This is a genomic window from Staphylococcus auricularis (assembly GCF_051172115.1).
GTDB classification, from domain to species: domain Bacteria; phylum Bacillota; class Bacilli; order Staphylococcales; family Staphylococcaceae; genus Staphylococcus; species Staphylococcus auricularis_A.
Window position 1 is genome coordinate 115,343 of sequence record NZ_JBPIZN010000004.1, and the last position, 57,671, is coordinate 173,013.

General features: G+C 38.5%; 45 protein-coding genes, 2 pseudogenes and 2 riboswitches (2 of these 49 running past the window's edge). Of the genes and pseudogenes, 30 read left to right on the plus strand and 17 right to left on the minus strand.

The features are described 5' to 3' along the window. Positions 1-6,999, plus strand: partial view of a YSIRK-type signal peptide-containing protein gene (locus ACSBRB_RS08415; RefSeq protein WP_435032398.1) — the 3' portion only. The gene continues 2,862 nt to the left of window position 1, outside the view; the window shows 6,999 of its 9,861 coding nt (coding positions 2,863-9,861); the start codon falls outside the window, past its left edge; it ends in the stop codon at positions 6,997-6,999. 131 nt (positions 7,000-7,130) lie between these two features. On the opposite strand, the gene ACSBRB_RS08420 is transcribed toward ACSBRB_RS08415, so the two are convergent. Further along, positions 7,131-8,735 (minus strand): xylulokinase, encoded by a 1,605-nt coding sequence (locus ACSBRB_RS08420; RefSeq protein WP_435032399.1) that lies wholly within the window; start codon positions 8,733-8,735, stop codon positions 7,131-7,133. A gap of 206 nt (positions 8,736-8,941) precedes the next feature. Between ACSBRB_RS08420 and ACSBRB_RS08425 the strand changes: the two genes are divergently transcribed. The 4 genes from ACSBRB_RS08425 to ACSBRB_RS08440 all read left to right on the plus strand — a co-directional run bounded on the left by ACSBRB_RS08425 (position 8,942) and on the right by ACSBRB_RS08440 (position 14,125). After that, positions 8,942-10,051, plus strand: coding sequence for an NAD(P)/FAD-dependent oxidoreductase (locus ACSBRB_RS08425; RefSeq protein WP_150888398.1), 1,110 nt, complete (start codon positions 8,942-8,944; stop codon positions 10,049-10,051). Next, positions 10,045-11,385: a nucleoside recognition domain-containing protein gene (locus tag ACSBRB_RS08430; protein WP_059107827.1), complete on the plus strand. Its 1,341-nt coding sequence runs from the start codon at positions 10,045-10,047 to the stop codon at positions 11,383-11,385. Before ACSBRB_RS08425 ends, ACSBRB_RS08430 begins: the two co-directional genes overlap by 7 nt. Positions 11,386-11,402: 17 nt before the next feature. Beyond that, positions 11,403-12,281 (plus strand): CobW family GTP-binding protein, encoded by an 879-nt coding sequence (locus tag ACSBRB_RS08435; protein WP_435032400.1) that lies wholly within the window; start codon positions 11,403-11,405, stop codon positions 12,279-12,281. 137 nt (positions 12,282-12,418) lie between these two features. Beyond that, the gene (locus ACSBRB_RS08440; protein WP_435032401.1) at positions 12,419-14,125 is read left to right on the plus strand and encodes an ABC-ATPase domain-containing protein; all 1,707 of its coding nucleotides are present in this window, start codon (positions 12,419-12,421) and stop codon (positions 14,123-14,125) included. A 51-nt stretch (positions 14,126-14,176) separates the two neighbouring features. Here the strand turns inward: ACSBRB_RS08440 and ACSBRB_RS08445 are convergent, their stop codons facing one another. After that, positions 14,177-15,250: a YkvI family membrane protein gene (locus ACSBRB_RS08445; RefSeq protein ID WP_435032402.1), complete on the minus strand. Its 1,074-nt coding sequence runs from the start codon at positions 15,248-15,250 to the stop codon at positions 14,177-14,179. A gap of 405 nt (positions 15,251-15,655) precedes the next feature. On the opposite strand from ACSBRB_RS08445, the gene ACSBRB_RS08450 reads away from it, so the two are divergent. The 4 genes from ACSBRB_RS08450 (at position 15,656) to ACSBRB_RS08465 (ending at position 20,561) form a co-directional block, all read left to right on the plus strand. Continuing rightward, a complete protein-coding gene (locus ACSBRB_RS08450) occupies positions 15,656-18,223 on the plus strand; it encodes an MMPL family transporter (protein ID WP_435032403.1) in 2,568 nt (855 codons plus the stop codon). 17 nt (positions 18,224-18,240) lie between these two features. Continuing rightward, positions 18,241-19,176: a glycine betaine ABC transporter substrate-binding protein gene (locus ACSBRB_RS08455; protein ID WP_435032404.1), complete on the plus strand. Its 936-nt coding sequence runs from the start codon at positions 18,241-18,243 to the stop codon at positions 19,174-19,176. 355 nt (positions 19,177-19,531) lie between these two features. Further along, on the plus strand, positions 19,532-20,071 hold the full coding sequence (locus ACSBRB_RS08460; protein ID WP_059107833.1) for a TetR/AcrR family transcriptional regulator: 540 nt from the start codon (positions 19,532-19,534) through the stop codon (positions 20,069-20,071). Between the two features lie 169 nt (positions 20,072-20,240). Further along, positions 20,241-20,561, plus strand: a complete 321-nt coding sequence (locus ACSBRB_RS08465; RefSeq protein WP_059107834.1) for a nuclease A inhibitor family protein — start codon at positions 20,241-20,243, stop codon at positions 20,559-20,561. A gap of 102 nt (positions 20,562-20,663) precedes the next feature. Here the strand turns inward: ACSBRB_RS08465 and ACSBRB_RS08470 are convergent, their stop codons facing one another. Beyond that, positions 20,664-21,854 carry an NADH-dependent flavin oxidoreductase gene (locus tag ACSBRB_RS08470; RefSeq protein WP_435032405.1) on the minus strand — a complete coding sequence of 397 codons (1,191 nt, stop codon included), beginning with the start codon at positions 21,852-21,854 and terminating at the stop codon, positions 20,664-20,666. A gap of 247 nt (positions 21,855-22,101) precedes the next feature. On the opposite strand from ACSBRB_RS08470, the gene ACSBRB_RS08475 reads away from it, so the two are divergent. The 5 genes from ACSBRB_RS08475 to lplA are packed head-to-tail and all read left to right on the plus strand — an operon-like array spanning position 22,102 to position 26,149. Beyond that, the gene (locus tag ACSBRB_RS08475) at positions 22,102-23,094 is read left to right on the plus strand and encodes an LLM class flavin-dependent oxidoreductase (protein WP_435032406.1); all 993 of its coding nucleotides are present in this window, start codon (positions 22,102-22,104) and stop codon (positions 23,092-23,094) included. A gap of 17 nt (positions 23,095-23,111) precedes the next feature. Next, positions 23,112-23,450 (plus strand): glycine cleavage system H family protein, encoded by a 339-nt coding sequence (locus ACSBRB_RS08480; RefSeq protein ID WP_435032407.1) that lies wholly within the window; start codon positions 23,112-23,114, stop codon positions 23,448-23,450. Positions 23,451-23,453: 3 nt separating this feature from the next. After that, on the plus strand, positions 23,454-24,239 hold the full coding sequence (locus ACSBRB_RS08485; protein WP_435032408.1) for a protein-ADP-ribose hydrolase: 786 nt from the start codon (positions 23,454-23,456) through the stop codon (positions 24,237-24,239). Continuing rightward, a complete protein-coding gene (locus ACSBRB_RS08490) occupies positions 24,232-25,116 on the plus strand; it encodes an SIR2 family NAD-dependent protein deacylase (RefSeq protein ID WP_435032409.1) in 885 nt (294 codons plus the stop codon). Before ACSBRB_RS08485 ends, ACSBRB_RS08490 begins: the two co-directional genes overlap by 8 nt. A gap of 10 nt (positions 25,117-25,126) precedes the next feature. Beyond that, the gene (gene lplA / locus ACSBRB_RS08495) at positions 25,127-26,149 is read left to right on the plus strand and encodes a lipoate--protein ligase (RefSeq protein WP_435032410.1); all 1,023 of its coding nucleotides are present in this window, start codon (positions 25,127-25,129) and stop codon (positions 26,147-26,149) included. A gap of 58 nt (positions 26,150-26,207) precedes the next feature. On the opposite strand, the gene ACSBRB_RS08500 is transcribed toward lplA, so the two are convergent. Then, positions 26,208-26,747: an isochorismatase family protein gene (locus ACSBRB_RS08500; RefSeq protein ID WP_435032411.1), complete on the minus strand. Its 540-nt coding sequence runs from the start codon at positions 26,745-26,747 to the stop codon at positions 26,208-26,210. A 112-nt stretch (positions 26,748-26,859) separates the two neighbouring features. Here ACSBRB_RS08500 and ACSBRB_RS08505 point away from each other — a divergent pair, with 112 nt between their 5' ends. The 4 genes from ACSBRB_RS08505 to ACSBRB_RS08520 all read left to right on the plus strand — a co-directional run bounded on the left by ACSBRB_RS08505 (position 26,860) and on the right by ACSBRB_RS08520 (position 30,356). Continuing rightward, a complete protein-coding gene (locus ACSBRB_RS08505) occupies positions 26,860-27,270 on the plus strand; it encodes an Lrp/AsnC family transcriptional regulator (RefSeq protein WP_435032412.1) in 411 nt (136 codons plus the stop codon). Between the two features lie 148 nt (positions 27,271-27,418). Further along, positions 27,419-29,221, plus strand: a complete 1,803-nt coding sequence (locus tag ACSBRB_RS08510) for a purple acid phosphatase family protein (protein WP_435032413.1) — start codon at positions 27,419-27,421, stop codon at positions 29,219-29,221. 49 nt (positions 29,222-29,270) lie between these two features. Then, positions 29,271-29,945, plus strand: a complete 675-nt coding sequence (locus ACSBRB_RS08515) for a hypothetical protein (protein WP_435032414.1) — start codon at positions 29,271-29,273, stop codon at positions 29,943-29,945. Between the two features lie 225 nt (positions 29,946-30,170). Further along, the gene (locus ACSBRB_RS08520) at positions 30,171-30,356 is read left to right on the plus strand and encodes a hypothetical protein (protein WP_435032415.1); all 186 of its coding nucleotides are present in this window, start codon (positions 30,171-30,173) and stop codon (positions 30,354-30,356) included. A gap of 89 nt (positions 30,357-30,445) precedes the next feature. On the opposite strand, the gene trhO is transcribed toward ACSBRB_RS08520, so the two are convergent. After that, on the minus strand, positions 30,446-31,405 hold the full coding sequence (gene trhO, locus ACSBRB_RS08525) for an oxygen-dependent tRNA uridine(34) hydroxylase TrhO (protein WP_435032416.1): 960 nt from the start codon (positions 31,403-31,405) through the stop codon (positions 30,446-30,448). Between the two features lie 312 nt (positions 31,406-31,717). Between trhO and ACSBRB_RS08530 the strand changes: the two genes are divergently transcribed. Genes ACSBRB_RS08530 through ACSBRB_RS08545 form a run of 4 tightly spaced genes read left to right on the plus strand, consistent with a single transcriptional unit; the run spans position 31,718 to position 34,341 of the window. Next, positions 31,718-32,167 (plus strand): DM13 domain-containing protein, encoded by a 450-nt coding sequence (locus ACSBRB_RS08530; protein WP_435032417.1) that lies wholly within the window; start codon positions 31,718-31,720, stop codon positions 32,165-32,167. Positions 32,168-32,189: 22 nt separating this feature from the next. Next, on the plus strand, positions 32,190-32,642 hold the full coding sequence (locus ACSBRB_RS08535) for a DoxX family protein (RefSeq protein WP_435032459.1): 453 nt from the start codon (positions 32,190-32,192) through the stop codon (positions 32,640-32,642). Continuing rightward, positions 32,617-33,300, plus strand: a complete 684-nt coding sequence (locus tag ACSBRB_RS08540; RefSeq protein WP_435032418.1) for a response regulator transcription factor — start codon at positions 32,617-32,619, stop codon at positions 33,298-33,300. The genes ACSBRB_RS08535 and ACSBRB_RS08540 overlap by 26 nt, the downstream gene beginning before the upstream one ends. After that, positions 33,301-34,341, plus strand: coding sequence for a sensor histidine kinase (locus ACSBRB_RS08545; RefSeq protein WP_435032419.1), 1,041 nt, complete (start codon positions 33,301-33,303; stop codon positions 34,339-34,341). A 102-nt stretch (positions 34,342-34,443) separates the two neighbouring features. On the opposite strand, the gene ACSBRB_RS08550 is transcribed toward ACSBRB_RS08545, so the two are convergent. The 8 genes from ACSBRB_RS08550 to ACSBRB_RS08585 form a co-directional block, all read right to left on the minus strand. Next, on the minus strand, positions 34,444-35,757 hold the full coding sequence (locus ACSBRB_RS08550) for an LLM class flavin-dependent oxidoreductase (protein ID WP_435032420.1): 1,314 nt from the start codon (positions 35,755-35,757) through the stop codon (positions 34,444-34,446). Between the two features lie 64 nt (positions 35,758-35,821). Next, positions 35,822-36,574 carry a 3-oxoacyl-ACP reductase gene (locus ACSBRB_RS08555; RefSeq protein WP_435032421.1) on the minus strand — a complete coding sequence of 251 codons (753 nt, stop codon included), beginning with the start codon at positions 36,572-36,574 and terminating at the stop codon, positions 35,822-35,824. A 113-nt stretch (positions 36,575-36,687) separates the two neighbouring features. Then, positions 36,688-36,786, minus strand: a riboswitch (TPP riboswitch). A 299-nt stretch (positions 36,787-37,085) separates the two neighbouring features. Beyond that, a complete protein-coding gene (locus ACSBRB_RS08560; protein WP_435032422.1) occupies positions 37,086-37,301 on the minus strand; it encodes a hypothetical protein in 216 nt (71 codons plus the stop codon). Positions 37,302-37,515: 214 nt separating this feature from the next. Further along, the gene (locus tag ACSBRB_RS08565) at positions 37,516-38,142 is read right to left on the minus strand and encodes an NDxxF motif lipoprotein (RefSeq protein WP_435032423.1); all 627 of its coding nucleotides are present in this window, start codon (positions 38,140-38,142) and stop codon (positions 37,516-37,518) included. Between the two features lie 489 nt (positions 38,143-38,631). Further along, positions 38,632-40,155 (minus strand): alkyl hydroperoxide reductase subunit F, encoded by a 1,524-nt coding sequence (gene ahpF / locus ACSBRB_RS08570; protein ID WP_435032424.1) that lies wholly within the window; start codon positions 40,153-40,155, stop codon positions 38,632-38,634. A gap of 14 nt (positions 40,156-40,169) precedes the next feature. Next, positions 40,170-40,739: an alkyl hydroperoxide reductase subunit C gene (ahpC, locus tag ACSBRB_RS08575; RefSeq protein WP_435032425.1), complete on the minus strand. Its 570-nt coding sequence runs from the start codon at positions 40,737-40,739 to the stop codon at positions 40,170-40,172. A 739-nt stretch (positions 40,740-41,478) separates the two neighbouring features. Beyond that, positions 41,479-43,473: a catalase gene (locus ACSBRB_RS08580; protein ID WP_435032427.1), complete on the minus strand. Its 1,995-nt coding sequence runs from the start codon at positions 43,471-43,473 to the stop codon at positions 41,479-41,481. 119 nt (positions 43,474-43,592) lie between these two features. After that, positions 43,593-44,369 carry a 2-keto-4-pentenoate hydratase gene (locus ACSBRB_RS08585; protein WP_435032428.1) on the minus strand — a complete coding sequence of 259 codons (777 nt, stop codon included), beginning with the start codon at positions 44,367-44,369 and terminating at the stop codon, positions 43,593-43,595. Between the two features lie 154 nt (positions 44,370-44,523). On the opposite strand from ACSBRB_RS08585, the gene ACSBRB_RS08590 reads away from it, so the two are divergent. Both ACSBRB_RS08590 and ACSBRB_RS08595 read left to right on the plus strand, forming a co-directional pair. After that, positions 44,524-45,285: an NADPH-dependent oxidoreductase gene (locus ACSBRB_RS08590; protein ID WP_435032429.1), complete on the plus strand. Its 762-nt coding sequence runs from the start codon at positions 44,524-44,526 to the stop codon at positions 45,283-45,285. Positions 45,286-45,365: 80 nt separating this feature from the next. Then, positions 45,366-45,938, plus strand: coding sequence for a hypothetical protein (locus ACSBRB_RS08595; RefSeq protein WP_435032430.1), 573 nt, complete (start codon positions 45,366-45,368; stop codon positions 45,936-45,938). Between the two features lie 128 nt (positions 45,939-46,066). Here ACSBRB_RS08595 and ACSBRB_RS08600 read toward each other — a convergent pair whose 3' ends face one another. From ACSBRB_RS08600 to ACSBRB_RS08615, 4 genes are all read right to left on the minus strand, one after another. Beyond that, a complete protein-coding gene (locus tag ACSBRB_RS08600) occupies positions 46,067-47,461 on the minus strand; it encodes an L-cystine transporter (protein ID WP_435032431.1) in 1,395 nt (464 codons plus the stop codon). Positions 47,462-47,755: 294 nt separating this feature from the next. Beyond that, the gene (locus tag ACSBRB_RS08605; protein WP_435032432.1) at positions 47,756-48,709 is read right to left on the minus strand and encodes a hypothetical protein; all 954 of its coding nucleotides are present in this window, start codon (positions 48,707-48,709) and stop codon (positions 47,756-47,758) included. A 109-nt stretch (positions 48,710-48,818) separates the two neighbouring features. Then, entirely contained in the window at positions 48,819-49,490 is a 672-nt protein-coding gene (locus ACSBRB_RS08610) for a hypothetical protein (RefSeq protein WP_435032433.1), read from the minus strand. Positions 49,491-49,787: 297 nt separating this feature from the next. Continuing rightward, positions 49,788-50,213, minus strand: a complete 426-nt coding sequence (locus tag ACSBRB_RS08615) for a general stress protein (protein WP_435032434.1) — start codon at positions 50,211-50,213, stop codon at positions 49,788-49,790. A gap of 237 nt (positions 50,214-50,450) precedes the next feature. Next, positions 50,451-50,553: riboswitch (purine riboswitch) on the plus strand. A 197-nt stretch (positions 50,554-50,750) separates the two neighbouring features. Between ACSBRB_RS08615 and xpt the strand changes: the two genes are divergently transcribed. The 6 genes and pseudogenes from xpt to ACSBRB_RS08645 all read left to right on the plus strand — a co-directional run. Beyond that, the gene (gene xpt, locus ACSBRB_RS08620; RefSeq protein WP_435032435.1) at positions 50,751-51,332 is read left to right on the plus strand and encodes a xanthine phosphoribosyltransferase; all 582 of its coding nucleotides are present in this window, start codon (positions 50,751-50,753) and stop codon (positions 51,330-51,332) included. Further along, positions 51,329-52,614 (plus strand): annotated as a pseudogene (gene pbuX, locus ACSBRB_RS08625) (xanthine permease PbuX). Before xpt ends, pbuX begins: the two are co-directional and overlap by 4 nt. A gap of 14 nt (positions 52,615-52,628) precedes the next feature. Beyond that, a complete protein-coding gene (guaB, locus tag ACSBRB_RS08630; protein WP_435032436.1) occupies positions 52,629-54,095 on the plus strand; it encodes an IMP dehydrogenase in 1,467 nt (488 codons plus the stop codon). Between the two features lie 22 nt (positions 54,096-54,117). Then, complete coding sequence (gene guaA / locus ACSBRB_RS08635; protein WP_107392274.1) at positions 54,118-55,659, plus strand: glutamine-hydrolyzing GMP synthase; 1,542 nt, start codon at positions 54,118-54,120, stop codon at positions 55,657-55,659. A gap of 613 nt (positions 55,660-56,272) precedes the next feature. Then, a pseudogene (locus tag ACSBRB_RS08640) lies at positions 56,273-57,406 on the plus strand (GTP-binding protein); the annotation flags it as partial. Between the two features lie 213 nt (positions 57,407-57,619). Then, positions 57,620-57,671, plus strand: the 5' end (the start) of a protein-coding gene (locus ACSBRB_RS08645) for an alpha/beta hydrolase (RefSeq protein WP_435032437.1). It continues 689 nt past the right edge of the window; 52 of the gene's 741 nt are visible here — the first part of the coding sequence; the start codon lies at positions 57,620-57,622; the stop codon falls past the right edge of the window.

Here is a 57,671-nt window from a genome sequence, read left to right on the forward strand (position 1 = left end):
CAAAACGCTAAAACACCTGAAGCTGTAACTGATATTCTAAAAAATGCGCAACAACAAGATGCGGATAACCAATTAGATGAACAAAAACAACAAGGTACAGCTGAATTAAACAAAATCAATAATCTGACAGAGGAAGAAAAAGCCAGATTTAGAGATTTAATCAGTAAAGCAACGACAAAAGATGCGATTGATCAAGCGATTACAGATGCGCAAACCCAAAGCAGTAACAATGTGTTAAATAATCAAAAATCAGAAGCCCAAACGACATTAACTGGTTTAGAAAACCTAACAGATAAAGAACGTGAAGACTTTAAACAACAATTAAACGAAGCTCAAACAAAAGCAAGTATTGATGAAATCATTAACAATGCTAAACAACAAGATGGTTCAAACTTACTTAAACAACAACAAACAGAAGGTAAAACAAATCTAGCTCAACTTCACAACTTAACAGATGAAGAAATGGCAGACTTTACACAACAACTTGATGAAGCAACATCTAAATCTGTAATCGATGACGTCATTAATCGAGCACAAGGCCAAGATGCCTCTAACTTATTAAGCAAACAACGCAATCAAGGTAACCAACAAATTGATGCATTCACACATCTTTCAGATGATGAAAAATCAAATTACACACAACAAATTAATGACGCGAAAAACCAAAAAGCCATTCAAGACGTCGTTAATAAAGCACAACAACAAGATGCGTCAAACCTATTAAATAATCAAAAAACAGATGGTTCTAAAGAAATTAACGGCTTAGCTGACTTAACAGATGACGAAAAAGCACAGTATAACCAACAAGTTACAGATGCCGAAACACAAGAAGATATAGAAGCAGCGATTAATCAAGCGAAAGCACAAAACGTTAAAAATAAAGCAGATAAAGACCTATCTCAAGCCAAAACAGCGGCTCAAAGTGAAATTGAACGTCTGACACATCTAACTGATGACAATCAAACTTCAATCCAACAACAATTAAATGATGCGAAGACACCTGACGCAGTCGCAAAAGTTGTAGAACAAGCACAACAACAAGATGCTGACAACTTATTGCATAGTCAAAAAGACGAAGGTTCTGACGCTATTTCAGCATTGGAACACTTAACAGATGACGAAAAAGCACAATATAAACAACAAGTGACAGATGCTGATGCTGAAGCCGCAATTAACCAAATCGTAGCGGATGCCAAAGCGAAAGACGCCGATAACTTGTTAAATACGCAAAAATCAACAGGTAATGGTAATGTCAATGCATTAGAACATCTATCTGATGACGAAAAAGCACAATTCAACGATCAAATTAAAAAAGCAACAACGGCTGAAGCAATCAATCATGTCGTGAATGATGCGAAAGCGCAAGATCTGAAAAATAAAGCCGCAAAAGATTTATCTGATGCGAAAAGTGATGCACAAACAACGATTGAGCAGTTGAGCCATTTAACTGAAGACAACCAAGATGCTATTGCACAACAACTTGCAGACGCTAAAACGCCTGAAGATGTGGCAAACATCGTTAGTCAAGCGCAACAACAAGATGCATCAAACTTATTAGACAGTCAAAGACAACAAGGTACAACAACCGTTTCAGGATTAAGTCATTTATCTGAAGAAGAACAAGGTAATTACACTAATCAACTGAATGATGCAGCAACGAAAGCAGATATCGATCGCATAGTCGAAGATGCGAAAGCACAAGACGCGACGAACTTACTCAACAATCAACGTCAACAAGGCGCGCATCAAATCTCAGGCTTAGCTAACTTATCTAGCGATGAAAAAGATAGCTATCAACAACAAATCAACAAAGCTAAATCTAAAGCAGACATTGATCAAATATATGAAGCGGCCGAACAACAAGATGCAGCGAACTTACTCAATACTCAAAAACAACAAGGTCATACAAACATTAACCAATTAGCTGACTTGTCCGATGACGAAAAAGATCAATTCAATCAACAAGTCAATGATGCAACTACGAAAGAAGCGATTGATCAAGCTATCAATAAAGCGAAAGCACAAAACATCGCAAACAAAGATCTTTCTCAAGCCAAAGATAATGCCAAAACAGCACTTGGTCAGTTAACACATTTAACTGAAGACAATACAACTTCATTTAATAAACAACTGGCAGAAGCAAAAACGCCAGATGCTGTTTCAGATATCATTCGTAAAGCACAACAACAAGACGCTTCTAACTTATTGAATACACAAAAACAACAAGGCGTTTCAGAAATCGATCGTTTAGCAGACTTAACAGATGATGAAAAAGATCAATTCAAACAACAAGTGAATGATGCGACATCTCAAGCTGCAATTGAAAAAATCGTTTCTGACGCAACAGATCAAGGTGCATCAAACTTACTCAACAAACAAAAACAACAAGGTACAACAAGTGTGAATGGATTAACGAACCTTTCTGATGATGAAAAATCTGATTTTGCTAAACGTGTCAACGATGCGACAAGCAAAGAAGCGATTGATGAAGCGGTCAATGAAGCAACTGCAAAAGACTTACAAAACAAAGCAGCGAAAGATCTTTCAGATGCCAAACGCGATGCTCAAGTTGAAATTGAACGTTTAACACACTTAACTGAAGATAACCGCACAAACATTAATCAACAACTTGACAGTGCAGGCACACCATCTGATGTTGCCAATATTATCAGAGATGCACAACAACAAGATGCTGATAACTTACTCAGTGCTCAACGTGGTGAAGGCCAAGGTAGCATCGATCAACTCAATCATTTATCAAATGAAGCAAAATCAGCATTCAAAGAACAAATCGGTAAAGCTGCGACGAAAGCAAACATCGATGAAATCTTAGCGAATGCACAACAGCAAGATGCGACAAACTTACTCAACAATCAAAAAGATGCAGGTACAAATGAAGTGAACGGTCTGAAAGATTTATCTGACGCAGAACAAGCAGAGTTCAATCAACGCATTAAAGATGCTGTAACGAAAGAAGATATCGATCGTGCAGTGGCAGATGCGAAAGCGAAAGACGTTGAAAATAAAGACTTAAGCGATGCTAAACAACAAGGACAAGCAGCTATCGATCAATTGTCTAACTTAACAGACTCAGAACAACAAACATTGAAACAACAATTAAATGATGCTAAATCTCCAGCTGCTGTCGCTGAAATTGTTCAACAAGCTCAAGGACAAGATGCAACCAACCTCTTGAACAGTCAAAAAGCAAATGGAACAACGGATGTAGGTCAGTTATCACACTTGACTGACAAACAGCTTGCTGACTATCAAGATCAAATCAACAAAGCGAACGATAAAGCAACGATTGATGATATAGTTGAACAAGCTAAAACACTAGATGCAACAAACCTACTCAATAATCAAAAAGCAGACGGTACAAATGAAATTAATCGTCTTGAAGATTTAACAGAAGAAGAACAAGATGCATTCAATCAACGTATTAAAGATGCAGCAACAAAAGAAGATATCGATGGTGCTGTAGCGGATGCGAAAGCAAAAGCAATCGCAAATAAAGACCTTGCTCAAGCTAAACAAGATGGTCAAGCAACCGTGAACCCATTACAACACTTAACAGATGAAGAAAGAACAGATATTTTAGAACAAATCAACAATGCTCAAACACCTGAAGCTGTGGCAGATATTGTAAATAAAGCACAAGAGACAGATGCAACAAATCTCTTGAACCGTCAAAAAGGTGAAGGTACAGACACTGTTCAAGCATTAACACACTTGAAAGAGGAAGAAGCAGCGAAATTCGAACAACAAATTACGAATGCAACAGATCAAGCAACGATTGATGACATCGTTGAAAAAGCCCAACAACAAGATGCTGCGAACTTACTAGATCAACAAAAAGCAAATGGCACAAACGAAGTCAATGGTTTAGAAGATTTATCTAAAGAAGAACAAGAAGAATTTAATCAACGTATCAAAGGGGCTACAACGAAAGAAGATATTGATCAAGCTGTGGCAGACGCAAAAGCTAAAAATGTTGAAAATAAAGATTTAGCTCAAGCTAAACAAGAAGGCCAAGACACAGTTAACGCACTTGATCATCTTACTGACGAAGAAATCAGTGATATCAAAGAACAATTGAATACCGCTAAAACACCTGAAGCTGTTGCACAAATTGTTAAATCAGCACAAGACACTGATGCGACAAACTTATTGAACAGACAACGTGGTGAAAGCACAGATACAATTCAAGCACTCGATCACTTAACCGAAGAAGAATTCAATCACTTTGCCGGTCAAATCAACAACGCGAAAGATAAAGAAACAATTGATAGTATCGTAGAAGAAGCTAAGCAACAAGATGCGACAAACTTATTAAATTGCCAACGCGGTGAAGGTACAGACACAATTGAAGCCTTAGATCATCTTACAGAAGAAGAGTTCAATAAATACGCAAATCAAATTAAGAATGCAAAAGACAAAGCAACAATTGATGGCATTGTAGAAGAAGCTAAGCAACAGGACGCAGATAACTTATTGAATCGACAACGAGGTGAAGGTACAGACACAATTCAAGAACTTAACCACCTTACAGAAGAAGAATTCAATAACTTTGCTGAACAAATCAATAACGCAAAAGATAAAGAAACAATTGATAGCATTGTCGAAGAAGCTAAGCAACAAGATGCAGACAACTTACTTAATAGCCAAAAAGAAGACGGCACAAATGAAGTAAGTAATCTTACTGACTTAACCGAATCAGAAAAAGAAACATTCAACAAACGTATTAAAGACGCAACAACAAAAGAAGAAATAGATAAAGCTGTAGCGGATGCGAAAGCGAAAGACATCGAAAACAAAGACTTATCAGAAGCAAAATCTAACGGTAAAACAGAAGTAGAAGGCCTCAACAACTTATCAGATGAAGAGTCAGGTCAAGTAAATGAAGATATTGATAATGCGAAAACACCAGAAGAAGTAGCAGATATTGTGAAAGCAGCGCAAGACCAAGATGCTTCAAACTTACTAGATAAACAAAAAGCCGAAGGCACAACAATTGTTGAAGACCTAAGTAACTTAAGTGATGAAGAAATTAATCACTTTACAGAACAAATTAATAACGCAAAAGATCAATCAACAATAGAAGAAATTGTAGAAACAGCCCAAGGCCAAGACGCAGACAACTTGCTCATTAGCCAGAAAGAAGATGGCACAAATGAAGTTAATGGTCTTAAAGATCTAACTGACTCAGAAAAAGAAACATTCAATAAACGCATTGAAAACGCAACAACAAAAGAAGAATTAGATAAAGTTGTAGCAGATGCGAAAGCGAAAGACATCGAAAATAAAGACTTAACAGAAGCAAAATCTAACGGTAAAACAGAAGTAGAAGAACTCAACAACTTAACAGATGAAGAGTCAGATCAAGTAAGTGAAGATATCGATAATGCGAAAACACCAGAAGAAGTGGCAGACATTGTGAAAGCAGCACAAGACCAAGATGCTTCAAACCTACTAGATAAACAAAAAGCCGAAGGCACAACAACAATTAAAGGTTTAGACAACTTGAGTGATGAAGAAGTCGATAACTTCACAGATCAAATCAAAAACGCAACAGATCAAGCAACTATCGATGACATTGTAGAAGAAGCTAAAGATCAAGACGCAGATAATTTACTCAACAGCCAAAAAGAAGAAGGCATAAATGAAGTTAATGGTCTTAAAGATCTCACAGATACAGAAAAAGAAACATTTAATAAACGTGTACAAGACGCAACAACAAAAGAAGAAATAGATAAAGCTGTAGCGGATGCGAAAGCGAAAGACATTGAAAACAAAGACTTAACAGAAGCAAAATCTCACGGTAATTCAGAATTAGATCAGTTAAATCACTTAACAAACGAAGAAAAAGCGAAATTCAAAGAACAAATTAATCAAGCGAAAGCTTCAGAAGAAATAGCAGATATTGTGAAAGCAGCACAACGACAAGATGCTTCAAACTTAGTAGATAATCAAAAAGCAGATGGTAAAGATAATGTCGACAGTCTTAAACACTTGAGCCAAGAAGAAAAAGATAAATACAAACACGACATCGACGATGCGAAAACCAAAGAAGAAATCGACAGTATCATCAATAAAGCGAAAGATGAAGACAACAAACATCAAACAGAAGAAAGCTTAACTAAAGCGAAAGAACATGGTAAAGATAATGTCGATAAACTTAAACACCTAAGCCAAGACCAAAAAGACAAATATAAACATGATATCGATAACGCTAAAACGAAAGAAGAAATCGACAGCATCATCAACAAAGCAAAAGACGAAGACAGCAAACACCATGGAAATAAACCAACAGATACTGACTTAGACGGCGTGAAAAAACATGGTAAAGACGACATCGATAATCTTAAACATCTAAACAAACAACAAAAAGATAAATACAAACATGACATCGGCAATGCCAAAACAAAAGAAGAAATCGACAACATCATCAATAAAGCAAAAGATGAAGATAGTAAACATCATGGAAACAAACTAACAGATACTGACTTGGACGGTGTGAAAAAACACGGTAAAGCCAACATCGATAAACTCAACAACTTAACACCGGCTGAAAAAGATAAATACAAACATGACATTGATGATGCAACAACATCTGAAGCCGTTAACAAAGTAGTTGATAAAGCGACATTACAAAACATCAAACAACATTCAGAAGACGAGATTGATAATGCGAAACATGATGCCCATCAAGCTATCAATCGCTTACCATTAAGTGAAAGTGACCAAAACCATTACAACTATCAAATTGATCAAAGCACTACAATCCAAGAAGTGGTTGATACAGTAAACGAAGCACAACAAACTGCATCAAATGCAGATAGCACTTCAAATGGTCAAGATAACGAAACATTACCAGATACTGGTGAAACAACAGATAACACAGCTGCGAATAGCACACTACTCGGTACATTATTTGCAGCACTTGGCTCACTCATCTTCTTCAGAAAACGTCGTCACAACAAAGAAGACAACAAATAATAGAATAACTTCATATCCGAAAGCATTAGACTAATAAAAAACCAGCGGTTCCTGTTATCAGGACCGCTGGTTTTATTTTGTATAACTTGCTATAACATGTGAGGGTAGGCCACGCCACTCTGCTCAAAATTTTATTTTCTATCAAACAATGTTGCAGCTTGTTTTTCTAATTCTAACCCAGATTGAAAGCGTTGAGTGTAGTCTCGGAAACTGGCGATATCATCGTCAGTCGGTGTGATTGTGATGGCTTCAGTATCCTCAAAAGCGACCTCTTTTAAATAAGAAGATAATGTATATCTATCAGATTCAAAGATATAACGTGCGAGTGCAGCAATGCCCCAAGCACCGCCTTCAGATGCGGTTTGCATCACACTCACTTGACTCTCTAACGCAGCAGCGAGAAATGATTGTGCTACTTTTTCAGTTTTAAAAATACCGCCATGACCTAACATTGTATCAATCTGAATGTGCTCGTTCTCTTTGAGTAAATCAATTCCAATTTTCAAAGTCGCAAACGCACTATAAATCAATGTTTTCATAAAGTTAGCTAAAGTCAATTTGCTGTCTACTTGGCGTATGAACATTGGGTAACCTTGTGGCACATCTGTAATAAATTCACCGGATACATAACCGTAAGATAATAATTTTCCTAAATCGTCATCACCTTTAAGTGCTTGTTGAAATAGTTTAGTGAAAAGTGTTTCTTTATCATAATCTACACCAAATGTCTGTAGTACATCTTCAAAGAGCTGCATCCAAGCGTTGATGTCTGACGTACAGTTATTCGCATGAATCATCGCAACTTCGTAGCCGTCTGGTGTCATGACGCTATCTACTTCCGGATAGAGCGCTTGAATCGGTTCTTCTAGCACAATCATTGCGAAAATACTTGTACCTGCTGAAACATTCCCAGTACGGGGTGCCACACTATTTGTAGAGATCATACCAGTAGCTGCGTCGCCTTCTGGTGCACATAAAGGACAACCAGGCTTAAGATACCCTTGTGGATCGATGAGTTTGGCTCCAGTCGCGGTTAAAGTGCCTGCTTGTTCTCCGGCTGTCACTACCTTTGGAAGGATGTCTTCAATCTGTTGTGTATAACCACGTGCTTTAAATAATTGATTAAACCGGTCTAGCAGATCTTTACGATAGCTTTGCGTTGTATGATCAATAGGGAACATACCTGAAGCATCTCCGACACCAATCACTTGTTCATCTGTTAAGTACCAGTGAACGTAACCGGACAATGTGGTCATATATTGAACGTTTTTGACGTGGGGTTCTTGATCGATCGCAGCTTGATAGAGATGGGCGATGCTCCATCGTTCAGGGATATTCACGTCGAAGTCTTCCCTTAAGATATGTGCCGCTTGATTCGCATTGTTATTGCGCCACGTTCGAAACGGTATGAGCAGGTCGTCTTTATCATCAAAGACAAGGTAGCCGTGCATCATACCACTGATACCGAGAGAAGCAATGTGTGTTAATTGCGTGTGATACTGCGCTTTCAAGTCTTCAGTCATAGCGAGATAACTTTGTTGCAATCCTACCCATGTCTCGTTCATGGAATAGGTCCAATAGCCATTTTTATAGTCGTTTTCCCATTCGTAAGCACCGGTCGCAAGTGTTCGACATTGTACATCGATAGCGACAGTCTTAATACGCGTCGAACCAAATTCTATGCCAACCGAGAGTTCACCGTTGTCTATTAAACGCTTTCCTTCTTCTATATTCATGCTTCTTCTCACACCTTTTTGAAATCGATTTCAACCAAACCCTACCACAATCACACCTAGAGTCACAAACAAATGAGTTAAAGTTTAAGGTCATCTTCAGTTTAAAAATATCCAATTCATAAATATTAATCATTGAAAAGTAGGCTGATAAGATTTATAATTATAAATCGTAACAATTACGATTTAAAGATGAAGGGAGTGTCACGATGAACCAGCATCGTCGTGTAATTATAATTGGAGCAGGTGCAGCAGGGATTGGTATGGCCGTCACATTACAAGATTTCAACATGGATGATGTACTTGTGATCGAAGGCGACACGATTGGCCACTCATTTAAAAATTGGCCTAAATCTACGAAGACGATTACTCCATCATTCACAACCAACGGCTTTGGGATGCCCGATATGAATGCAATTTCAAAAGAGACATCGCCCGCTTTTACCTTCAACGAAGAACATGTCTCAGGGGAAACCTATGCGGAATATTTAGAAGTCGTGGCACAACATTATGAAATAGATGTAGCGACTTATACAAAAGTAACAAACGTCACACAAAATAATGGTATTTACGAAGTAGAAACAAATAGAGGAACATATACAGCAGATTACATATTCGTAGCGACAGGGGATTTTGCATTCCCAAATCAACCGTTTGAATATGGACAACACTATAGTGAAGTAGAAGATTTCAACACGTTAGCTGGAGATGATTTTGTCGTTATCGGAGGCAATGAAAGTGCGTTCGATGCTGCGATTCATTTAGGAAAACGAGGTGCTAATGTATCGATTTATACATTGACGACTGGATTCGATCACGATGATGCGGATCCAAGTATCCGCTTATCACCTTATACACATCAACGCTTACGTGAAGCAGTTCAACAAGGTGCACATATTGAAATGAATGTCGGTTATCACGCACGTAGTATTACTAAAGATGGAGACACTTATCGAGTGGCATTTAATAATGGTCACGTAAGAGAAACGAAGACAGAACCGATTATAGCCACTGGCTTTGATGTGACACGTAACCCGTTAGTTCAACAGTTATTTACAGTGCGCGATGGAGAAGTCAAACTTACAGAACTCGATGAATCCACACGTTATCCAAACGTATTTTTAATCGGTGCAACAGTTCGTCATGACGAAGCGATTCTTTGTTATATTTATAAATTTAGAGCACGTTTTGCTGTATTAGCGAATATTTTAATGGGTCGGGAAGACTTACCGGTCGACCAAAGTTTAATCGAAACGTATCGCAGTAACCAAATGTATTTAGATGATTACAGTTGCTGTGAAGTGGACTGCTCATGCTAGAAGTTGTTTTTGATTTACGAAATGGTCACGTGAGTACGATTCCAAATGAACCCCATTCATTGAAGCTCAAACATTATAAAAAATTAACAGACAGTCAACAAGGACTCCTTAAACGATATATCCTACGTCATAAACTCGATATTTCATTACAACAAAGTGTGGCTTCGTCACCAGAGAATAGCGCCTACGTCACAGATAAGTTACAACACTTCGTCGATGAGAGTAAGCAGTATCGTCCGACACCATTTGCGACTTTACTGGGGTGGTTGATCATCCTTCTCATGTTCGCATTTCCTGTGTTTGTGGCGTATCATTTTTCAGATTGGTTCCAAGGAAACTATGTTGAAAGCTGGATTGAGTCACTATCTCAACTTCCACTATTCCAACCAGATTGGTTACAACATTTCTTATTCGGAGATTATGGTGTCTTATCCCTCGGTACGTATTCTCTCGTATGGGCGTTACCTGTTGTGATCATGATTAGTTTATCAGTCGCAGTCATTGATCAGTCAGGACTCAAGGGTTACGTTGTCTGGTCAATCGAACCGACGATGAGGGCTATTGGGTTAAATGGTTCAGACATTGTTCCATTGTTAGAAGGATTTGGTTGTAATGCTGCAGCGATTACTCAAGCAGGTCACCAATGTTCGGCATGTACAAAGACAGAATGCATGAGTTTAATTAGTTTCGGTTCTTCTTGTAGTTACCAAATTGGTGCGACATTATCTGTGTTCAGTGCAGCGCATCAACCTTGGCTCTTCATGCCATATCTCATCATGGTCTTTGTAGGTGGTATTATTCATAATAAATTATGGTATAAAGGCAAACCGTCTTTATCGATGAATCAGTTTCCGCCTAACCATGATATCCACTGGCCTTACATGAAGCGGTTATGGGTGCAGATGATAGATAGTATTAAAATGTTTGTTGTGCAAGCGTTGCCGATTTTTATCGGTATTTGTATCGTAGTCAGTTTCTTAGCGCTTACGCCGATTTTAAACATCATTTCTAATATTTTCACACCGATCTTGATGTTATTAGATATTCCAACGCAATTGTCTCCAGGTATTTTATTTTCAATGATACGTAAAGACGGGATGTTGTTATTTAACATGGATGGAGGCGCACTCATTCAAAGTTTATCAGCTTGGCAACTATTGTTACTTGTCTTCTTTAGTTCAACCTTTACTGCATGTTCTGTGACGATTACGATGATGATTCGTCAGCTCGGTTGGTTAGAAGGCTTTAAAATTACAGCTAGACAAATGATTACGTCATTATGTTGTATTGTCTTACTTGGTACATTTACGATCGCATTTACATTATTCCAATAAAAAGATAGGGGTATCACATGCAAATTATTATTATCGGTGGATTCTTAGGTGGAGGCAAAACGACGACATTAAACTATTTAGTACAAGATGCATTGGACAATAATTTGAAGCCTGCAGTAATTATGAATGAATTCGGTAAAATGAGTGTCGATGGCAAGCTACTCGATGCGAATGTCCCGATGGATGAAATCGTGGACGGTTGTATCTGCTGCGCGATGAAAGTCGATGTTTCACAACAACTTCACCAACTCTACTTAACACACCAACCTGATATCGTTTTTATTGAATGTAGCGGGGTTGCTGAACCGATTGCTGTCGTCGATGCCTGTTTGACACCTGTGCTTGCACCCATTACGACGATTCGCAGCATTTTAGGCATTGTGGATGCGAAGATGTACAAATCGATTCAATCCTATCCTAAAGAGATTCAAGGATTGTTTTATGAACAACTTCATCATTGTTCCACACTCTTTGTGAATAAGATTGATCTTGTGGAAATGGATCACACGGCGAAACTCCTATGTGATCTTGAAGTGATTAATGAATCAGCGGATATTAGGGTTGGCACTTATGGAGAGCTTCCGCTTAAAGCGTTGCTTCAGCCTGATTATGTGGCTACAAAGGATCATGGAACACATCACGAAGGCATTGGACACCGATATGTGGACTTGCCTGATCCTCTCCAAAAAGATCAGTTTATACATCAACTAGAATCCATGCCGAAGACAATCTTTAGGATCAAAGGTTTTGTACGCTTTCAAAATGAACCGCATATCTATTTGGTCCAATACGCACAAGGAGAAATCGAACTTTCACCGATTGAACTATCTGCTGAAGTGCCACTTTATTTAGTGGCGATTGGTACAGATCTCGATTTACCCCTTTTTAATCAATAACACGGATGAGCCCGCCTTAGAGGTGTGGCTCATCCGTTTTTTATGATATTGCTCATTTTGAAGCACAATCCGCATTACGTTAAGATATGTATAGATTAAATGACAGATATAGAGAGAGTGAAATCGGAGGAAATGTTATGAAACAAGCGCAAGATCTTAAACAAATGTTACATCAGTTGGACGGCCAAAAATATGGGGCTTATAAACGATTGAAAGGACAGTACCAATTTGAGCAGTTTCGTCTTGTAGTGGATCATATTCAAGCAGATCCTTTTGCGTCTCCTTCTAAAATGCGCCTCATTATCGATCGCGATGTGGCGGGTTTTCCAGAGCACTTGTTAGATGATAAAGCGAAAAGAATCGCAGTTGCTGATTTCTTAACCCGTGCTGTCGAACAGGCCATACATGATGTCAATCATCAAAACAGTCATGACCGAAAAGCAGGCCAAATCTTTATTGATCACTGTGGTCAGGAGATGTTAACACGGACGTCTGTCGTGTTTGATGACTCACATATTGAAGTACGTCTTGAGGTCGGTATGCCTGCTGCGGGTCGTAAAATTTTAGGGAAACCTGCAGTAAAAACACTGATAGACATGTTGCCTGCCGTCGTGAAGAAGGGCTTAATCTATCAACAGTTAGATCAGGATGCATTAGCACAACAAGTGATCTTGATGAAGGATCAACAATATATCAGACAACAATTAGAAAAAAATCACTGGATTGCGTTTGTCGCAAATGGAGCGGTGTTACCACGTCGTAGTGGTGTTTCTGATCATCCGATGTCTGATGCGGTACCATTTGAGAGTCCTGCTCGCTTTGAAGTCACACTTACATTACCGAGCAGCCAAACCGTTACGGGGATGGCCATTCCTGAAGGGATTACGTTGATTGTTGGTGGCGGCTATCACGGTAAATCTACCTTGCTAGAAGTATTGGAACGCGGCGTGTATAACCATATTCTGAATGACGGACGTGAATTCGTGTGGATGCGTCATGATGCGATGAAAATACGTGCCGAAGATGGACGAAGTATTGAAAAAGTGAACATATCACCATTTATCGATAATCTGCCTGCGCATAAAGATACGACACAATTTTCAACTGAAAATGCGAGCGGCAGTACATCGCAAGCAGCTAATGTGATGGAAGCATTAGAAGCACAAGCGCAACTCTTATTAATCGATGAAGATACGTCAGCGACCAACTTCATGATCCGTGACAGTCGAATGCAGCGTTTAATCGCGCCTGAAAAAGAGCCCATTACACCATTTTCTCATAAAGTGAAAGCTTTATATGAGGATTATCAAGTTTCTACCATATTAATTGTTGGTGGTTCAGGAGATTACTTTGAAGTGGCAGATCAAGTGTTGATGATGGATGAATATCATTTGAAAGATGTGACAGAAGAAGCTAAAGACATTGCAGCTTCTGATGCATTGAGTCAACAACAAACACACGAAGCTCACTTTGGAGATTTACCACAACGTGTAGCATTGCCTTCGACGTTTAATCACAAAGGAAAGGCACACCGTTTTAAAGCGAAAGGGCTACATCAAATTATTTATGGCAAAGATCCGATTGATATCAGTGGTTTAGAACAGCTTGTCGATTCGAGTCAAGTGCGTGCGATTGCAGCTATGTTAAGTTACTTCCATCATGAAATGATGAACCAACAACAACCAATGTCTGAAGCGGTTGACGAGTTGTATCACTATATTGAAACACATGGTTTAAGTGCTGTTGTACCGCATTTAGGCCATCCAGGTAATTTAGCACTACCTCGAAAACAAGAATTTATCGGTACACTCAATCGATATCGTCAACTGAAAGTCAAATCATAATGAGTATAACAAAGGCGTTTTATTCCCCGGGAAATAAAACGCCTTTTTATGTTACATGAGTTTTTTATCTGTGAATTTGTTATAAATCCATCTAATAAGTAACGCTAAAGTAATAATTAAACCGATATAACCAAATAGGGTAAAGACATAATTCACTAAATCAACGAAACCAACAAAGCTTAATACAAATGCAAGTATGAGTGATACGACGAGTAACAGTTTATATTTCGTAGATCTTGGTTTTGTAAAGCGTGTAAGGAATGGATATAACATACCGATACAGCTATTAAAGATAACACCGACCATAACGGCTGACATGAGTATACCTAACCATGGATGAATATCGTTAGCTAAGAGTAGTGTTGGAATATCGACACTGTTCGCATTTTGAATGTTAGCTAATAATCCACCAATCATGATGAGGAGTAATAGACTGAAAGCAAGTCCACCGTAAAATGCGCCACGTCTAGCGGTTTTGTGACTGATCGCGTCATTACCGATAATCGTTAAGAAGCTGAAACTATTACCAATAATCACACCGCCGTAAATAATCGCTTCCCACCACCAATACGGTCCTGAAGCTTTCGAAGGTTGAATGTGCTGTGCCACTTCATCAAAGTGAATCGTTGGATTAAGAATGTTGTAGCCTGCAATGATAAGCACTGCGATGACTAAAAATGGAGTCACAAATCCTAATAATGTAATGATCCGGTCGAAATTCAATTGTAAAACGATAAATAATAGGATAATGATTGCGAGAGAGCTAATCCAGATTGGTACATCAAAGCCTTGGTTTAATGCGGATCCTCCGCCAGCTACCATCATGACGGTTAAACCAAATAAGAAGAAGATGACTAAGTAGTCGATGATTGTTCCAAACACTTTACCGAAAATATGGTGAAGTGAAATTTCATATGTATCTGCATCTAAACGATAACCTAATTTAGAAATTTGCCGGGTACCAAACATGACAATAATGGCTGTAAGGATGGCACCTAGGTAAGCATAGTTCCCGTAATTAACGAAGAACTGTAGTAGTTCTTGGCCAGTCGTAAAGCCTGCCCCTACGATAAAACTGAGATACGCAAGTACAATACGGAAAGCTGCTTTATTATCTTTACTCATTATTATATAAGCCCCTTTCTTAAAATAATAATGGAATAATAATATGCTTAACACATTGAGAAAACTTATTTTTTCATAAATAATCAATTTGCAAGTTAAATCACCTATTACACAAATATTTTGTGCTACGCTTTAATTAAATTGTAAAAAATTGTTTTTAACTAATGAACACGACAAGGTGATTTGTCGATTAATTTCTACTGTCCTCAAAAAACACATTCATTAAAAATACAACATTTTCTTCTATGTGTCGCACTTTACAACATATCATTTAAATTAATGGTGTTAACGTGCTTTGAATGCTGTTAGATTAGGTGTTGTAATTTTGAAACACATGTAAGCCTCGTGTTTTAAAAGCGCTAAATTTATAAAAACAACATCAATTTCAAAATAGGAGGGACTGACTTGGCAAAACTATTGTATAAATTAGGACGGTTTATTGCTAAGAATAAATGGTTAAGTGTCATTGTATGGCTCGTCGTCCTCGGTGTCATTATCACGCCGTTGATATTACATACACCTAAATTTGATAATGACCTCACAATGAACGGGCTAAAATCGCTCGACACGAATGAAAAAATCAGTAAAGAATTCCATCAGGATAGTGAAAAGGCAACGATGCGGCTTGTCTTCCACTCAGATAAAGAAAAAGGCATCACTGATAAGGATACGAAAAAGGATATAGAAGAGGCATTGGACCAAATCAGACAAAATGATGATTACGTCCAAAATATTTCTAATCCTTATGAAACTGGACAAGTGAACGACGAAGAAAATACAGCAATCGCAGATATTCACTATGTGGTGAGTCAAACTGCGATGCAGGATTCATCTAAGAAAATCATCAATAATGAATTGGATGATGTGAAAGCAGATCATAACATTCAAATTGAACAAACCGACCAAGCAGTGGTAAGTTCTGACATTGGCGGTAATTCAGAGCTCGTAGGTATTATCGTTGCGTTTGTTATCTTATTAATTACCTTTGGTTCATTAATTGCAGCGGGTATGCCAATCATCAGTGCATTAATTGGACTCGGTTCAAGTGTCGGTATTATTTCATTACTGACGTTTGTTGCAGACATTCCAAATACGACATTAACCCTTGCAGTCATGATCGGGCTCGCAGTTGGTATCGACTATTCACTCTTTATTCTCTTCCGTTATAAAGAGTTTGCGAAAAAAGGTACAGAACCGATGGAAGCGATTGGGCTTGCAGTAGGTACAGCAGGTAGTGCTGTCATCTTCGCAGGGGTCACGGTCATGATGGCTGTATGTGGTCTTTCTCTAGTCGGTATCGATTTCCTTACAACGATGGGCTTTGCTTCAGCACTCAGTGTCCTCTTTGCAGTACTTGCTGCACTGACACTGTTACCAGCATTGATTAGCATTTTCCATAAACGAATTAAATTAAAAGGAAAAGCGAAAGATCCCGCAACTGATAAAGGTAACCCATGGGCAAACTTCATTGTCGGTAAACCTTGGATAGCGACGATCTTAAGTTTAATCATTCTGATCGTAGCCTTACTTCCAATGAGTCACATGCGTTTAGGTATGCCGGACGACAGTATTCAACCTGAAAATTCTTCACAACATAAAGCGTACGAACTTGTTTCAGATAACTTTGGTGAAGGTTATAACGGTCAAATTGTCATGTTAGTCAATACCAAAGACGGTGGCAGTGAAGATCAAATTAAACGTGATTTAAATAATATGAGAGATGATATCAGTGATATCGATCATGTGGATTCCGTGACTGAAGCACAATTGAATGGCGACAATCATTATGCGTTGATGGCGATCATTCCTGAAGAAGGACCTAATGCAGAATCTACAAGTGAATTAACAAAAGACTTACGTGATTTTGCGAGCCAAGCAAAAGAAAAATATGATTTCAGTACTGAAATTTCAGGACAAAGTGTCATCAACATTGATATGTCTCAAAAACTTAACAATGCGATTCCTGTCTTTGCGGGTGTCATCGTAGGTTTAGCATTCATTCTATTAATGTTTGTCTTCCGCTCTCTATTAGTTTCATTAAAAGCCGTACTCGGATTTGTCTTAACACTCGGTGCGACACTCGGCTTTACGACATTAGTCATGCAAGATGGCTTTATGGCTGGCTTGTTTGGTATTGATCAAACGGCACCAGTCCTCGCATTCTTACCGGTCGTCACGATTGGACTGCTCTTCGGTCTCGCTATCGATTACGAGTTGTTCTTAATGACACGTGTGCACGAAGAATATGGTAAGACAGGTGATAATGACCATGCGATCCGCGTGGGTATCCAAGAAAGTGGACCGGTTATCGTTGCAGCAGCACTAATTATGTTCAGTGTGTTCTTCGCATTCGTTTTCCAAGAAGACCAAACGATCAAATCTATCGGGGTCTCTCTCTCATTTGGGGTACTCTTTGATGCCTTTATCGTACGTATGACGTTAATCCCAGCATTGACTAAATTGTTTGGCCATGCGTCATGGTACTTGCCTAAATGGTTACAACGTGTGCTACCGAAAATTGATGTCGAAGGGAAAGCGTTAGAACCCGTTTATGCCACAGAGGGCGATGCAGATATTACAGCTCAAGAACGTACCTCAATTTCTGACCATAGCGAAAGCCAAGTCGATGCGGAATCTCACGCAACAGATCAAACTCATGAGGTACGACAAGCATCCACGGACCACCCGGAAAATATTGACTACGAAGCAGCGTATACACAATCAACGAACGACGTACCTCAAGCATCAATGGAACAAACACATCGTTCACGAGGAGCATCAGAAGTGGATCAGCAAGCACAATCATCTAAACTTTACCAAGCGCTAGCAGCTGAAACAGAAGACGATGATATCTTATTCAATGCGTTAATGTTATATGCCCGTCAACACCAACCAGAAATTTACGAACAATATGTGCGTAAGCTCCAAACATTGCGTAATGAACTCTTTGATGAGTTAAACCGAAAATCTTAATAAGGAGGAAATACTGAATGTTTAAGCACCTGAATTTAAAAGCCTTTGGGTTAATCATGACGTTAGCTTTAGCGCTCGTGTTGAGTGCTTGTAGTCAAGATGACAGTTCAGCACAAACAGAAGGTACATCAATCGGCGAAAAAGAAATAGACATTCCCTATATTGCGACCGATAATTCAGCCGCACGCTCACTCATAATGGCTGAGGTGTTGAAAAAAGCAGGCTACGATGTAACGACGACCCCTGTGTCTGCGAGTGGACCCATGTATGCGTCCGTTTCAGAAGATGAAAATGCATTCCACGCATCAGGCATTTTCCCTTCAACGGATAAAGCGTACTACAATCAGTTTAAAGATGACCTTACTTTATATGATCAACATCACTTGATTGAAAATGTACAAGTTGGACTCGCTGTCCCTAAATATGTAAGTGACATAGATTCTATCGCAGACCTAAAAGAGGACAATGACTTTGGAAAAGCGGTCAATCATGAAATTGAAGGTACAGATAAACGTAATGGCGTCATGAAAGAAACGAAAAATACAATTGGCGAAGATGATCTTAAAGATTACAAATTGAATAGTAGTTCTGATCAGGACCAATTTAAAGCCATTCAACAAGCACATCAACAACAAAAACCAATCTTATTCACAGCGATGAAACCGCATTGGTTACATGAAGAAACTGACTATAAAATGTTGAAAGATCCTGACAAAATATACGGTGATACAAACCAACATATCGATCTCGTATTTAATCAAAACTTTAAAGACAGACATCCAGCTGCCTATACTATTACAACTAGAATGGCAGATGACTGGAGTCAAAGTGATGAAAAAGATTTAGCGAAAAAAATATTTGTCGATCGTAAAAATCCTGAACAAGTCGCAAAAGATTATGTAGATGATCATGATCATAAAGTAGACGAATGGTTGAAAGATATCGAATCATAAATAAGGATAGACTCGCCTCACTAACACTTTAGTGAGGCGTTTTTTTATGTAGGGAAAATGATGAGCCACTTTCAAATTGAATCGATGGAGGAAGTTGTTGAGATTTCATCTGATTCACTAAGATAGATATAAGTTGACATCAATCCAAATAAAGTTTTTAGTTTTATACAAGAGTATGAGGGAAAAGTGCATACAGCCAAGAAATGACCATATAAAATAGATCATGAAATGCTTTGTGTCGTCTCAAGCGATGAAACATGATCGCCGTGAAAATGAATAACCCAACGGCTAATTCATCCACGCACGTTTTTGGCACATTGATCATACATAGCACCATTATGAAGGGGGTTAAACGATGGAAACACCAACTCAAAAACGAACAGTGCAACACATTATCCGTACAACCTTTGATTTATTACAAGATTATCATTTTGACTCCATCACTGTTCAACAGATATGTGGTGCTGCAGAAATCAATCGGAGTACATTTTATCGATATTTTGAAGATAAATATGATTTACTTTACCATTTGGCTGAGGAACTCGGGGAAGACATTACAAACGAAATGCAAGGCCCAGATGAAGCGGCCATGCTCAAATCCTTAGTTAAACTCGTCAATAAAAATCAGACGTTATTTAAGCATCTGATTGTATCGTCTAAGCAAAATGAATTTTATCAAGAACTGACCCGTGTAGCGAGCCGACTCATTTATCAAGGCGCTTACGAACATGATAACTTTATTTCGCGCCAAATCCGTCAATCCATTTATCCAAAAATGGCGAGTGACTTCTTTGGAAGCGGCATTATTGAAGTGATGCGACAATGGCTCAACAACCAATATGATTATACGTTGGACGAAGTGCTTCAGACACTGGATCAAATCGAGCGAAAATAGATGAGGTTTGTGTCGTCTGCTAAAGCGACAGACCGTATGGTTTTAAACACATTGAAGCCTATTCGATTAAGATTCAAAATATAAGTTGCTGGAAACAACAATTATTTTGTTATAATGTAATAGAAAAGAATAAAATGAAATCGTACAAGTTTAAAGTGAGGTACTTCTAATGGAGAAAGAAAACAATAAACAAACGAACGAAGTAAATGACGAAAATAACCAAGAACAACCATCTAAATCTGACTATGAATCAGAAGTCATTGAAAAAGCGGAACAACGTGTGGCAGCGAAACATGCGGAAACATCTAATGACAATGAAAATCCGACAGATGAAGAAATTGAAGCAGAGCTCTTACAGTATTTAAAAGAAGAAAAAGAAATTAAAGAAGAAGAAAAAGCTGAGAGCAAACGTTTTAAAATCGTGACGATTATTTTAGGAATTGCTATTGCACTAATCGTCATCTTTAGAGTCGGCTCTCAATTTATGTAACAACATAACTCAAGCCAATCAAAAAGGGAGAAGACAGCAGGTACTAAAATGACCTGAGATGTCTTCGCCTTTTTTAATGCTTTCAATCATATTTACTACTTATTAGTCATCGTAGTTATTTTCTAGTTTGCGCAGTTCGTCTCTCGTATCTTTAGACAAGCCTTCACCATAGTCCATCATCTGTACGATGTCTTTGAAGGCAGCATGCGGGATGGCTAAATCTTGTAATTCTTCGGGTTTTACGTGTAAATCGATATCTTGTGGGCGGTCTTCTATTAATTTCTGTACAAAATCTGGCTCTGTGACAAATGGAGAAGACATTCCAACCATATCTGAGTATTGGAGCGCTTCTAAAGCCTTATCCGGTGTGTTAATACCACCACTGGCGATTAATGGGATACGTCCATTTAAATGTTCATAGACTACGTCGTTGAGATAACGGCCTTGATGTTTACCAGAAGAGCGCACTGTTTTTTTATAAATATTCCGTCCCCAACTAGCGATTGCTAAATATTGGATATTCACGCGTTCCATAATCCAATCGATCCACTGATTGAATTCTTCGATGGAATAACCGATTTGACTGCCACGTGCTTCTTCTGGCGTCGCTCTAAAACCTAGGATAAAATCTCCAGGCGCTTTGTCATGAATAACGTCTTGAACACCCTCTAGCACTTCTAAGCTAAATCTTGCGCGATTTTCCAGGCTATCAGAACCATATTTGTCCGTACGTTGATTTGAAAATGTTGAGAAGAACGTTTGGATGAGTAAGCGTTGTGCAGCTGAAATTTCGACGCCATCAAATCCGGCATCAATCGCAAGTGCAGTCGCATTTTTAAAGCGCTCAATCACTTGTTTAATATCTTCTTCAGACATACTGCGTACTTTGTGCGGGATAGGTGAATGTAACGTCATCTCACTCGGTCCGTACACCGTTTCATATTTGTAAATGGATTGAGTGGAAAAGCGACCAGGGTGTGCAAGTTGAAGGATGGCTGTATTGCCATCTCGTTTCATCGCTTTTGCGAGTTGGGTCAAACCTGGTAGATAAGATGCATCCATTGCACTGATACCATATTCAAATAATTGGCCGTAGGGTTCGATGTAAGCCCCCCCAGTGATTTGAAGCGCTGCAGTGTTAGCACGTCGTGAGGCATAGTCGAGTTCTTCTTGGGTTACGTATCCATCAGCTGTTGCGGCGTTGGGCGTCATCGGTGAGAGTACGAACCGATTTGATAACTGTCGCCCATTTGGAAGTGTGATTGGTTTAAGTAGTGCTTCATATTGTGCCATGGAATTACCCCTTTAAAATGAATGTGTTTGTTACCTTTAACCTACCATTAGGAAACATGATTCACAATCCATAACACATAAATGTTGATTTATTGTTAATTTTAATACATTTTTAAAACGAAATATTTAACTTTTCTTGCACAATTCGATATTTTATATAGTAAGGGCATATATATCTAAGACGGGGCGATTTATAATTTGAGTGTGACGACACAACAGGAAGCGTCACCACGATGGAGATGATGAAATGGTTGAATATAGCATTTTAGATTATGCGCTCGTAGACGAAGGGAAAAATTCAGAAGACGCAGTGAAAGAGACTGTCGAATTAGCGAAACTCGCTGATCAATTGGGACTCAAACGCTTTTGGGTGACGGAACATCATAATGTACCCGCATTTGCATGTCCGAGTCCAGAACTCTTAATGATGCAGATGTTATCTCAAACATCTTCCATTCGTATTGGATCTGGCGGTGTGATGTTACCGCATTATAGTCCCTTTAAAGTCGCGGAAAATATGCGCATGTTAGAAGCTTTCTATCCAAATCGAGTGGATATCGGTATCGGTAACAATGCTGGTACACCACAAGTGCAAGCAGCGATGCAAGATCGTGAAAATGCTGCTGACAATTATCTTACAAGTATTCATCAGTTATATGAATATCTTACAAATCAACAAGATGAAGTCATTGTACAACCACGCAATGAACGTATACCTGAAATGTGGTTGTTAAGCATCGGTGAACGATCAGCACAAACAGCAGCAGATCTTGGTTTAGGCTATACATTTGGTACATTTTTATTACCAGATCAAGCGCATATCGATCAGGCGCAACAAAGTAATCGATTATACAGAGAGCAATTTAAATCGTCACCTATCTTTAGCCAATCCAAAGTGATGGCTACGACATTTATTATCGTCGGAGAAAATGACACACACGCTGAGCAACTTGCCCATGCTTTAGGCGTTTGGTTACTCGGTAAACAAAGCTTTGCCGAATTTAAGCAGTTTCCTTCTATAGAAACAGCAGCTAACTATTCCTTAACGGATGAGGAAAAAGAACGTATCAAAGCACAACGCGCAAGTATCATTGTGGGGACAGAAGAAACGATTCGACCACAAATAGAACGTTTAATTGAAGCAAATCAAGCAGACGAAGTACTCTTCGCACCATTAATATCAGATATAGAAACACGTCGTCGCACAGTCAAAGCGATTGCTAAAGCGATGATGTCATAAAGAAGGAGAGATATTTTATGAAAAAATCAGCAAATTATCTATGGGTTGAACAAGAAGGTAATCAATATGTTTATCGCATGACACCAGAACTTCAAGACGATGTAGGTACAGTCGGTTTCGTCTCATTTATGGATAAAGACGAAGTTGAAGTCGACGACGAAATCGTGAGTATCGAAGCATCTAAAACAGTATTAGACGTTCAATCTCCATTAGCTGGTAAAATCGTTGAACGTAATACGAAAGCAGAAGATGAACCAGAATTACTTAACTCTGAAAAACCAGAAGAAAATTGGCTCGTTAAATTAGAAAATGTAGATGAAGCGGCATTCGATAAATTAGAAAACGCAGAGGACTAAGAGATGAAGCAAAGTGAAAGACTTGCCTATTTAGTTGAATATCTATGGCAAGAAGCAAACGGGGATGCCCCGTTAGACTATCCAACTGACCCACACGCACAGTGGCGTATGTTTCGTGGCTTAGTGAATGTCAGACCACCTGAGCCGATTAGTGACACATTTTTAGAGGTACAGGATGCTTACCTTCAAACGCTGAACCAAGCAGATCCTGTCTCTTTCGCGTCACTTGATCCAGTGTTACATGATGATATTTATTTGTGGCAGGGCGATATCACACGACTCGAAGTAGATGGCATCGTAAATGCTGCGAATAGTCGTTTATTAGGTTGCTTTAAACCGAACCATGCTTGTATCGATAACACGATTCATACTAAAGCAGGGGTTCAACTTCGATTGGCTTGTGAAGAGATCATCCAAGACCAAGGTAAAAAAGAAGGGGTAGGTAAAGCGAAGATTACTTCTGCTTATAACCTGCCATCTTCGTATGTCATTCATACAGTAGGACCGCAAGTTCAACATTATCCTGTATCAAAAATGAATCGAGACTTGCTTGTTCGATGTTATCAAAGTTGTTTGAAGGTTGCGGACGAAAACAACCTTAATCACATTGCGTTTTGCTGTATTTCAACTGGGGTGTTTGGCTTTCCGCAAGATGAAGCCGTTAAGATTGCTATCGATACGGTCCTCGCATATAAAGCAGAAACAGGCTCTGATATCCAAGTGATATTCAATGTCTTTTCAGATAAAGATTATGAGTTGTATAAGGAGGCACTCACGCAGTATGACTAACGCAAAGTGGAACGCACTGAATATGGAAGATCAATCTCAGTCAGCGGTGCTTGCTGAAGCGATTAGAGAAGCAGATGCAGTCGTTGTAGGTATCGGGGCAGGGATGTCTTCAGCAGATGGCTTCACCTATACAGGGGAACGCTTCACGAAAAACTTTCCAGATTTCATCGAGAAATATGGCTTTTTTGATATGTTACAAGCAAGCTTACATCCCTTCCCAAGTTGGCAGGAATACTGGGCATTTGAAAGTCGCTTTGTGAAGCTCAATTACCTAGATCAACCTGTGGGGCCTTCTTATGTTGCATTGAAAGAAATGTTAGAAACGAAACCGTACCATATTATTACCACAAATGCAGATAATGCTTTTGCAGTGGCAGATTATGATTTAGATAAAGTATTTCACATTCAAGGGGAATATATTTTATGGCAATGTAGCCAGCACTGTCACGCACAAACGTATCGCGATGATGAGGCGATCTTACAAATGGTGGAACAACAAGAAGATATGAAAGTACCCAGAGAGTTGATTCCACACTGTCCGAAATGTGATGCACCGATGGAAATTAATAAACGTAAAGCCCAAGTGGGTATGGTCGAAGATGCTGATTTCCATGCGCAATTAGATCGTTATAATGCGTTCTTAGCACAACACGAAACGGGTAAAGTGCTTTATCTAGAAATTGGTATCGGCTATACTACACCACAATTTGTGAAGCATCCATTCCAACGTATGACACGGAAGAATCCTGATGCCGTCTTTATGACAATGAATAAAAAAGCGTATCGCATCCCACAACCCATTCGTGAACGTACGATACATTTAACCGATGATATTTCGATGTTAATTCAAGATGCAAATCAAAGATTGAAACAATAGGAGTGAGTCCATGTATTTAATAGAACCTATTCGTAATGGAGAATATATTGCAGATGGCGCTGTCGCCTTAGCATTACAAGTTTATGTGAATGAAAATCTCTTTTTAGATGACGACATTTTGCTTCCATATTATTGTGACCCTAAAGTTCAAATTGGACGTTTTCAAAACACAGCAGTAGAAATTAACCAAGACTATGTAGATGAAAACGACATTCAAGTTGTTCGCCGTGATACAGGTGGCGGTGCCGTCTACGTAGACCGTGGTTCAATCAATTTCTGTTGTGTATTACAAAATGATACGTCTATCTACGGAGATTTCCAACGTTTTTATCAACCTGTAATTGCTGCACTCCATCATCTTGGTGCCACAGAAGTTGAGCAAAGTGGCCGTAATGATTTAGCCATTAATGGTAAGAAAATTTCTGGCGCTGCTATGACACTGACAGATGGTCGTATCTATGGGGGTTACTCACTACTCCTAGATGTGGATTATGAAGCTATGATGAAAGCACTCAATCCGAACCGTAAAAAAATCGAAGCGAAAGGGATTAAATCCGTACGTTCGAGAGTGGGCGAAATTCGTGACTATCTCGATCCTCAATATCAAGATGTGACGATTGAACAATTTAAAGATTTAATTATTGAACAGTTGATGGGTATTGATGATATCAGCGAAGCGAAACGTTATGAACTCACTGACGAAGACTGGCAAGCGATTGACGAACTCGTTGAGAAAAAATATAAAAACTGGGAGTGGAATTACGGCGGTTCACCTCGCTATGATTACAACCGCAATGAACACTTCAATTCAGGTACCGTAGATATCTCATTAGATATTTCAGGCAATCGCATTGCTGCATGTCGTATTTACGGTGACTTCTTTGGTAAAGGTGAAATTAAAGATGTCGAACAACAATTCGAAGGCGTACGTGTCGTTAGAGCAGACCTATTAGAGGCGTTAAATGACATCGATTTAAATTATTATTTTGGCGATATTACCGCAGAACAACTCGTCGATTTGATTTTAAGCTAACTGTATATAAGAGTGTGAAAAGACTGGTGCGGCGGAAAGCCCATCAGTCTTTTTTGTATTATTTATCTCTCAAATAATCTGCCGTTGAATAAACATATGCGAATTCGTGATTCAAAGATGCTATATTATACGTGTGGACATCTTGAGCGTTTAATTGATTGCCATCGAGGTCTTTGAGTTCAAAAGAAACGGTCGCGTCTTCGATTAGATCAACAGTAAATCCTAAGTTTTGAGCCATTCGCGTTGTTGTAGATACACAATGGGGAAGTGAGATCCCCGCAATAGTTAAATGATGCCACCCATGAGATCGTAAAATAGTATACAATGTTGTGCCAATAAAAGCACTGTTCACTTCTTTTTCGATGATGATTTCATCTATTTTCGGTTCATAAATTAAACTTTGTAACGCCTCTCGATGAAACAACGATGAAGGGTCTTGTGAGATATGTTTTATATGAATAATAGGTAGATGTTCACTTCGAAAATGGGTCAATAACCTTTCTATATTTTGTTCCGCATTTGGACCATCACGTTCGCCCCAACACGAATCGTGAAATGCCTCTTGTACATCGATTAAAATGAGCACATCACTCATCATTTTTACCCTCCCCCTTCTATTACTCACATTGTAAAGCATAACTGATTTGTTCTGAACGATATCACTAAGGAATTAGGTAATAAAAGCCACAAAAAATGAGGAGAATACCCCAATGGACCTAACAGATCGTAAAATACTCAAAATGCTTAAGCAAGATAGTCAGATTTCGTTGCAACGCATCAGTAAAGTAGTTAGTTTATCTCCCCCGGCAGTACGTGAACGCATTAATAAAATGAAAGACGTCGGCATTATCGGCAAGTATACGATAGATATTGATTATCGTGCTTTAGGTTATGATATCAATGTCATCATTGAAATTCTCATCAAGAATAACTTATATCGTGACTTTAAAGACTTTATTTCGGAGCAGAACGATGTAGAATTTTGTTACAGAATTTCAGGAGAAAGCTGTTTTATTTTTAAGGTTCATTTTCAGGGCATGCTACCGGTTGAGCCCTTTACCGATCAATTACAACATTACGGACATACTAAAACGCATTTTATATTTTCAAAAACGGTTTGATTGCGAAAAATTTTAAATAAACGAAACATGTTAAACCCCCGCCATATCTTCCGCCATTAACTAAATCATCACCAGAAATTTACATTCATTTAACGTTCAATTGTTAAGGTATTAGTGAGGGCAGATATTATAAGTGGAGGTTTTATAAGTGAAAAATAAGCAAAAAATTGTAACTGGTGTAGCTAGCTTAACGTTATTGTTAACATTGGCACAAGGAGGCGGCGTAGCAAACGCGAGCGCTGGTGGCTCTGCCGTACCGAATGAAAACCCTGCAGAACAAAACGAAGAAGGTAACAACAACGGCATTGAAGTTTCTGACCAAAAACCTGCAGTTGCGCCTGTAGAAACTCAAAACACACCAAACCGTATCATGACTAACTTCAACGGTGATAGTAAAACAGAAATGGCTTTCAACTGGTACACAACAGATAAATTCGACGACGCTAAAGTTTGGGTATCAGAAACTGGTGACTTCAGTGATGCGATCTCATTTGATGCTAAAGCTGAAAACGTAACTTCTAAATATTTAGAACGCGATAACAACGGTAACATTATTTTCGCAGATCCTGTCAAAGACGACGATGGTGAACCTGTTAAAGATAATAACGATAAAATCAATGGTTATTACACTGACGCAAACGTTTCTGGCCAAGAATGGATGGGCGGTAACGAACATGGTAAAGCGGAATTAACAAAACAAAGAGAATATACATACAAAGCGAAAGCAATTGGTTTGAAACCAAATACAAACTATCATTACTATGTTGGTAGCGAAAGCGGACCTAAAAGTGAAATAGGACAATTCAAAACATCTGGTAATAAAGGCGATCCATTCAAATTCGTTCAATACACAGATACACAAAATGCTTACTGGAACGAACACGTACGTAACGAAGCACAATTCGCTGCAGATACAATCGATCAAGCCATCCAAACTGCTGGCAATCCAGACTTCGCACTTCACACTGGTGACTTTGTAGAAACTGCAGAAGTAGAAGATGAATGGAAAGACTTATACGAACAATCTCGTCCATCATTCATGTCACTACCTATCGCTGTTGCTTCAGGTAACCATGATGAATACCCATTAGATGATGACGACGACATGTTATTAGGTAGCTTCAACGACCACGTAAACGTACCTAAAGAAAATGATGCAATGAACGGTGGTTCATACTACTCATTCGATTACAACGGTGCGCACATGGTTGTAGCTAATACAAATGACAATAAAAAAGATAAAAAAGACAACCCAGATGAAAAAGCAATCGGTAAAGAACAAATGGAATGGATTAAAGACGACATCAAAAAAGCACATGAAAATGGTTCAAATTGGGTCATCTTAAACTTACACAAACCAATGTACTCTAAATCTTACCACTCACTATCAGACGAAGATATCAAAGCTGTACGTGAAGAATTAACAAAACAAATTGATGACTTAGATGTTGACTTAGTATTACAAGGTCACGACCACGTACTTGCTCGTACTAAATCACTTCAACATACTTCAACTAAAAATAGCTTCGTAAATGCTAAAATTGAAGATACTAAACAAGTGAAAGGTGAAGATGGCGTAGAATACTACGACAACCCTAAAGGTTCTGTATACGTTCTACCTAACACTGGTGGTACTAAAGCTTATGACGACATCTACGATAAATCATTATCACATATCAAAAAAGTGGTACCAGAACTTAAAAGCTTAACTCAAAAACAACTAGATCATTACAACACATTGTTCGCATTAGGTGAACAACCTCAAAAAACAGATGCTTATAAAGACAGTCACTCTAACAACCGTGATTCATCTCAACAAAACTTCTCAGTATACGAAGTTGAAGATAACAAATTGAAAGTTAAAACTTATCAATTAAACGGTGACATTAGTAAAGGTGAACCACGTACAACTGAATTAATCGACGAATTTGGTATTAAAAAAGACAAATAAATCATTAAACAGTATGTGAAGTCATCTTTGGAAAGGAGCTTATCCTAAGATGAAACGAATCGCTTATTATGGCAGTTGTATCTTGTGCCTATCAGTATTACTGACAGGTTGTAACAATGATCAGGAAGAGCAATCATCAGAATCTAAAACAGCTGAAAAAGCAGAGCAAAAAGAAAGTACACAACAAGCACAGTTAAATGATGATGAAAAACAAGAAGTTAAAGAAGATTTAATCAAATGGATGGCAAAACGGGAAGCCAAAGACGAGCGAGCTGTATCTAACCGTTACTTTAATAGTGGATCATTTTCTAATGGTGATTGGTACGCTGGCTCCCCAGATGGACAAATTCAAGTAAGTAACCAAGGCGATCCAGGACCTAAAGCATTTGACGTGCACAACGTTGTTGGCTTAGTTACTTATGAAAGTAACGCAGATGTGACAGGTTTTGATGAAAGTGCAAAATCTTTAACTAATATCGAAGGATACGAACAAGTCGCAAATATGTCAGCACCAATTACAAAATACTTGTTCGCAGATAATGGTAAAGTTTACAAATGCACATTTGATAAGGATTCCGAAGAAACAACATTATCTTCCGGTTTCGCACCGAAAGATCACACCAGTAAAGATCCTAACTTAGCACCTGATAGCACATTTGATGAGGTCAAAGATAAAGAGATCACGGAACATTATCATAAATTACTCGATCAATATGACAAGTAAACTGCATAACAGATAAGCAGAAGGACCTAGGAAGTGTATCCTAGGTCCTTTTTAGTATTGATTGGTATATTGAAGTTACCCTCCAATGATAAATAAATCATTGCATGATTTTGCGCTTTCACAACAGTTTTGAAGTTAAAGCATATATTTAATAGTTTTAATACAATCCTATGCTATTATATGTTAGTTTTAAATTGAAAGAAAAAACAAAGGTCAGTGATTCGCATGTTTGAAAAACCAAAAGTAGCAATGACGCCTATGTTTAACTATATGCTCATTATCGTAGGTATCCTAGCATTCTTATTATTTTTCTTCGTTATTGATGCTAATGCTTTAATCAGTTTAATCATGTTCTTAGTGCCTACATTAGTTGCTATAGTCAATTTAAAACAAATAAAAAATAGTAGATGATTCTGTTTGTTAAATAGATATCACTAATTATAGGCACAAAAAACTCCTTACTCAATCGTTAGTAAGGAATTTTTCATTTAATCTATATATTATTGATGAACTAGGTCTTTGAAGTTTTCTAAGCGACGTTCTTTTTCTTCTTCGCTGATGTTATTTTTCTCAACGTAACGGTTTCTTTCATGTTTTGCACAATCATAGCAACATGCACCTAAATAACGTTCTTCATTTTCTTCAGAAACTAAGATTTGGCGGTTACATTCTGGATTTGCGCAGTTGATATAACGTTCGCATGGTGTACCGTCGAACCATTCTTTACCGACAACAGTTTTTTCAACTTGGTTCACGTCAACGCTGATACGTTCATCAAAGACATACATTTTACCGTCCCAGTATTCACCTTTGGTTTCTGGGTCTTTACCGTAAGTTGCGATACCGCCTTCAAGTTGTCCTACATCTTCGAAACCTTCACGTTTGAGGAAGCCTGAGAATTTTTCGCAACGGATACCGCCTGTACAGTAAGTGACGATTTTTTTGTTTTCGAGTTTTTCTTTATTTTCGCGGATCCATTGTGGTAAGTCTCTGAATCGAGTGATATCAGGACGAATGGCACCACGGAAATGACCAAGATCGTATTCGTAGTCATTTCTTGCGTCAAGAATGACTGTGTCGTCAGATAGTAACGCTTCTTTGAATTCGCTTGGTGAGTAATATTTACCTGTTAATTGATGTGGATCGATGTCTTCATCAAGACCAAGTGCCACGATTTCTTTACGTGGACGGCAGTGCATTTTTTTGAAAGCATGGCCATCAGCTTCATCCACTTTAAATACTAAATCTTTAAAGCGTTCATCTGCATGTAAGTGATCCATGTAAGCGTCTGTGGCTTCTTTTGTACCTGATACTGTACCGTTTAATCCTTCAGTTGAAACTAGGATACGACCTTTAAGACCGAGGGATTTACAATAGTCTAAGTGCTCTGATGCAAAAGTTTCTGGGTCATCAATTGTGACATATTTATAATATAGTAATACTCTATAATCCTTACTCATGTTCATTCTCCTCTTAATACTTTGAAGTGTAGTTCGTTTTGTATAGATACACGATGTTGCGCGTGTTAGTGACATTTTTCAATATTATCTCATATTTATCCTTATTTTGTACATGAGACAATTTAGACCATATTTCATTGTAACAAAATCGGCGTAAGTTTCAATTTATTAATACAAAAAATACATGTATTGTCAAATCTCATAGTTAAGAAATAGTTAAGAATGATTAAGAGATAGTTAATGTGATTTCCGAACCAGTGGCTGTAACATAAACAGTGTAATAAAAAACACTATAGAAAGTAGGAAATGACAATGAAATCAAAATTCTTTTTAGCAGGTGGCGCACTTGCCGCAACATTATTACTCGGTGCATGTAACAACATGGATGAGAAGAAAGACGATATGAAACAAGAAACGAAAGCAGACGAGAAAGAAAAAGACATGGATATGGAACAAAAAGATAATATGATGATGAAATCTGGTATGTTCAAAGGTGAAAATAAAGAAATGGTAGAAGGTAAAGCAACCATTAAAGATAATAAATTGATGCTTACAGATTTCAAATCATCTAAAGGACCAGACTTACACGTATACTTAACAAAAGGAAATGATATCGAAAAAGGTATGAAGATTGATGCTGTTGACTATGATAAAAAAGAACAAACTTTTGACCTTAAAGATGTGAAAGTCGAAGATTATGACACCGTAACGATTTATTGTGACAAAGCACATGTGATCTTTGGATCAGATGAACTTAAATAAGATGGAGCACGTGATATCTATGATAAAGAAAGTGATATTACTGCTCATTCGACTTGGATCAGGGATCCTCATGTTCATGCAAGGTTATGAAAAATTAACGGGTGGATTTGCGATAGACGGTTTGGTACCTGTGGTTATTCAAAATCAAGATTCTCCAGAATGGTATAAGTGGTTTTTCGAACATGTCGTCGCACCATTCATACCTGTGTTTAATTGGTTAGTTCCTTTAGGAGAGATCGCAGTCGGTCTTGCACTGATTTTTGGTGTGTTGACTTATACTGCAGCGTTCTTTGGCGCATTCATGATGCTGAACTACATTTTAGCAGATATGATATTTTCGTATCCAACTCAGCTCTTTTTCTTTATAATAATCTTAATGAATAAGCAGACGATTCAACAGTTAGATTTAAGATTGTTATATCGATTGCGAAAGAGAAGAGGCGATGGCCATGTCGCACATCCTGATCGTGGATGACGAGCCAGATATTAGAGAGATTTGCAAGACTTACTTTGAATTTGAAGGGCATGAAGTGACGGTAGCCGCAAATGGACAACAAGCTATTGATTTACTTCAACCTACCATTGATTTGATGGTGCTAGATATCATGATGCCTGAAGCGGATGGATATGATGTCGTAAAGGCGATGAAAGCAAGACAATTAGATATACCTTACATTTATTTAACTGCGAAAACAAATGAAACTGACACGATTTATGGTTTGATGCTCGGGGCTGATGACTACGTTAAGAAGCCCTTCAGTCCCCGAGAATTAGTCATAAGAGCGAAGAATATTTTACAGCGTGCGAATAAAGCTGCCAAACCAACAGATACAGTAACGTGTGGATGTTTGACGCTGAATAACGTCACGAAAACAGCGACCATCTGTGATCAACCGTTAGCCTTACGGGTGAAGGAGTTTGAATTATTGTGGCACTTTGCGACACATGAAGATGTGGCACTTTCGAAGACAGATTTACTCGAACAAGTATGGGGTTATGAGTATTATGAAGATATGAATACCCTCAATGTGCACATTCACCGGCTAAGGGAGAAACTCGAACAACACGACTACGATGATTATGTGATTGCGACGGTATGGGGACTCGGTTACAAGTTTCAAAGGAGGGCCTAAATGTCTATACGAAAACAACTTTTTTATTCATTTATTGGCTCGATTGCCATCACGACGTTATTCGTGTTTGTACTATATAAACTCATGTGGTTTGATGGCCAACAAACGATCCTTTTGACCCTCTGTTCCTTTGTTTCAAGCATGATTACATTGACTTTAGCAATTGGTTTTACCATTCCGACGATTAAAAAATTAGAACGATTAAATCAACAAACCCAAGACATTGCACAAGGGAATTATCACGTGGACTCGTTAGACATCCGGACCCCTAAAGAATTAAAAGAGCTTAACCATTCCTTTGATGTGATGGTTGCGCGTATTCGTGAACAATTAGAACTTATTCAGAGTGAACAAGATGAGAAGATACGCCTCATCCAAAACTTAGCCCATGATTTGAAGACCCCCCTAGCAAGTATGAGATCTTATACAGAAGGGTTAAGAGATGGTGTAATCCGAGATGAAAAAGCAGTCACGCATGCCTATGACGTGCTGATTTCTCAGTCTGAACGGTTAGCAAATATGTTTGATGATTTAACAGGTCTTATGACACTGAGTCAGTCTACACGTAGTGTGTCGCTCATTCATATCGATCAGTTTTTAGTACCCATTTTAGATACGTACCAACACCAGCTGTCACGTGAACAACGCCATTTAGAAGTGGATCTTGTGCCCCAACTTCAACCATTTTATCAAGATCAAGGTGCACTGGAACGTATCATTACGAATTTAATCGATAACGCGCTGAAATTTTCACCAGCAGGGAGTACAATAACGATTAAAATCGATCAAAAAGATGAAAATCAACTTATGATGTCTGTAACGGATGAAGGGATTGGTATCGCTGAAGCGGACCTCCTGCATATCTTTGAACGAACGTATCGTGTCGAACATTCACGGAATCTTAAAACCGGTGGCTCAGGCTTAGGGCTTTATATCGCACATACCTTGGCTGAACAAATCGGAGGGCAGCTGACCGTTGAGAGTACGCTTAACGTCGGTACCACGATGACATTAACCTTTCCGATAAAACACCATGCATAAAGTAAAAAAGAGGTTGAGATCTATAGTGGTCTCAGCCTCTTTCGTATGGGTAAGGTGATGAATGTATAAGGTTCAAGTTGTGTGTTTGTGAGACGACTAGGTTTAATTGTCTAAATCTAGCAAGGTTCTAAAAGTGCCGTGTTCTGGATAACTTTCTCGATATAATCCACGGCGTTGTAATTCTGGCACAATCATATTGACGAAATCTTCGAGACTTCCTGGTAAGGTTGGAAGCATCAAATTAAAACCATCTGCGACATCTTCATTAAACCAGTGCTCCATTTCATCTACGATACTTTCTGGCGTACCAATCAATGTTAAATGACCGCCACCTGCGCTTAAGTAGCCAAGTAATTCTCGTACGGTCGGCTGTTTATCTCGGATAATCTCTAACACGGTTTCATAACGGCCAACTGGTCCTTTAAACGCTTCTACAGGTGGAAGTTCAGGAACAGGCTCATCTAAAGCCCATTGTGAACAATCTTGACCAACAAAGAAGCTGAGTTGATCGAGTGCAGCCTCTATCGGAAGCTGTTCATCGAGTGCCTGTTTTTTAGCGCGTGCAGCTTCTTTTGTTTCAGCGACATACGTCACGAGACCAGGGAAGACTTGAATCTGAGCTTCTGGTCGATCGCTTTCAGCTATCGCTTGATCGAGTTTGTCTTGATATTGTCGTGCTTGTTTGAGATTCCAAGAGACGGAATAGACTGCATCCGCATATTTTGCAGCGAGTGCCACACCTTGTTTGGAAGCACCCGCTTGCATTGCGACGGGTTTACCTTGAGGGCTCTGTGGTGCAGTGGATGGTCCATCTACTTGAAAATATTTACCATGATGGTGAAAAGGTTGTATATGATCTGCATGGATTAAAGTTGAAGTCGCTCGGTCATGTACAAAGTCCTCTCCATGCCATGAAGTTAGTAATTGATTCATCACAGAAGCAAATTCATCTGCTTTGGCATAACGTTCTTCGCGTTCAGGTAATGCAGGTAGACTGTGATTTCGCGCTTCTTCATCAGTCATCGAAGTGACGAGATTCCATCCTACGCGACCTTCTGTCATGTGATCGAGTGTCAGTAATTGACGAGCAGTGGTAAATGGATTGGAAAAAGTGCTTGAGATTGTCGCAACTAAGCCGACATGGTGTGTCACTTGCGCGATTGCTGTGAGATTGATGATCGGGTCATACCACATGCTAGGCATGTCTAAATCAGATGATGGATTAAAGGCTTGATTATCTGCGAAAAAGATCGCATCGAAATAACCTCGTTCTGCGAGTTGAGCAATGTTTTGATAGTAAGTCAGTGTGCCAATTTGTTCAATACTTGAGTCGGGCATGAGCCACGCAGCTTGGTGGTGACCACAGCCAAGGAGCAACATACCGATATGCATTTGTCTTTTTTTATTTTGCGTCATGAAATTCTCCTCGTACGTTCATATTTTGAAAAATGAAGCGGTCGTAACTGAGTCAGTCTTAGAATTAGTACATTGTAAGTCCGCCGTCTACGGTGATGTTTTGGCCTGTGATGCCATCTGCTTTTGCTGAAGCTAGAAAGACGACCATGTTTGCGACATCTTGTGGTGTTGTGACTTTACCAAGCGGTGTCGTTGAAGCGATCGCATCAAAAACTTCAGGTGTTGTCACTGCACTGGCATCGGTTGTTTTCAATAAACCGCCAGAGACAACGTTCGCATTAATGCCATATTGACCGAGCTCTGCAGCGATGTTACGTGTGAAACCGATGAGACCCGCTTTTGCGGTAGTATATTGGTGATAAGGCACGACTGGATTTTGATATAAATTGGTACCAATTGAAATGATGGTACCCGCCTTACGTTCGATGAATTGCGGAATAACACTTTGTGTGACGTTGAAAGCGGCTTTGAGTGTACCATCTAATTGTTGTTGATAATCTTCCCATGCTAAATCTGTAAAAGGCTTTTGTTTTTCAGGATCGAATTTAAATCCAACTAAGGCATTGTTAATGACGACATCAATTTGGCCGAAGTGTTCCGTCGCTTGTTGTATTAATTGATCGACTTCTTTACGATCGGTTACGTCTGCTTGAAGCGCAATGGCTTGGGTGTCGTTTACATTTTCGAGTAATGCTTCTGCTTTATCTTTACTTTGATGATAATTAATCACTACGTTAAAACCTTGTTCAATCAATGTTTGAGCGATGGTAGCGCCTAATCCACGACTGCTACCTGTCACTAATACTGTTCTTGTCATATAAGTCCCTCCGCTTATAAGGTCATAAAAAATACGCAACCTTCTCTAGGAAAGTTGCGTATTACGCGTATGTATATAGAGGCACACATAGCTACACACCATGCGTGACAAATTCATCAGCATCAACACTTTCCTACGCTAGCTTCAACTAGATCAGGTTCAAAGGGTCTGGGCAAGCCCATCTCAGTTTAAAAACACCCCTAGTGTACGTATCTTCTATTTGTTTTAAATGTATAGTTTTTTAATAAGAAAGTCAAGGTAATGTGGGAGGAGATAAATGGAGGATAAATCCAATTCGGGGGCACATGTCTATATTACAAAGATAGGTTAAATGTCATAATCTGTAACAGTTTGTAATCTAATATAGACATAAAAAAGAAGGAAACAGTGTTTTCTGCTTCCTTCGTAACTTTTTCAATCATATGTTTTCAAGACTACATTTATACATCTATTTGAAGATCATGACTGATCGTTATTCATTTAACTATATCGCGCGATCGCACAACATCAATTAGTAACGCGTCTTAATTGCATTGGAATCTGGAAATATATGATAAGCAAGACCAATGTGATCTAGAAAATTACCCACAAGTACGGCAGCGATAACCGCTGTAATACTAACGATAATGTGAGAGGCTTTGAGACGACTGTATTGCTCGCTTTTGTCATATAGGTTGAATGCAACGAAGACAGCGACGATTGCGCCGATTAAAATGGTTAGCTCCATATGACCGCCTCCTTTATACGACATTTGTATCAATTCAATTTGAATACAGTTTAACAAATGTCCATATTACTAAAAAGACATATTCGATTAAAAAATGCTTACAAATATGTAAGATAGATTACAAATTGAAGGCAAGTGAGTTTGATACGTCATAAAAAGAAAACGCAGCTTTGATTCACGTTATATTTGTGAAGTTCAAAACTGCGTTAATTTATTATTTATCTAATGCATCTGTTTTGATATCTTTATCGGCTAAGAAATCTTTGATTTTCTGTTGTTGTTTACCGTTTACATCCCCAGCATATTGGGTTGAAACATCGACCACATTGAGTTCGTTTTGAGGTTGATAGTCTAATTCTTCAATGTCTTGATCGACATTTTTAATTGTTGAATTGAGCGCTGTAAAATATGTGATGATACGGTCCACATTTTCTTGATAGCCTTTAGGTAACGTGTTGTCCTCTACAAATTTTTGGAAACGGACATCATTTTTAGCCGCGATATGAGAGAGGTCAGACAAACGTTCGGCTTGTGCATCCGTAATTTTCACATTTGAACCCGTTTGTCGGTCTAATTTATATTGCATGAGATATTTATTGTCTAAGATATCAGAATTGACATCTAAATAGGTTTGAATCGCATCATTTGCTTCTGATTCAGAAATTTTTTCACCTTGTTTATCAGAAGAAAAAATGTCATCTTCGGTTAATTTCTTAACATCTTTCGGTGCGTGTCGTTGACTGTGACGGGAGTCATCATCGGGGTGAGATGATTCGCTTGAACAAGCAGTCAATACCAGCGCGAACGCCATGAGACAACACAGAATTATTCGTTTCTTCATTAAACTAGAGCTCCTTTTATAAGGTTATAGATCATGATTCTCTATTCACTGTCTTATCTTATCACGTTTAAAAGGTTGTTTGTATGATTTGAGCAGAAATTAAGAGACAATATTATGAACAGTATTTGTATGAGGGATTGAATATTTTTAGTTGAAACATACCATTTTTGAAAAGTAAAAAAGCACAAACCACTGTTTGAACTCTTGAAGGGAGAATGGTTTGTGCCGAATGTACTAACTTTAATTTAAAAAATAATGATTAACTAAAAATTCATAAGGTAATCATCGCATTCATAACCACTAAACATCCGTATTGAACTAGCGAATGAAGCACATGATTAAGTATTAATTTGTTGTTCTTCATCAATAAAAAAATGCCAACTGAGCAACATTGCCCAGCCGGCAGTTTTCATATGATCTCATATTTTCTTTAATATAAGAGTATAGATCAATTTACTGTTATTTATCAATGATAGGGTATTTGTTTCATTAGTTACGGATAATATAGTCGAATGCGCCAAGTCCAGCGTTTGCACCTGCACCCATTGAAATAATAATTTGTTTATAAGGTACTTCGGTTACGTCACCGGCTGCAAATAAGCCTGGTACGCTTGATGCATTGACTTCGTCGATTTTAACTTCGTGTCGTGCGTTAAGTTCGACATAGTCTCCAAGCCATTCCGTGTTTGGTAATAAACCGATTTGAACGAAGATACCTGAAACATCAAGTGTATGTTCTTCGTCAGTTTCTGTATCTAGATATTTAATGCCTGATACATTGTTGTCACCTAACACTTCAGTCGTTTGTGCATTTTTAACTACTGTCACATTTGAAATTTCAGAAACACGTTTTTGAAGTACTTCGTCGGCTTTAAGCGTTGCGCCGCGTTCTAATAAGACAACGCTTTTCGCAATACCTGCTAAATCAATGGCAGCTTCGACACCTGAGTTACCGCCACCGACAACTGCGACATCTTTGCCTTCAAAGAGTGGGCCGTCACAGTGAGGGCAGAACGCTACCCCTTTATTGATGAGTTTGTCTTCGCCAGGTACTTCGAGTTTACGCCAGCGTGCACCTGTTGCAACGATGACTGTCTTACTTTCAAGTACAGCATCATTGTCTAGTGTGACTTGGAACATATCGTCTTTTTTATCGATGCTTGTCGCTCTCATGTTGATCATTTTATCAATGTTGTATTCATTGATATGATCTTCAAGCGCTGAAGCGAATTGAGGTCCATCTGTTTCTTTTACTGTAATGAAGTTCTCAATTGAACCTGTATCATTCACTTGACCACCGATATTTTCAGCAACAATACCTGTACGTAATCCTTTACGTGCGGTATAAATCGCTGCACTACCACTTGCAGGACCACCGCCAACGACAAGTACATCATAAGGATCTTTGTCATCAAAGTTGGATGGATCTGCTTTGCTTCCGAGTTTGCCAAGAATATCTTGTATAGTCATACGACCATTACCGAACTCTTCGCCATTTAGGAATACGGCAGGTACCGCCATAATGTCTTCAGATTCTTCTCTAAAGATAGAGCCGTCAATCATCGTATGCGTAATGTTTGGATTAAGCAAACTCATTAAGTTAAATGCTTGTACGACGTCTGGACATTTTGTACATGTTAAACTTGCGAAAGTTTCAAAGTTGAGAGGTTCATCTAAAGCTTTAATTTGATCGATGACCTCTTGATCTTCTTTCGGAGGGCGTCCGCTCACTTGTAAAATCGCAAGTACAAGTGAATTGAACTCGTGGGCCATAGGTATACCAGCAAAGGTAATTCCAGTATCTTCGCCAGGACGATTTACGGTAAAACTTGGTGTACGCTTAAGTTCAGCTTCTTGAACAGTAATACGAGATGAACTGTTCGCAACTTCATCTAAGAATGTGCGTAACTCATTAGACTTATCGTCATCCCCAAAGCTTGCTTTGAGTTCCACATCGCCTTCCATTAATTGAAGTAACTGTTTCAGTTGAGATTTTAATTCTTCATTAAGCATTTGGAAATGCCTCCTTAGATTTTACCTACTAAATCAAGTCCTGGTTGCAATGTTTCTGAACCTTCTTCCCATTTAGCTGGGCAAACTTCACCTGGATGTTGACGTACATATTGTGCAGCTTTCACTTTGCTGATAAGTGAGCTAGCGTCACGGCCGATACCGTCTGCATTGATTTCAGCTGCTTGAACTACGCCATCAGGGTCAACGATGAATGTACCACGTTGAGCTAATCCTTCGTCTTCGTCTAATACGTCGAAGTTACGAGTGATAGTTTGAGAAGGGTCACCAATCATAGTGTATTGGATTTTGCTGATTGCGTCTGAATGGTCATGCCATGCTTTGTGTACAAAGTGAGTATCAGTAGATACTGAGTATACATTCACGTCAAGTTCTTGTAATTTATCGTATTGATCTTGTAAGTCTTCTAATTCTGTAGGGCAAACAAATGAGAAGTCTGCTGGATAGAAGATTACGATATTCCAAGAACCTTTTAAATCCTCGTCAGATATTTCGAAAAACTCATCTTTTTTCGGATCATAAGCATTTGCTGAGAACGGCAAAATTTCTTTTTTAATTAAAGACATAAAATACATCCTCCTAGAGTGTGTTGATTTTGAATAATATGCAAAAAAACAGTCAGATTAGTCTAATTGCTTAATTGCAATTATTATAATCTCTCATTCATTATTATCACATGGGGCCATCAATTAGTCAATGGACATCCCTTGCGAATGAAAAATATTGAGATGGCAATCATTTGGTAATGCGATAAAGCATAAATACAAACATTTTACTATTTCAGAACATCGTACCTGTGAAACCATTGAATTGTACTTAAATATCAATTAGATCTTTATATTCTCAATTAGATCTTTATATTCTCAATGGAGCATATGCTGCAGCAAGCGCTATCACTCCATAGTTTAATTATACCTGTTTTAAAAAGAAATAAAGAATATAAAAAAGAGAGAGACAGAATTCTCTTTTCCTAAAGAATTCAATCTCACTCTTTTGTTAAGATAAATGAATTTACCGACCGGTGATAATTGGTGCTTAAATGCTAAACGCTTTTTCCATGACCTTGATTGACGGCATTTCGGAAGTATAATTTTCGGCAAAATCATCACAGCTCGTCAAAACTAAAAATCAGTTTTGTTCGCTGTTCGGATTTGCTCAAATTATGAACACTTCCTCCATGACCTTTGATAAACGGCATTCCGAAAGCAGGATTCTCGGCAAAAAACGCATGATTCGACAAAACTTGAGAAGCAGTTTTGCTCATCATTTGTTTTTGCTCAAATCCTAAGCGCTTTCTCCATGATCTTAACGTTCCCAGTATCTCACTTTTTGGAATGCGTCTACGATAGCGTCTGGTTCGTCTGATACTTTCACGCCTGGTGCGTTAAGATCTAGATCTAAGTTTTCGAAAAGATTTGCAGCTTGTTGGTTAAACACAAGTGGTTTTTTGTGTTTGAAGCTGAGTTGCGCAAATTCTTTGGATGGATCTTCAAGTGTTTCGCCATCTGATAATACGATTAAGCTATCAAATAGTGTTGGGTGTGCAGTATCAAATGTTTCAGTAACACCGAAGTCTTCGTCGATGTTTTTAGCTTTTGTACCTACGAAAGCGTAGTTTAATTTATTATCAGCAAATGTTTGTGCGTAAGATTTAAGTGTATCTTCTGGGATATCACCATTCACAAGCACTGCTACTGAGTGACCTGGTAATGGACGTTTGAATTTTTCCATTGAGATTTGGCTATCTTTTTTATCGTGTTGAACTTCTTCAGTTTCATCTGTAGGTGCTTCAACACCGATGTTGTCTGCCACACGTTTCGCAAATTCGTGATCTACTTTATTAAGTTGGTTAACTGCGTTTTGTTTAACCATGACGCTTGCACATTTTCCAAGTTCGAATGAGAAGCCATCAAGTGTATGTTCGTATTCAGCTTCAGTTAAGCTGTTAAGATACAATTTCGGTTGTGTATAGTAATCTTTGAAGCTTTCACTACGTTTACGGATTTTATGACCTTCTACTTTTTCTTGGAAGTGTTCAAAGCCACCATTTTCTCTAGTTGTAGTGTGTGGATCGTTATTGTTTAATGCGTTGATATGGTAGTTTGTTTGGCCTTCGTGTACTTTTGATTGATGTTGTGCATCGCGTTGATTGTTGTGTACGTCTGCAACAGGTTGGTTGATTGGAATTTGGTTAAAGTTAGGTCCACCAAGACGGTGTGCAAGTGTATCAGTGTAAGAGAATAAACGACCTTGTAATAATGGATCGTCTGAGAAGTCGATACCTGGCACGATGTTACCTGGATGGAAAGCAGATTGTTCTGTTTCATCAAAGACATTGTCTACGTTTTTATTCAACGTCATTTTACCAACGATTTGAACTGGAATTTCATCTTCTGGCCAAATCTTAGTTGGGTCTAAAATATCAAAGTCGAAATCAAATTCTTGTTCTGGGCTTAAGATTTGTAATCCAAGTTCATATTCAGGATAGTCCCCTTTATCGATGGATTCGTATAAATCTTTACGGTGGAAGTCGATGTCTTTACCTGATAATGTTTGTGCTTCATCCCATACAAATGATTCAAGACCTTGAACCGGTTTCCAGTGGAATTTAACAAAGTGAGATTCGCCTTTACTGTTCACTAAACGGAAGGTATGCACACCGAATCCTTCTAATTGACGGTAGTTTTTAGGAATACCGCGATCACTCATTGCCCAGAAAGCCATGTGTGTTGCTTCTGGATTTTGTGCGAAGAAGTCCCAGAATGTATCGTGTGCTGTACCTGCTTGAGGCATTTCATTATGTGGTTCAGGTTTTACTGCGTGTACCATGTCTGGGAATTTGATGCCATCTTGAATGAAGAAGACTGGGAAATCGATACCTACAAGGTCATAGTTACCTTCGTCTGTGTAGAATTTAGTTGCGAAACCACGTACGTCTCTGACTGTATCTGGAGATCCTTTAGATCCTTGTACGGTAGAGAATCTTACGAATACAGGGGTTGTTTTTTCAGGGTGAGTAAGGAAATCAGCTGATGTATATTCGGATAAATCTTTATAAAGTTGGAATTCACCGTGTGCACCGAAACCACGTGCGTGTACGACACGTTCAGGAATACGTTCTTGGTCGAAGTGCATGAGTTTTTCTCTCATGTGGAAGTCTTCGAGTAGGCTTGGCCCGCGTTCGCCTACTGTTAGCGTGTTTTCATCTTCAGTGATTTTTACACCGTTGTTCGTTGTCATAGCTTGGTCTTTACTGTTCGTTTTGTACTGATCAAGTTGCTCTTGCTTTTTGTTTGCCATAATTTTCCCCCTACTTATAATCTAAGTACTTATGCACATTTACTATTCCCAAGTTCCTTCCGATTAAAACTTTTATTAAATAATAATGATTAAAATGAGCGTAGAGGGAAAACGATGTTTTATACAAATGTAACGCTGACTTCTCCCACGTTACTAAATTGTGCCTTATATGTGCCTAGAGCAGCTGGAATAGGAGAAATAAATGTCCCTGAAGAAATAATCTGGCCGCGTTGTAATGATTGATCTTGGGTTGCTAACTTTCGAGCAAGCCACTGGATGGAATGAATCGGATTGCCTAATACTTCTGAACCTTTCCCAGATCCCTTATTTTCTTGTTGATGCGACAGTTCCATTTGGATATCCGCAAATGCTTCGTAGCTCAATGGGTCGACATCTTCACCTACGACAATTAACCCTGTAGCTGTATTGTCAGCGATAAGATCACTTAAAGTGAAGTTAGGGAACCAGTCAATATAACGCGCGTCAGGCACTTCGATACCTGGTGCGACGTGGACTTTGTTGACAATTTCTTCAACTGATGGATCTTGTGATAATCGATCATTTAATATAAACATCAGTTCAGGTTCAATGAGTGGAGAAAAACATTTAGACAGTTCGATCGTTGCACCGGTATGATAGACGACATTTTTCAAAATGGTGCCGTAAGCAGGTTCGTTCGTATTCGCAATACTTTGAGTCGCTGCACTGGTCATACTCACTTTATAACCTGCGACATCTGTTTGTTGTGCTTGCTTAATTTTATCGATGAGCAGTGATTGTGTGGCATATGCTTCAGCTTCTGTCAGTTTATAGGATTCGCTGATAAATCGAGTGGGTTCTAATGTTTGGTATGCTTCGTGTAAGAGTGTTGCAATTTCTTCGTTCGTTTTAGCCATAGGAATGGCACCCTTTGTTTATTATTCTGAAAATTTATATTATTATAATAACTTAAAATTAAAGCGTTTCAAACCTTTTAATATAAAGAAAATAGGGTATATAACATAATAAGAACAATTCTTTGGAGATTTGAGAAGGAGGCACAACAAAATAATGGCTGATTATATATATAATTTATTAACCAAGCATCATTCTGTCAGAGAATTTAAGGATGAAAAAGTACCAGAAGATGATGTTAATAAAATGATTGAAGCGGGACAACGCGCCTCAACATCTAACTTTCTACAAACATACTCAATCATTGGCATCGAAGACATAAACGTGAAAGAAGCACTTAAGGAAGTATCCGGACAACCGTATGTTGTTGAAAATGGATACTTATTTGTATTTGTAATGGATTACTATAAACATCTCGTAGCAAGCGAAGATTCAGATGTGGCAGAAGATGTACAAGAAACCACAGAATCTGCAGAAAGCTTACTTGTCGGGGCAATCGATGTAGGCTTGTTAGCACAAAACATTGCAGCGACAGCAGAAGATATGGGGTACGGCATTGTGTACCTTGGATCATTAAGAAATGATATCGGTCGTATGCGTGATATTTTAGACTTACCGGACCATACCTTCCCACTCTTTGGTATGGCAGTCGGCGTATCTGCTGATTCAGATGAACAAGCACAAAAACCACGTATGCCAAAAGAACTCATTTTCCATCAAGATCGCTATGATAGCGACGTGGATACGAAACGTGAGTTATTGAAAACTTATGATGAATCAGTCAGAAGTTATTATCAAGAACGTACAGATGGCGAGAGAGATGAAACTTGGTCTCAACAAGCAACGAACTTTTTAAGCGGAAAACCTCGTCTGGATATGTTAGACCAATTAAATAAAGCTGGATTTATTCGAAAATAGTTGCGGCATCACATACGAAACAAGATTCATTTTTAAAGGCAGCCCCATAGAATCAAAGAGAAGGAGGGAGGGGTAAAGCAATGTTTGGCGACTTTATAAAAGGAAAAAAGCGTAGCACTGGGAAGCAAAAGGAAGCTGTAGATAAAAACGCCAATAAAAAGATAACGCCGCAAGAACTGAGTGATTATTGGAAACACTTCGCCAAAAAAGTGATTACTTGTTGTATGTATGCTGTAGAACATACAGCAGAACGGATTTTCATCTTAATGTCATTTGATGAACGACAACCTTCGATCGACATCTTTTACCAAATCAACGGTGAACTCAAATTATGGGCAGATTTAGACAACGCGCAGTATGTTCAAAATATCCAAAAAGATGTTATTCCATATACTGAAAAATTTGTTAAACAAGTGAATCGTGTCTATGACCGTGCAGGATGTTGTCGCTTGGCATATGGGCAAATTCAATATGAGTTTGAAACACAAATGTTTTATACACACCGTGTTTCATCGTCAAGCATTGAAGCACATTTAGATAAAAGTGCAGCCTTGATGATCTGGTTTGATGATGTTCAAAAAGAAGTCAAACACTTGCCTGTCGATAGTAAACAACAAATTACATGGGGACCATTCAGATTGAGATATACTTAAAGTGAAAGATGGATCGATTGAAAAGGTGTTCATGAGTGGATATGCGTATGATAGATACATTTAATAGATTTTAAAGCAATAAAAAAGGCTCGGACAATGTGATGTCCGAGCCACTTTTTTAAGTTGTATTAATTTTGTTCTGTAGTTAAATCTCCAACTTTATTGGAATTATAAGCGTCTTTATCTAAGTGACCAGTTAATTTAGAAGTTCCGACACCTGCAAGGATTGAGTCGTTCACATTTAATGCCGTACGACCCATGTCGATTAACGGTTCGACTGAAATGAGTACACCTGCTAATGCAACTGGTAAGTTCAATGTTGAAAGCACGATGATGGATGCAAATGTGGCACCACCGCCCACACCAGCAACACCAAGTGAACTAATGATAACGACACCGAGTAATGTCACGATGAATTGTAAGTCAATATCTACACCAGCGACTGAGGCAACCATAATTGCGAGCATCGCAGGGTAAATACCGGCACATCCGTTTTGACCGATAGAAAGTCCGAATGATGCAGAGAAGTTTGCGATACCATCCGGTACACCGAGACGACTTTTTTGCGTTTGTATATTGAGTGGTAAAGCACCTGCACTTGAGCGTGAAGTGAATGAGAAGAGTAGCACTTCACCTGTTTTCTTAATAAATGTAAGTGGGTTGAGACCAATACCACTGATGATGAGTAAGTGAATGATGTACATAATAATGATTGCGACATAAGACGCAATGACAAATTCACCTAATGTCCAAATCGCTCCGAAATCACTTGTCGCAATCGTATTCGCCATAATCGCTAAGATACCATATGGTGTCAAACGTAATACGAATGTCACGACTGACATAACAAGTTCGTATATTGCGTCGACTGCGCGTTTAAGTATTGAACCTGTTTCTGGTTTTTTACGCATGACTCTTAAGAATGCGAAACCGATGAATCCAGCAAAAATAACGACCGCAATAGTTGATGTTTCACGTTGACCAGTGAAATCTAAGAATGGGTTCGCTGGGAGTAGTTCTAAGATTTGTTGTGGTAACGTATTCGCTGTCATTTCTTTAGCTTGACTTGCAATTTCTGCACTACGTGATTGTTCTTCTTGTCCGATATGAATAGAAGAAGCATCTAAGCCAAAGAGTAATGATACGACAATACCGATGATGGCGGCAATCGCTACTGTACCCATTAAGAATAGGAAGATTGAAATCGCGATGCTCGCGAATTTCTCACCGACTTTAATTTTAGTGAATGCTGAAACAATTGAAATAAAGATTAATGGCATGACGATCATTTGTAGTAATGCGACATAACCATCACCCACGATATTAAACCAGTCAGATGTTGTCTCAATAATATTTGAATCTGCGCCATAGATTAAATGGAGGACAACACCAAATAGAATACCGATACCGAGGGCGGTAAACACACGTTTAGGGAAAGAGACGTGTTTTTTTGCCATGATAAATAAACCGACGATGAAAGCAACTAACACAAGTACATTAATAACCGTTAAAAATGTTCCCACTACTTTTACCCTCCAATTAAGTATAATTAATGGTGCTAATTCCGATATATATAATAGGATATTAGTAATTACAACATAATACAAGGGAATTATTGGATTTGTCAATAATTAGATTTATTAAAAATAACTATTGTATAGGAGACATGTAGGGGAGTATAAAAATAAAAAACTAAGGCACACCATTATGTACCTTAGTTTTTTATCGTCACTTATATCATTTTAAAATCATCATCAAGTGATGCAGAGATTAGCGCCATATCGATGAATCATGGCAATTTGTAACGAAAACAATCATTAAAGATTAAATAATCGTGCAAAGAATCCTTTTTTCTGTTGCGGTTCAGATTTACCAAGCGGTGAAGATTGTTGTTGTGAATGGTTTTCACTTTCGCTTGTAGTAGTTGAATCTTGTGAAGTTGATTCACTTTCTGATTCAGATTGTGAAGTGGAAGCTGAGGCTTCAATTGTATCCTCTTGTGCCACCTCACTCGTTGTTTCAGATTGCGCCACATTAGATGGTGTTTCTGATTGAGATGCAGAAGCCGTTTCAGAGTGTGTGGTTTCTATTTCAGAAGTTTCGGTCGTATTGGTTGCTGACGTTTCAGCTGCTTGAGCTGTTTGAGTTGTTGCAGGCTCAGGTTGTGCAATTGTGGTTACAGTTTGCGCAAGTTTGGCTTGTTCTTCTTGTAGTGATTTCGTTTCATCCATTGTAGATTGTGCGAGTTCAGCTTGTTGTTTTTGCGCAGTTTGCATTTCATCTTGTGCAGCTTTAATTGAATCTGTAGACGTTTGCAATGTTTGTAGCGACTCTGCATTGGCGTCTAATTTCGTAGCCAGTTGTTGTTGCATCTCAGTCAATTCATGTTGCTGTTCGCTGACTTGAGATAATATTTGATTTAAACGTTCGCGATCTTCACGGAGTTGTTGAATTTCTGTATGTAACGCTTCGACTAATTCTACGACGTTTTGATCCGTAGGTAAGTGGGCTTCTTCATCTTTAACCAATACTTGAAGAAAATCTTTTTCTTGTTCAAGTTCATCGAATGCTAAGTCATAGCTATTGGTTTGTTTCACTTTTTCCGCTATATCTTGGAATAGCTCGATATCTTCTTCTTGGAAGTTTGTTGCTTCACGACCACGATATTCAGTTTTATTTAAATGATAGCCGCGTTCTTCTAAATGTTGAACAATTTTGCGCACTTGTTTTTCACTAAGTTCAACACGTTGGGCAAATTCTTTAGTTAACATAGATATTATCCTTTCGCTCAATTTTTACACTGACGGATGTCTTAGGTTAGGCAAACGTCAGTCTGACCTCTATGCTAGTTTACCCCCTTTACCCATTGATTTCAAGTGTTCACGTTGTTGACTTATGCAAGCCCATCTCTTCTAAAATAGGATAGATGACTGAGCGCGGGATTCGATTTGCGAAAACGTATTTTAAGATATAATTTGATTTTACACTGGTACCGTAGATGTCTTTAGTTAGTTCAATGTTAGATTTTATATATAAATCCATTGGCATATTATTTCGCTCACCATGTAAGGGTGGTAAGCGGTAATCGAGATCCGTTTGTTTTTCGAAACCATGTTGTCGTAAAAATAGGCGGCGTTGTTTAAGCACTTCTTCCTCTTCGGGTGTTGTAGAAAGAGGCGCTTTAGGAACTTCGAACATGATAAAATTGACGTCTCTATCGTGTGTATATTGTGCGAGTTCATTGATTTTTAGTTCGATTTGTTCGAGCGTTAAACTGATGATGTCATCGTGGTCTTCTCTGTTAGAAGCGATTAAATAGATGAGAAACGCTGAGTGAGTCGTCGCTTCATAATGCGCTGTAGCTAAACTGACAACGGTATTATCTTCAATTCCAACGAGAAAGACATAATCGTCTTTCGTATGTTTATTTTCAAGTGATTGTACGAAGGTTTGTTCATCTTCTAATAAAGCGATATCGAGTTTCCCATCATAAAGTGATAAGGCTTCTTTAAACAAAGGGTCGTCTGAAGTTTTCACAACTTTAAATTCCATGTAGCATTCCCCCTAAGGCAGCAATATTGAGCAATCTATAATACAAGTGTTTGAGTTAAATGGTAAGCTATTTTACTTTTAAAGCCAACTGTTTATTTATAAAATCGGTGACAGTTAAATCATAAATGACATTAATGTGAAATGTGCTATGTGATCCAGGTTTATATCTGATATGTGCAAAGAAGGCTGGGAAACAAAAATCCCAGCCTGATAAAATAATATTCAATTTGTGTGGACCACAAAAGAATTGCAAATTTTTCCTTTAAAAGTTAGAAGTTTAATTTGGATTACTTTTGTTTAAGACTTTGGCCCTTTCGATTCGCGAGCAGTATGATCTTCTGGTTGATCGTAAGAAATGGTGTCTTCATCGTATGCAGCGTTCACGTGTTCGACTTCGTCATGAGAACTATAATCGTGACCAGAAACAAGTACATAATTGCCATTAAGGATGGCTTGTTTGTATTTTTCTTTGTCTTCTTCTTCTAAATCATACTGACAGAAGATGGCTTCTTCAGCATCTTCACCAGTGAGTACACGTGAAACCGTATCGCTGAAAGTACCGCTTGTCACAGTGATTGAAATTTCAGAGTCAGTGAGTTCATCCATATGTAGCTTGTGTTTGCTCACTACTCGTAATTCATAGCTTTTATAGCCTTGCTCTTTTTTGTTGTTGATTTCATTGAGTAGTTCATCCGTACTACTTACAATTGTAAATTGAGACATGTAAAACCCCTCCACATCATAAATCATAGTCGTTCGTTTTTTCTTCTATTTACCCTAAATGATAATAAATAAAACGATTCTAAATTAATTATATAACTTTAATAATACGCTGACAAACAGTATCTTGATGTAGGGTTTAGCGCTTTCATTTGTTTTCAAACACGCGTGACAAAAGGGCTGAAGCGTACAATTTATCATTTTCTATATATTGAAAATCGCGCAAAAGTTTGCTATTATCAATAATAATCTAATCAAGCTCATATAAACTAAAGAATATGGCTTTAGGAGTTTCTACCACGTCGCCGTTAACGATGTGACTATGAGTGAGTGATCTACAACATAGTAGCGCCTGTTCAGCTATCTTATAGGACAGAAATGAATGCTTTGAGTTCGTGAAGCTTCACTTCTTTCTATATTCGTTATACGGGAACATAGAAAAGGGACACGCTGCACTGTATTTACATTCACCCATCATTTCTGAAACTTTGAAAGAGTTTTGGAAATTTTTTTATATCAAAAAGGAGGAGGATTATTGGAGTGGAATTGTTGGAACAGAAAGTGAAGAATGACGGTGTAGTGATAGATGAGTCTATTTTAAAAGTAGACGGCTTTTTAAATCATCAAATTGATGCAACGTTAATGCACGAAGTAGGGCGCACATTTTATGAACAGTTTAAAGATGAAGGTGTAACTAAGATTTTTACAATTGAAGCTTCAGGTATCGCACCAGCTATCATGACTGCTTTGTATTTTGATGTGCCTTGTTTATTTGCCAAAAAAGCCAAACCGAGCACATTGACACAAGGCGTATATCAAACAGATATTCATTCATTTACGAAGAACAAAACAAGCACGGTTACTGTTTCTAAAGAATTCTTGGATGAAAATGACTGCGTGTTAATTATCGATGACTTCTTAGCAAATGGCGATGCATCCTTGGGACTCAATGACATTGTGTCTCAAGCTAAAGCACAAACGGTCGGTGTAGGCATCGTAGTAGAGAAAAGCTTCCAACCCGGTCGTAAACGCATTGAAGAAGCAGGACTCAATGTATCTTCATTATGTAAGGTCGCGTCACTTGTAGGTAACCAAGTGACCTTAGTAGGAGAACAAGAATGAAGACATTTTTACTCAGTGTTCAACATTTATTAGCGATGTATGCAGGTGCGATCCTTGTTCCTATCATCGTAGGGACAAGCCTCAAATTCTCACCTGAAGAGATTGCATTTCTTGTTACAGTAGACATTTTCATGTGTGGGGTAGCGACCCTGTTACAAGTTTGGAAAGGAACAGGCTTACCTATCGTATTAGGTTGTACATTCACAGCTGTCGCTCCAATGATCCTGATCGGACAAACGAAAGGACTCGGCGTACTTTACGGTTCACTCTTTCTCGCAGGGATATTAGTTGTGATCATCGCTCCTTTCTTCTCTCATCTCGTTAAATACTTCCTCCTGTTGTCACAGGTAGTGTTGTGACGATTATAGGGATTAACTTAATGCCGGTTGCGATGAATTATATGGCTGGCGGAGAGGACGCTAAGGATTACGGTGATGGTAAAAATATTCTACTTGGTCTTGCGACGTTAGTAATTATCTTAGTACTGCAACGATTTACGACAGGCTTCATGAATTCAATCGCTATTTTAATCGGACTTATTATGGGTACGATATTAGCTTCATTCGTTGGTGTTGTAGATGTTAATCAAGTCGGAGATGCGAAGTGGTTTGCCTTACCACAACCGTTTAGATTCTCTGGATTTAATTTTGACTTAGGTGCGACACTCGTTTTCTTCATCGTCGCGATTGTCAGTCTTATTGAATCTACTGGGGTCTATCATGCATTGAGTGAGATTACAGGTAGAAAGATGGAGCGCAAAGATTTTAGAAAAGGTTATACAGCGGAAGGCCTTGCTATCGTACTCGGCTCTATCTTCAATGCCTTTCCTTACACAGCTTATTCACAAAACGTAGGGCTTGTATCACTTTCAGGAGCGAAAAAGAATAACGTCATTTATGGCATGGTCATCTTACTTCTGATTTGTGGATGTATTCCAAAACTCGGTGCCTTAGCCAACATGATTCCATTACCTGTTTTGGGTGGTGCGATGATTGCAATGTTTGGTATGGTAATGGCATACGGGGTAAGTATTTTAGGCAAAAGTGATTTTAACAATCAAAACAATCTGTTAATCATTGCGATTGCAGTCGGTCTTGTTGCTGGTATCAATGCTGTACCTGAAGCATTTCAAGCACTTGGAGATCAATTCGCGTGGGTCACTCAAAACGGTATCGTTATTGGTACAGTGGCTGCGATTGTATTAAACTTCTTCTTTAATGGTAAGCAACAGGCACAAAGTCAGGTCGATCAAGTTGAAGAAACAAAAATTGAGCAAAAATAATGGAGGTTTTTAATATGTGGGAAAGCAAATTTAAAAAAGAAGCATTAACGTTTGATGATGTATTACTTATTCCAGCAGCATCTGATGTACTACCACATGAAGTGGACTTAAGTGTGGCACTTTCTGATAAAGTTAAATTAAACATTCCAGTCCTTTCATCTGGTATGGACACAGTAACAGAAGCTGAAATGGCGATCGCTATGGCACGCCAAGGTGGACTCGGTGTCATTCATAAAAACATGAGCATCGAAGGCCAAGCCGACGAAGTTCAAAAAGTAAAACGCTCAGAAAACGGCGTCATTACAAATCCATTCTTCTTAACCCCAGAAGAAAAAGTTTACGAAGCGGAAGCATTGATGAGTAAATACAGAATTTCTGGTGTACCAATCGTAAATAACGGTGAAGAACGTAAATTCATCGGTATCATTACAAACCGTGATTTACGCTTTATCGAAGACTTCGGTATTCAAATTTCTGAAGTGATGACTAAAGATAACTTAGTTACTGCGCCTGTTGGTACAACTTTAGAAAAAGCTGAAAAATTATTACAAGAACACAAAATTGAAAAACTTCCTATTGTAGAAGATGGTCGTCTCGAAGGCCTTATCACAATTAAAGATATTGAAAAAGTCCTAGAATTCCCAAATGCGGCGAAAGATGAAGAAGGACGTTTACTTGTTGCTGCAGCTATCGGTATTGCTAAAGATACAGATACGCGTGCGGATAAATTAGTTGAAGCGGGTGTAGACGTGTTAGTCATCGATACAGCGCATGGTCACTCTAAAGGTGTACTTGATCAAGTTGAACACATCAAAGCGAAATACCCACATATTACAGTCGTTGCAGGTAACGTAGCCACTGCAGAAGGTACAAAAGCATTAATCGAAGCAGGTGCGGACGTTGTTAAAGTTGGTATCGGACCTGGTTCTATTTGTACAACACGTGTCGTTGCAGGTGTTGGTGTACCACAAATCACTGCTGTTTACGATTGTGCGACTGAAGCACGTAAACACGGTAAAGCAATTATCGCTGATGGTGGTATTAAATTCTCAGGTGACATTATCAAAGCGCTCGCAGCTGGTGGTCACGCTGTCATGCTAGGTAGCTTATTAGCAGGTACTGAAGAAAGCCCAGGAGAAATCGAAGTATTCCAAGGTAGACAATATAAAGTATACCGCGGTATGGGCTCACTAGGTGCGATGGAAAGTGGTTCAAACGACCGTTATTTCCAAGAAGACAAAACACCACAAAAATTTGTGCCTGAAGGTATCGAAGGACGTATCGCATATAAAGGCTCACTACAAAGTAACATCTATCAATTAATGGGCGGTGTTCGTGCAGGTATGGGCTACACAGGTTCTCCTGACTTGAAAACACTTCGTGAAGAAGCACAATTTACAAAAATGGGACCTGCCGGCTTAGCAGAAAGTCACCCTCATGATGTACAAATTACTAAAGAATCACCAAACTATTCATTCTAAAGTAAAAGGAGATTAATGCATAATGGAAATCGCAAAGGAACAAGAACTGATTCTTGTACTCGATTTTGGTAGCCAATACAACCAACTCATTACACGTCGCATTAGAGAAATGGGCGTTTATAGTGAATTACACGACCATGAAATGTCTATTGATGAAATTAAACGTATGAATCCTAAAGGCATTATTCTTTCTGGTGGTCCAAATTCTGTTTATGAAGAAGATTCATTTACCATTGATCCAGAAATTTATAACTTAGGTGTACCTGTACTCGGTATTTGTTACGGCATGCAGCTGACAACTAAATTACTCGGTGGCAGTGTTGAACGTGCAAATGAAAGAGAATACGGTAAAGCGACAATCAATGCGAAATCTGACGAATTATTCTTCGGTTTACCAGAAGAACAAACGGTCTGGATGAGTCACTCCGATAAAGTGATCGAAATACCAGAAGGTTTCGAAGTCATCGCAGATAGTCCAAGTACAAACTATGCAGCGATTGAGGATAAATCACGTCGCATCTATGGTGTTCAATTCCATCCAGAAGTTCGTCATACGGAATATGGTAACGACTTGTTACGTAACTTCGTTCGTCGCGTATGTGAATGTACAGGCGAATGGACTATGGAAAACTTTATCGATTTAGAAATCGAAAAAATCCGTGAAAAAGTCGGAGATCGTAAAGTGCTTTGTGCGATGAGTGGTGGTGTTGATTCATCAGTAGTGGCAGTGTTATTACACAAAGCGATTGGTGATCAACTCACTTGTATTTTTGTAGACCATGGCTTATTGCGTAAAGGTGAAGGCGACATGGTTATGGAACAATTTGGCGAAGGCTTCAATATGAACATCATCCGTGTTAATGCCAAAGATCGTTTCATGAAAAAATTAGAAGGGGTATCTGATCCAGAACAAAAACGTAAAATCATTGGTAATGAATTTGTTTATGTATTCGATGATGAAGCGGCTAAATTAAAAGACGTTGATTATCTTGCTCAAGGCACGTTGTACACAGACGTGATCGAATCTGGTACAAAAACCGCACAAACAATTAAATCACATCACAATGTAGGTGGCTTACCAGAAGACATGGAATTCGAACTGATCGAACCGATTAATACGTTATTTAAAGATGAAGTACGTGAATTAGGTATTGAACTTGGCATTCCAGAACATCTCGTGTGGAGACAACCATTCCCAGGACCCGGACTCGGTATTCGTGTACTCGGTGAAATCACTGAAGATAAATTGGAAATTGTGCGTGAATCTGATGCGATTTTACGCGAAGTGATTCGAGAAGAAGGACTTGAACGTGAAATTTGGCAATACTTCACTGTATTACCAGGTATCCAATCCGTAGGTGTCATGGGTGACTATCGTACGTACGATCATACAGTAGGTATCCGTGCAGTCACTTCTATTGATGGTATGACGAGTGACTTTGCCCGTATCGATTGGGAAGTATTACAAAAAATCTCCAACCGTATCGTCAATGAAGTCGATCATGTAAACCGCGTTGTCTATGATGTGACTTCTAAACCACCAAGTACGATTGAATGGGAATAATTCATAATATGATTAGCCCAACGTAAAACATATTTGCTTACAAATGGTGATTACTAGTTAAAATTATCATAGTAATCACCGTTTTCTTTTCTATATTTGAAAAATCTAGAATGGCACTGCTCAGTATATATTTGAAGCAATCCGTTTAAGAATAAGTGATTGTTTTTATTTTAGATTTTCCAGAAATTATATCTGAACGAATTCCAAATCCCTTTAACTAATCATAAAGAATTCTTTAATTTTAAAGCTATAAATTTTTAGCTTTTGTTGGTAGAAAACATTTATTCATTACATGAAACTTAATGGTAAATTAGATTTATTTAACCGTTATGATGAAAAAGAAATTTACGAACTCCAATTTATCAATGCGTGTGGCAATTAATGCGTACATACCAATAAATTAATATGATGTAGTTGAGAAGGCTGTGGCACTAAAATGTCGCAGTCTTTTTAAATGCCAGGCAAAATCCACTCATGTATAGGAGAGCACCTCTAAAAATTCACTAAATAAACAGCAGGTTAGAGGATGTTTCATTTATGATTGCCAAAAGTGAGGAGGTCTAATATAATACAAATCGTAATCATTACGATTCAGAAAGAGAGTTGAACATGGATGGCAAAAATTCCGGTAACTGTATTAAGTGGTTATTTAGGATCAGGGAAGACCACATTACTTAACTACATACTTAATAATAGAGAAGGGCTACGAATCGCAGTCATAGTGAATGACATGAGTGAAGTCAATATCGATAAAGATCTCGTGGCAGATGGGGGAGGCCTCTCTCGTACAGATGAAAAGCTCGTCGAATTATCTAATGGATGTATTTGCTGTACACTGCGCGAAGACTTACTTCAAGAGGTTGAGCGTCTCGTAAAACGTGGCGGTATTGATTATATCGTGATCGAATCAACGGGCATTTCTGAACCGGTACCGGTTGCACAAGCCTTTTCATATATGGATGATGAACTCGGTATTGATTTAACTTCAATGTGTCGGTTAGATACGATGGTAACCGTCGTTGATGCGAATCGCTTTATCAATGATATTAATTCTGAAGATTTGTTAGTTGATCGTGATCAAGGTGCAGCAGAGGGTGATGAACGATCTATCGCCGACTTACTCATCGATCAAGTTGAATTCTGTGATGTCCTTGTACTCAATAAGACAGATTTAGTTGCTGAAGCAGATTTAACGCGTTTAGAAAAAATTCTGCGTCAACTGCAACCAGAAGCGAAATTTATTCGTACAGAACATGGAAAAGTTGATTTAAACGATGTCATTAACACCCAATTATTTGATTTCGAAAAAGCGAGCAATTCAGCGGGATGGCTGAAAGAATTAACAGAAGGTGGGCACGCGAACCATACACCGGAAACAGAAGAATATGGCATTTCATCGTTTGTCTATGAACGTCGTATGCCATTTCATGCAGAACGTTTCCAAGAATGGATTGAAACTGCGCCTAAAAATATTGTTCGTTCCAAAGGTATTGTATGGTTGGCACAATATAATGATGTGGCTTGCTTACTTTCAACCGCAGGATCTGCATGTCACCTCTATCCTGTGACTTATTGGGTCGCTAGTATGGCAGAATTTCGGCAACGAATGATCTTACGAGATCGTCCTGATGTCGCAGCCACATGGGACCCAGAATTTGGAGACAGACATACTCAGTTTGTAATTATTGGTCAAGATCTAGATAAAGAGGCAATTACTCAATCACTCGATGCTTGTTTACTTGATACATAAGAATTTAGTGGTGACTGGTCTGCTTTAGACGAACCTTATGGCTGGGAAATCGTGCCAAAAGCTTAAGGCTTCGATTCGAAACAATATATATACGATGAGTGGAGGAGCGTGTGCTTCTCCACTTTTTATCGTTTATGGGTTTGCATTTATGCCTAAAAGTTAAAAATTCGTTACAATAAAGGAGAATAATTCATTTTGGAGTGACAAAGAATGATAAACGTTAAACAACCGAATCCTATATTTTTAGAAGGTGAATTATCCG

Excerpts from the sequence above, each read along its gene's own strand:
- ACSBRB_RS08420 (WP_435032399.1), bottom strand. The coding sequence starts at position 8,735 with ATGAATATAGAAGAAGGAAAGCGTTTAATAGACAACGGTGAACTCTCG.
- ACSBRB_RS08425 (WP_150888398.1), top strand. The coding sequence starts at position 8,942 with ATGAACCAGCATCGTCGTGTAATTATAATTGGAGCAGGTGCAGCAGGG.
- ACSBRB_RS08430 (WP_059107827.1), top strand. The coding sequence starts at position 10,045 with ATGCTAGAAGTTGTTTTTGATTTACGAAATGGTCACGTGAGTACGATT.
- ACSBRB_RS08435 (WP_435032400.1), top strand. The coding sequence starts at position 11,403 with ATGCAAATTATTATTATCGGTGGATTCTTAGGTGGAGGCAAAACGACG.
- ACSBRB_RS08440 (WP_435032401.1), top strand. The coding sequence starts at position 12,419 with ATGAAACAAGCGCAAGATCTTAAACAAATGTTACATCAGTTGGACGGC.
- ACSBRB_RS08445 (WP_435032402.1), bottom strand. The coding sequence starts at position 15,250 with ATGAGTAAAGATAATAAAGCAGCTTTCCGTATTGTACTTGCGTATCTC.
- ACSBRB_RS08455 (WP_435032404.1), top strand. The coding sequence starts at position 18,241 with ATGTTTAAGCACCTGAATTTAAAAGCCTTTGGGTTAATCATGACGTTA.
- ACSBRB_RS08460 (WP_059107833.1), top strand. The coding sequence starts at position 19,532 with ATGGAAACACCAACTCAAAAACGAACAGTGCAACACATTATCCGTACA.
- ACSBRB_RS08465 (WP_059107834.1), top strand. The coding sequence starts at position 20,241 with ATGGAGAAAGAAAACAATAAACAAACGAACGAAGTAAATGACGAAAAT.
- ACSBRB_RS08470 (WP_435032405.1), bottom strand. The coding sequence starts at position 21,854 with ATGGCACAATATGAAGCACTACTTAAACCAATCACACTTCCAAATGGG.
- ACSBRB_RS08475 (WP_435032406.1), top strand. The coding sequence starts at position 22,102 with ATGGTTGAATATAGCATTTTAGATTATGCGCTCGTAGACGAAGGGAAA.
- ACSBRB_RS08480 (WP_435032407.1), top strand. The coding sequence starts at position 23,112 with ATGAAAAAATCAGCAAATTATCTATGGGTTGAACAAGAAGGTAATCAA.
- ACSBRB_RS08485 (WP_435032408.1), top strand. The coding sequence starts at position 23,454 with ATGAAGCAAAGTGAAAGACTTGCCTATTTAGTTGAATATCTATGGCAA.
- ACSBRB_RS08490 (WP_435032409.1), top strand. The coding sequence starts at position 24,232 with ATGACTAACGCAAAGTGGAACGCACTGAATATGGAAGATCAATCTCAG.
- lplA (WP_435032410.1), top strand. The coding sequence starts at position 25,127 with ATGTATTTAATAGAACCTATTCGTAATGGAGAATATATTGCAGATGGC.
- ACSBRB_RS08500 (WP_435032411.1), bottom strand. The coding sequence starts at position 26,747 with ATGATGAGTGATGTGCTCATTTTAATCGATGTACAAGAGGCATTTCAC.
- ACSBRB_RS08505 (WP_435032412.1), top strand. The coding sequence starts at position 26,860 with ATGGACCTAACAGATCGTAAAATACTCAAAATGCTTAAGCAAGATAGT.
- ACSBRB_RS08515 (WP_435032414.1), top strand. The coding sequence starts at position 29,271 with ATGAAACGAATCGCTTATTATGGCAGTTGTATCTTGTGCCTATCAGTA.
- ACSBRB_RS08520 (WP_435032415.1), top strand. The coding sequence starts at position 30,171 with ATGTTTGAAAAACCAAAAGTAGCAATGACGCCTATGTTTAACTATATG.
- trhO (WP_435032416.1), bottom strand. The coding sequence starts at position 31,405 with ATGAGTAAGGATTATAGAGTATTACTATATTATAAATATGTCACAATT.
- ACSBRB_RS08530 (WP_435032417.1), top strand. The coding sequence starts at position 31,718 with ATGAAATCAAAATTCTTTTTAGCAGGTGGCGCACTTGCCGCAACATTA.
- ACSBRB_RS08540 (WP_435032418.1), top strand. The coding sequence starts at position 32,617 with ATGTCGCACATCCTGATCGTGGATGACGAGCCAGATATTAGAGAGATT.
- ACSBRB_RS08545 (WP_435032419.1), top strand. The coding sequence starts at position 33,301 with ATGTCTATACGAAAACAACTTTTTTATTCATTTATTGGCTCGATTGCC.
- ACSBRB_RS08550 (WP_435032420.1), bottom strand. The coding sequence starts at position 35,757 with ATGACGCAAAATAAAAAAAGACAAATGCATATCGGTATGTTGCTCCTT.
- ACSBRB_RS08555 (WP_435032421.1), bottom strand. The coding sequence starts at position 36,574 with ATGACAAGAACAGTATTAGTGACAGGTAGCAGTCGTGGATTAGGCGCT.
- ACSBRB_RS08560 (WP_435032422.1), bottom strand. The coding sequence starts at position 37,301 with ATGGAGCTAACCATTTTAATCGGCGCAATCGTCGCTGTCTTCGTTGCA.
- ACSBRB_RS08565 (WP_435032423.1), bottom strand. The coding sequence starts at position 38,142 with ATGAAGAAACGAATAATTCTGTGTTGTCTCATGGCGTTCGCGCTGGTA.
- ahpF (WP_435032424.1), bottom strand. The coding sequence starts at position 40,155 with ATGCTTAATGAAGAATTAAAATCTCAACTGAAACAGTTACTTCAATTA.
- ahpC (WP_435032425.1), bottom strand. The coding sequence starts at position 40,739 with ATGTCTTTAATTAAAAAAGAAATTTTGCCGTTCTCAGCAAATGCTTAT.
- ACSBRB_RS08580 (WP_435032427.1), bottom strand. The coding sequence starts at position 43,473 with ATGGCAAACAAAAAGCAAGAGCAACTTGATCAGTACAAAACGAACAGT.
- ACSBRB_RS08585 (WP_435032428.1), bottom strand. The coding sequence starts at position 44,369 with ATGGCTAAAACGAACGAAGAAATTGCAACACTCTTACACGAAGCATAC.
- ACSBRB_RS08590 (WP_435032429.1), top strand. The coding sequence starts at position 44,524 with ATGGCTGATTATATATATAATTTATTAACCAAGCATCATTCTGTCAGA.
- ACSBRB_RS08595 (WP_435032430.1), top strand. The coding sequence starts at position 45,366 with ATGTTTGGCGACTTTATAAAAGGAAAAAAGCGTAGCACTGGGAAGCAA.
- ACSBRB_RS08605 (WP_435032432.1), bottom strand. The coding sequence starts at position 48,709 with ATGTTAACTAAAGAATTTGCCCAACGTGTTGAACTTAGTGAAAAACAA.
- ACSBRB_RS08610 (WP_435032433.1), bottom strand. The coding sequence starts at position 49,490 with ATGGAATTTAAAGTTGTGAAAACTTCAGACGACCCTTTGTTTAAAGAA.
- ACSBRB_RS08615 (WP_435032434.1), bottom strand. The coding sequence starts at position 50,213 with ATGTCTCAATTTACAATTGTAAGTAGTACGGATGAACTACTCAATGAA.
- guaB (WP_435032436.1), top strand. The coding sequence starts at position 52,629 with ATGTGGGAAAGCAAATTTAAAAAAGAAGCATTAACGTTTGATGATGTA.
- guaA (WP_107392274.1), top strand. The coding sequence starts at position 54,118 with ATGGAAATCGCAAAGGAACAAGAACTGATTCTTGTACTCGATTTTGGT.